Origin of the sequence: Actinokineospora sp., assembly GCF_052390155.1 — a bacterium.
Classification (GTDB): domain Bacteria; phylum Actinomycetota; class Actinomycetes; order Mycobacteriales; family Pseudonocardiaceae; genus Actinokineospora.
This window is the reverse complement of the sequence record NZ_JBQTHF010000032.1, coordinates 1-55,947: the sequence shown is the minus strand read 5'-3', so window position 1 is coordinate 55,947 and position 55,947 is coordinate 1. Positions and strand designations below refer to the sequence as shown.

At 71.4% G+C, this 55,947-nt stretch carries 51 protein-coding genes, 2 tRNA genes and 4 pseudogenes; 15 read left to right on the top strand and 42 right to left on the bottom strand.

Translation table 11 applies throughout. The features are described 5' to 3' along the window. The first annotated feature begins 213 nt into the window (after window positions 1-213). A complete protein-coding gene (locus ACT4N7_RS13805; RefSeq protein ID WP_444829093.1) occupies window positions 214-1,983 on the top strand; it encodes a protein kinase domain-containing protein in 1,770 nt (589 codons plus the stop codon). Window positions 1,984-2,036: 53 nt separating this feature from the next. Here ACT4N7_RS13805 and ACT4N7_RS13800 read toward each other — a convergent pair whose 3' ends face one another. From ACT4N7_RS13800 to ACT4N7_RS13775, 6 genes are all read right to left on the bottom strand, one after another. Continuing rightward, the gene (locus ACT4N7_RS13800) at window positions 2,037-4,088 is read right to left on the bottom strand and encodes a transglutaminaseTgpA domain-containing protein (RefSeq protein ID WP_444829092.1); all 2,052 of its coding nucleotides are present in this window, start codon (window positions 4,086-4,088) and stop codon (window positions 2,037-2,039) included. 153 nt (window positions 4,089-4,241) lie between these two features. Beyond that, complete coding sequence (locus tag ACT4N7_RS13795; RefSeq protein ID WP_444829091.1) at window positions 4,242-5,387, bottom strand: DUF58 domain-containing protein; 1,146 nt, start codon at window positions 5,385-5,387, stop codon at window positions 4,242-4,244. A 276-nt stretch (window positions 5,388-5,663) separates the two neighbouring features. Next, complete coding sequence (locus ACT4N7_RS13790) at window positions 5,664-6,638, bottom strand: AAA family ATPase (protein WP_444829099.1); 975 nt, start codon at window positions 6,636-6,638, stop codon at window positions 5,664-5,666. 5 nt (window positions 6,639-6,643) lie between these two features. Then, window positions 6,644-8,869, bottom strand: coding sequence for a hypothetical protein (locus ACT4N7_RS13785; RefSeq protein WP_444829090.1), 2,226 nt, complete (start codon window positions 8,867-8,869; stop codon window positions 6,644-6,646). Between the two features lie 134 nt (window positions 8,870-9,003). Then, window positions 9,004-9,249, bottom strand: coding sequence for a DUF397 domain-containing protein (locus ACT4N7_RS13780; protein WP_444829089.1), 246 nt, complete (start codon window positions 9,247-9,249; stop codon window positions 9,004-9,006). Next, window positions 9,236-10,111 carry a helix-turn-helix domain-containing protein gene (locus ACT4N7_RS13775; RefSeq protein WP_444829088.1) on the bottom strand — a complete coding sequence of 292 codons (876 nt, stop codon included), beginning with the start codon at window positions 10,109-10,111 and terminating at the stop codon, window positions 9,236-9,238. The genes ACT4N7_RS13780 and ACT4N7_RS13775 overlap by 14 nt, the downstream gene beginning before the upstream one ends. 93 nt (window positions 10,112-10,204) lie before the next feature. On the opposite strand from ACT4N7_RS13775, the gene ACT4N7_RS13770 reads away from it, so the two are divergent. Continuing rightward, window positions 10,205-10,549 carry a hypothetical protein gene (locus ACT4N7_RS13770; RefSeq protein ID WP_444829087.1) on the top strand — a complete coding sequence of 115 codons (345 nt, stop codon included), beginning with the start codon at window positions 10,205-10,207 and terminating at the stop codon, window positions 10,547-10,549. A 52-nt stretch (window positions 10,550-10,601) separates the two neighbouring features. Here ACT4N7_RS13770 and ACT4N7_RS13765 read toward each other — a convergent pair whose 3' ends face one another. Together ACT4N7_RS13765 and ACT4N7_RS13760 are read right to left on the bottom strand one after the other, a co-directional pair. After that, a complete protein-coding gene (locus ACT4N7_RS13765) occupies window positions 10,602-13,151 on the bottom strand; it encodes a hypothetical protein (RefSeq protein ID WP_444829086.1) in 2,550 nt (849 codons plus the stop codon). Continuing rightward, window positions 13,148-14,137, bottom strand: a complete 990-nt coding sequence (locus ACT4N7_RS13760) for a LacI family DNA-binding transcriptional regulator (RefSeq protein ID WP_444829085.1) — start codon at window positions 14,135-14,137, stop codon at window positions 13,148-13,150. The genes ACT4N7_RS13765 and ACT4N7_RS13760 overlap by 4 nt, the downstream gene beginning before the upstream one ends. 76 nt (window positions 14,138-14,213) lie before the next feature. Here ACT4N7_RS13760 and ACT4N7_RS13755 point away from each other — a divergent pair, with 76 nt between their 5' ends. Next, on the top strand, window positions 14,214-15,188 hold the full coding sequence (locus tag ACT4N7_RS13755; RefSeq protein WP_444829098.1) for a CobW family GTP-binding protein: 975 nt from the start codon (window positions 14,214-14,216) through the stop codon (window positions 15,186-15,188). Here ACT4N7_RS13755 and ACT4N7_RS13750 read toward each other — a convergent pair whose 3' ends face one another. The 6 genes from ACT4N7_RS13750 to ACT4N7_RS13725 form a co-directional block, all read right to left on the bottom strand. Then, window positions 15,189-16,052: an exodeoxyribonuclease III gene (locus ACT4N7_RS13750; RefSeq protein ID WP_444829084.1), complete on the bottom strand. Its 864-nt coding sequence runs from the start codon at window positions 16,050-16,052 to the stop codon at window positions 15,189-15,191. 31 nt (window positions 16,053-16,083) lie between these two features. Beyond that, window positions 16,084-17,922 (bottom strand): hypothetical protein, encoded by a 1,839-nt coding sequence (locus ACT4N7_RS13745; RefSeq protein WP_444829083.1) that lies wholly within the window; start codon window positions 17,920-17,922, stop codon window positions 16,084-16,086. A gap of 63 nt (window positions 17,923-17,985) precedes the next feature. Further along, the gene (locus ACT4N7_RS13740) at window positions 17,986-19,599 is read right to left on the bottom strand and encodes a TROVE domain-containing protein (RefSeq protein ID WP_444829082.1); all 1,614 of its coding nucleotides are present in this window, start codon (window positions 19,597-19,599) and stop codon (window positions 17,986-17,988) included. A gap of 314 nt (window positions 19,600-19,913) precedes the next feature. Beyond that, window positions 19,914-21,887 (bottom strand): TPM domain-containing protein, encoded by a 1,974-nt coding sequence (locus ACT4N7_RS13735; RefSeq protein ID WP_444829081.1) that lies wholly within the window; start codon window positions 21,885-21,887, stop codon window positions 19,914-19,916. 65 nt (window positions 21,888-21,952) lie between these two features. Continuing rightward, a tRNA-Ile gene (locus ACT4N7_RS13730) sits at window positions 21,953-22,026 on the bottom strand. Window positions 22,027-22,107: 81 nt separating this feature from the next. Continuing rightward, window positions 22,108-22,183 (bottom strand) — tRNA-Asn (locus ACT4N7_RS13725). A 150-nt stretch (window positions 22,184-22,333) separates the two neighbouring features. On the opposite strand from ACT4N7_RS13725, the gene ACT4N7_RS13720 reads away from it, so the two are divergent. Then, window positions 22,334-22,516, top strand: coding sequence for a hypothetical protein (locus ACT4N7_RS13720; protein ID WP_444829097.1), 183 nt, complete (start codon window positions 22,334-22,336; stop codon window positions 22,514-22,516). 8 nt (window positions 22,517-22,524) lie between these two features. Here the strand turns inward: ACT4N7_RS13720 and ACT4N7_RS13715 are convergent, their stop codons facing one another. From ACT4N7_RS13715 to dnaG, 3 genes are all read right to left on the bottom strand, one after another. Then, window positions 22,525-23,289, bottom strand: a complete 765-nt coding sequence (locus tag ACT4N7_RS13715; RefSeq protein WP_444829080.1) for a trans-aconitate 2-methyltransferase — start codon at window positions 23,287-23,289, stop codon at window positions 22,525-22,527. A gap of 38 nt (window positions 23,290-23,327) precedes the next feature. Next, the gene (locus tag ACT4N7_RS13710) at window positions 23,328-23,873 is read right to left on the bottom strand and encodes a hypothetical protein (RefSeq protein ID WP_444829079.1); all 546 of its coding nucleotides are present in this window, start codon (window positions 23,871-23,873) and stop codon (window positions 23,328-23,330) included. 199 nt (window positions 23,874-24,072) lie between these two features. Beyond that, the gene (gene dnaG, locus ACT4N7_RS13705; protein ID WP_444829078.1) at window positions 24,073-25,974 is read right to left on the bottom strand and encodes a DNA primase; all 1,902 of its coding nucleotides are present in this window, start codon (window positions 25,972-25,974) and stop codon (window positions 24,073-24,075) included. Window positions 25,975-26,033: 59 nt separating this feature from the next. On the opposite strand from dnaG, the gene ACT4N7_RS13700 reads away from it, so the two are divergent. Beyond that, the gene (locus ACT4N7_RS13700; protein WP_444829077.1) at window positions 26,034-26,960 is read left to right on the top strand and encodes a sigma-70 family RNA polymerase sigma factor; all 927 of its coding nucleotides are present in this window, start codon (window positions 26,034-26,036) and stop codon (window positions 26,958-26,960) included. On the opposite strand, the gene ACT4N7_RS13695 is transcribed toward ACT4N7_RS13700, so the two are convergent. From ACT4N7_RS13695 to ACT4N7_RS13680, 4 genes are all read right to left on the bottom strand, one after another. Further along, window positions 26,950-27,516, bottom strand: a complete 567-nt coding sequence (locus tag ACT4N7_RS13695; RefSeq protein WP_444829076.1) for a carboxymuconolactone decarboxylase family protein — start codon at window positions 27,514-27,516, stop codon at window positions 26,950-26,952. The two genes, ACT4N7_RS13700 and ACT4N7_RS13695, sit on opposite strands and share 11 nt — an antisense overlap. 80 nt (window positions 27,517-27,596) lie before the next feature. Next, on the bottom strand, window positions 27,597-28,682 hold the full coding sequence (locus ACT4N7_RS13690; protein WP_444829075.1) for a serpin family protein: 1,086 nt from the start codon (window positions 28,680-28,682) through the stop codon (window positions 27,597-27,599). Between the two features lie 45 nt (window positions 28,683-28,727). Beyond that, window positions 28,728-30,017, bottom strand: a complete 1,290-nt coding sequence (locus ACT4N7_RS13685; RefSeq protein WP_444829074.1) for a deoxyguanosinetriphosphate triphosphohydrolase — start codon at window positions 30,015-30,017, stop codon at window positions 28,728-28,730. A 25-nt stretch (window positions 30,018-30,042) separates the two neighbouring features. Next, entirely contained in the window at window positions 30,043-30,627 is a 585-nt protein-coding gene (locus ACT4N7_RS13680; RefSeq protein WP_444829096.1) for a YdcF family protein, read from the bottom strand. A gap of 235 nt (window positions 30,628-30,862) precedes the next feature. Between ACT4N7_RS13680 and ACT4N7_RS13675 the strand changes: the two genes are divergently transcribed. Then, the gene (locus tag ACT4N7_RS13675) at window positions 30,863-31,810 is read left to right on the top strand and encodes a hypothetical protein (protein WP_444829073.1); all 948 of its coding nucleotides are present in this window, start codon (window positions 30,863-30,865) and stop codon (window positions 31,808-31,810) included. Window positions 31,811-31,817: 7 nt separating this feature from the next. On the opposite strand, the gene ACT4N7_RS13670 is transcribed toward ACT4N7_RS13675, so the two are convergent. After that, a complete protein-coding gene (locus ACT4N7_RS13670) occupies window positions 31,818-33,227 on the bottom strand; it encodes a glycine--tRNA ligase (RefSeq protein WP_444829072.1) in 1,410 nt (469 codons plus the stop codon). A 323-nt stretch (window positions 33,228-33,550) separates the two neighbouring features. Beyond that, window positions 33,551-33,925 (bottom strand): antibiotic biosynthesis monooxygenase, encoded by a 375-nt coding sequence (locus ACT4N7_RS13665; RefSeq protein ID WP_444829071.1) that lies wholly within the window; start codon window positions 33,923-33,925, stop codon window positions 33,551-33,553. Window positions 33,926-33,955: 30 nt separating this feature from the next. Here ACT4N7_RS13665 and ACT4N7_RS13660 point away from each other — a divergent pair, with 30 nt between their 5' ends. The 3 genes from ACT4N7_RS13660 (at window position 33,956) to ACT4N7_RS13650 (ending at window position 35,179) form a co-directional block, all read left to right on the top strand. Further along, window positions 33,956-34,264: a DUF6703 family protein gene (locus ACT4N7_RS13660; RefSeq protein WP_444829070.1), complete on the top strand. Its 309-nt coding sequence runs from the start codon at window positions 33,956-33,958 to the stop codon at window positions 34,262-34,264. Between the two features lie 190 nt (window positions 34,265-34,454). Beyond that, complete coding sequence (locus ACT4N7_RS13655) at window positions 34,455-34,766, top strand: ArsR/SmtB family transcription factor (RefSeq protein WP_444829095.1); 312 nt, start codon at window positions 34,455-34,457, stop codon at window positions 34,764-34,766. Continuing rightward, window positions 34,763-35,179 (top strand): Fur family transcriptional regulator, encoded by a 417-nt coding sequence (locus tag ACT4N7_RS13650; protein WP_444829069.1) that lies wholly within the window; start codon window positions 34,763-34,765, stop codon window positions 35,177-35,179. The genes ACT4N7_RS13655 and ACT4N7_RS13650 overlap by 4 nt, the downstream gene beginning before the upstream one ends. 87 nt (window positions 35,180-35,266) lie before the next feature. Here ACT4N7_RS13650 and ACT4N7_RS13645 read toward each other — a convergent pair whose 3' ends face one another. Then, window positions 35,267-36,028 (bottom strand): TIGR03943 family putative permease subunit, encoded by a 762-nt coding sequence (locus ACT4N7_RS13645; RefSeq protein WP_444829068.1) that lies wholly within the window; start codon window positions 36,026-36,028, stop codon window positions 35,267-35,269. Beyond that, window positions 36,025-37,086 carry a permease gene (locus ACT4N7_RS13640; protein WP_444829067.1) on the bottom strand — a complete coding sequence of 354 codons (1,062 nt, stop codon included), beginning with the start codon at window positions 37,084-37,086 and terminating at the stop codon, window positions 36,025-36,027. Before ACT4N7_RS13640 ends, ACT4N7_RS13645 begins: the two co-directional genes overlap by 4 nt. 24 nt (window positions 37,087-37,110) lie before the next feature. Here ACT4N7_RS13640 and ACT4N7_RS13635 point away from each other — a divergent pair, with 24 nt between their 5' ends. Beyond that, window positions 37,111-37,353, top strand: a complete 243-nt coding sequence (locus tag ACT4N7_RS13635) for a hypothetical protein (RefSeq protein ID WP_444829066.1) — start codon at window positions 37,111-37,113, stop codon at window positions 37,351-37,353. Between the two features lie 186 nt (window positions 37,354-37,539). On the opposite strand, the gene ACT4N7_RS13630 is transcribed toward ACT4N7_RS13635, so the two are convergent. The 14 genes and pseudogenes from ACT4N7_RS13630 to hrcA all read right to left on the bottom strand — a co-directional run bounded on the left by ACT4N7_RS13630 (window position 37,540) and on the right by hrcA (window position 48,513). Continuing rightward, window positions 37,540-37,974 carry a YbjN domain-containing protein gene (locus ACT4N7_RS13630; protein ID WP_444829065.1) on the bottom strand — a complete coding sequence of 145 codons (435 nt, stop codon included), beginning with the start codon at window positions 37,972-37,974 and terminating at the stop codon, window positions 37,540-37,542. Next, window positions 37,971-38,816: an isoprenyl transferase gene (locus tag ACT4N7_RS13625; RefSeq protein ID WP_444829064.1), complete on the bottom strand. Its 846-nt coding sequence runs from the start codon at window positions 38,814-38,816 to the stop codon at window positions 37,971-37,973. Before ACT4N7_RS13625 ends, ACT4N7_RS13630 begins: the two co-directional genes overlap by 4 nt. A gap of 125 nt (window positions 38,817-38,941) precedes the next feature. Beyond that, window positions 38,942-39,703 (bottom strand): DNA repair protein RecO, encoded by a 762-nt coding sequence (gene recO / locus ACT4N7_RS13620; RefSeq protein ID WP_444829063.1) that lies wholly within the window; start codon window positions 39,701-39,703, stop codon window positions 38,942-38,944. A 9-nt stretch (window positions 39,704-39,712) separates the two neighbouring features. Next, the gene (gene era / locus ACT4N7_RS13615; RefSeq protein WP_444829062.1) at window positions 39,713-40,621 is read right to left on the bottom strand and encodes a GTPase Era; all 909 of its coding nucleotides are present in this window, start codon (window positions 40,619-40,621) and stop codon (window positions 39,713-39,715) included. 55 nt (window positions 40,622-40,676) lie between these two features. Further along, window positions 40,677-41,012, bottom strand: coding sequence for a cytidine deaminase (locus tag ACT4N7_RS13610; RefSeq protein ID WP_444829061.1), 336 nt, complete (start codon window positions 41,010-41,012; stop codon window positions 40,677-40,679). After that, a complete protein-coding gene (locus ACT4N7_RS13605; RefSeq protein ID WP_444829060.1) occupies window positions 41,005-42,342 on the bottom strand; it encodes a hemolysin family protein in 1,338 nt (445 codons plus the stop codon). Before ACT4N7_RS13605 ends, ACT4N7_RS13610 begins: the two co-directional genes overlap by 8 nt. A gap of 3 nt (window positions 42,343-42,345) precedes the next feature. Next, window positions 42,346-42,897, bottom strand: a complete 552-nt coding sequence (gene ybeY, locus ACT4N7_RS13600; protein ID WP_444829059.1) for an rRNA maturation RNase YbeY — start codon at window positions 42,895-42,897, stop codon at window positions 42,346-42,348. Between the two features lie 23 nt (window positions 42,898-42,920). Next, window positions 42,921-43,268, bottom strand: a pseudogene (locus ACT4N7_RS13595) (PhoH family protein); the annotation flags it as partial. Window positions 43,269-43,487: 219 nt separating this feature from the next. Then, window positions 43,488-43,793 (bottom strand): annotated as a pseudogene (locus tag ACT4N7_RS13590) (LAGLIDADG family homing endonuclease); the annotation flags it as partial. A gap of 408 nt (window positions 43,794-44,201) precedes the next feature. Further along, window positions 44,202-44,924, bottom strand: a pseudogene (locus ACT4N7_RS13585) (PhoH family protein); the annotation flags it as partial. A 99-nt stretch (window positions 44,925-45,023) separates the two neighbouring features. Next, window positions 45,024-45,371, bottom strand: coding sequence for a histidine triad nucleotide-binding protein (locus ACT4N7_RS13580; RefSeq protein WP_444829058.1), 348 nt, complete (start codon window positions 45,369-45,371; stop codon window positions 45,024-45,026). A gap of 172 nt (window positions 45,372-45,543) precedes the next feature. Further along, window positions 45,544-46,278 (bottom strand): 16S rRNA (uracil(1498)-N(3))-methyltransferase, encoded by a 735-nt coding sequence (locus ACT4N7_RS13575; RefSeq protein WP_444829057.1) that lies wholly within the window; start codon window positions 46,276-46,278, stop codon window positions 45,544-45,546. Next, window positions 46,275-47,432 carry a molecular chaperone DnaJ gene (gene dnaJ, locus ACT4N7_RS13570; protein WP_444829094.1) on the bottom strand — a complete coding sequence of 386 codons (1,158 nt, stop codon included), beginning with the start codon at window positions 47,430-47,432 and terminating at the stop codon, window positions 46,275-46,277. The genes ACT4N7_RS13575 and dnaJ overlap by 4 nt, the downstream gene beginning before the upstream one ends. Window positions 47,433-47,490: 58 nt before the next feature. Further along, window positions 47,491-48,513, bottom strand: coding sequence for a heat-inducible transcriptional repressor HrcA (hrcA, locus tag ACT4N7_RS13565; RefSeq protein WP_444829056.1), 1,023 nt, complete (start codon window positions 48,511-48,513; stop codon window positions 47,491-47,493). Window positions 48,514-48,695: 182 nt separating this feature from the next. On the opposite strand from hrcA, the gene ACT4N7_RS13560 reads away from it, so the two are divergent. Continuing rightward, complete coding sequence (locus ACT4N7_RS13560) at window positions 48,696-49,577, top strand: bile acid:sodium symporter family protein (protein WP_444829055.1); 882 nt, start codon at window positions 48,696-48,698, stop codon at window positions 49,575-49,577. Here ACT4N7_RS13560 and ACT4N7_RS13555 read toward each other — a convergent pair. The 3 genes from ACT4N7_RS13555 to hemW all read right to left on the bottom strand — a co-directional run bounded on the left by ACT4N7_RS13555 (window position 49,563) and on the right by hemW (window position 53,096). Beyond that, complete coding sequence (locus ACT4N7_RS13555) at window positions 49,563-50,009, bottom strand: HEAT repeat domain-containing protein (protein ID WP_444829054.1); 447 nt, start codon at window positions 50,007-50,009, stop codon at window positions 49,563-49,565. The two genes, ACT4N7_RS13560 and ACT4N7_RS13555, sit on opposite strands and share 15 nt — an antisense overlap. Before the next feature lie 10 nt (window positions 50,010-50,019). After that, on the bottom strand, window positions 50,020-51,723 hold the full coding sequence (locus ACT4N7_RS13550; RefSeq protein WP_444829053.1) for an FG-GAP-like repeat-containing protein: 1,704 nt from the start codon (window positions 51,721-51,723) through the stop codon (window positions 50,020-50,022). Window positions 51,724-51,881: 158 nt separating this feature from the next. Further along, a complete protein-coding gene (gene hemW / locus ACT4N7_RS13545) occupies window positions 51,882-53,096 on the bottom strand; it encodes a radical SAM family heme chaperone HemW (protein WP_444829052.1) in 1,215 nt (404 codons plus the stop codon). Between the two features lie 78 nt (window positions 53,097-53,174). Here hemW and ACT4N7_RS13540 point away from each other — a divergent pair, with 78 nt between their 5' ends. From ACT4N7_RS13540 to ACT4N7_RS13525, 4 genes and pseudogenes are all read left to right on the top strand, one after another. Next, entirely contained in the window at window positions 53,175-53,303 is a 129-nt protein-coding gene (locus tag ACT4N7_RS13540; protein WP_444829051.1) for a putative leader peptide, read from the top strand. Window positions 53,304-53,417: 114 nt separating this feature from the next. Next, window positions 53,418-55,121 carry a nitrite/sulfite reductase gene (locus tag ACT4N7_RS13535; protein WP_444829050.1) on the top strand — a complete coding sequence of 568 codons (1,704 nt, stop codon included), beginning with the start codon at window positions 53,418-53,420 and terminating at the stop codon, window positions 55,119-55,121. Continuing rightward, window positions 55,118-55,279 carry an Insertion element protein gene (locus tag ACT4N7_RS13530; RefSeq protein ID WP_444829049.1) on the top strand — a complete coding sequence of 54 codons (162 nt, stop codon included), beginning with the start codon at window positions 55,118-55,120 and terminating at the stop codon, window positions 55,277-55,279. The genes ACT4N7_RS13535 and ACT4N7_RS13530 overlap by 4 nt, the downstream gene beginning before the upstream one ends. Further along, window positions 55,276-55,947, top strand: a pseudogene (locus ACT4N7_RS13525) (phosphoadenylyl-sulfate reductase); the annotation flags it as partial. The gene ACT4N7_RS13530 and the pseudogene ACT4N7_RS13525, both read left to right, overlap by 4 nt.

Genomic DNA, 55,947 nt, shown 5'->3' with positions numbered 1-55,947 from the left:
GGTGGGCGGGGCTTTGGGTGGGCGGGGCTTTGGGTGGGCGGGGCTTTGGGTGGGCGGGGCTTTGGGTGGGCGGGGCTTTGGGTGGGCGGGCACGGTCGCCAGTAGGCTCAAGCGGTGGGCGTGGTGGAGTTGGTCCCGCGCGGCTGACCTGGCCGTTACCATGCGGCGGGAAAGCACCGCGGCGGGCGGTGCCAGGCAGATGGGCGGACCTTGGTGGACGGGCAGGGGGACGCTGACGACCTGCTCGCCTGGGGGCCGAAGCCCACGTCCGCCCCGGAACCCGCCACCACCGCTGCCGAGTTGAGTTTGCCCGGCTATCGCGACTTTCGGCTGATCGCCCAGGGGGGCGAGGGCACCGTGTACCGGGCCCGGCAGGTCGGCCTGGGGCGCGATGTGGCGGTCAAGGTGTTGCAGGTCGACGATCCGGCGACGCTGGCGCGTTTCCGGCGGGAGTTGGAGATCACCGTCCGGCTCGGCCGCCAGCACCCGCACATCATCACCGTGCTCGACACCGGCACCGTCGCGGGCGGGCGCCCGTGCATCGTCATGGAGTTCTACGACCTCGGTTCGCTGCACGACCGACTGCGCGAGCACGGTCCGCTGCCGGTGGCCGAGGTGGTGGCCGCCGGGATGGCCGTGGCCGACGCGCTGGCTTTCGCGCATGGGCAAGGGTTTCTGCACCGGGACGTGAAGCCGCAGAACATTCTGGTGTTGCCGACGTCCTATGTGTTGGCCGATTTCGGGATCGCGCGCGGGGCGGACGCGGGGCATTCGGCATCGCTGCAGATGGTGAGTTATCGGCATGCCGCGCCGCAGATGATCGACGGTGGGGCGCCCGCGGCGGCCGACGATCTGTGGTCGCTCGGCTCGACCCTGTTCACCCTGCTGGAAGGCGTGCCGCCGTTCGCGTCGGACAATCCCGATGAGAACACCGTCTTGCCGTACCTGGGCCGAATCCGCTCGGCCGAGCCACGCGGGCTGACCCGGCCGGACGTGCCGCCGGAGTTGGCAGCGGTGATCGAACGGTGCCTACACAAGCAGCGCGAACGCCGGTTCCCCGACGCCGCCGCGCTGCGCTCCGCACTGTCCACAGTGGGCACACGCGAGTGGGAACCAACCGCCGTTTCGTCCACTGTGGACGATGAGGCCACCGCGATGGCGCCGCGGCCCGACCACACCCAGCGCTTCTCGGACGGACCGACGTCGGTGCCGGACTTCGGGCCGCGGCCGCCCGAGCCCATCTTAGAGCCGGAACTTCCGGCGCCACCAACGAAAACCGACGAACCGCGCGGCACGATGACGGGGAACCTGGCGGAGTTGACGGTGCGGCACGCCGCCGGGCCCGTGCTGCCCGACTTCGGGCCTGCCGCCGCCGAACCGTATCTGCCGCCGGTCGAGCCGGTGGCCGCGCCGGTCCGCGCGCCTGCGCACTTCGCGCCACCGGACCCCGACTGGGATCTGTCCGATTCGGACCCAACCGACCGGCGGGCGCACGAAACCCTTGCCCCCCAAGCGAAACCGCGGCGCGGCCTGGTGTTCGCCGTCGCGGCCATCGTGACCGTCGTCGCGGGCGTGGCGATCGGTGTGCTCACCAACCGGGGCGGCGAGCCCGCCGCCGCTCCGCCCACCACTACCGTCACCACCACGGTCGAACCGACGACCACCACGGCGACGGGCATCCCGCAGGGCGGCGACCCGAAGATCGCGCCAGTGCTGAACCGGTTGGCGGACACCGGAAGCAGCATCGAGGTGTTCTGGTCGGACCCGACCGGCGGACGCGCGCAGTTCGTGCTCTACGACGTCACCGCGCAGAACGCCAAGCCGGAACCGGTGACCAGCATCGCGGCCGGGGTGACCAGCCACCTGGTGGCCGACCTCGACCCTAAGATCAAGCAGTACTGCTACCAACTCGTCGCCATCGGCCTGGACGACCCCGCCACCCAGCGCGGCGCGTCAGCGCGCGTGTGCGCGATCCGAAACTAGTGGTCACGACCGGAGATTCGCCGGGGGTCTCGGTGGATCTCCGGTCGCAACCACTAGCGGCGCCACAACGGACGCGGGTCGACCGCCCAGAAGATCCGTCGATACCACGGCACCATCCGACGCAGCGCCGCCCGCACCTGCCGCGCCAACCGCCACGCGTCCTCGGTGGGCGCTGGGTCTGGACCGAATGCCGCCCGGTCGGCCAAATCCGCGAGTCGGCGCGCGGGGTCGGGTGCGAGGGCGGCGACATCCGGGGCCGTGAGGTGCCGCGCGGGCGGCCTTCCGGCCAGCAGCAACAGATCCAGCACATACGCCCACGCCCCCGGCGCCCCCGCGCGGCGCAGTCGTGCGCGTCGTGCGGCTCGCAGGACGGCCAACACTATGAGCGCCAGCACCGGTAGCGCGGCCACACCGAGCAGCAGAATCCAGGTCCGGGACGCGACCGGCGCGGGCGCGGCGTCGACCTGCGGTGGCGTGGTCGGCACCACCAGCGGCGGCCCGGCGAGCGCGGGTGTGGACGGTTTGGCCGTGGTGGATGCCAAGCGGTTGAGCACTTCCCGCTTCGACGCGGCGCTCGGGCCACTGTCCGTTCCAGACACCGGGTCGAACGGAACCCAGCCCCAGCCCGCGAAGTACACCTCCGGCCACGCGGTGGCGTCGATCCCGCGCACCACGCGGTAGCCGTCCGGGCCCTCGGGCACGGGCTGGAACCCGACCACGACCCGGGTCGGCAGGCCGACCGCGCGCGCCAGCACGGCGAACGCGGTCGCGAACTGCTCGGCCGTGCCCTTGCCCGCGCCCGGATCGCCCGCCGGACCGAAGAGGAACTGCTCGACGCGCGCGTAGGACGAGCCGACCGGCGCCGAGGCGTCGGGGGTGCGGTCGATCCGCACAACCTGTTCCAGCGCAACAGCTTGCTCGTACGGCGTGCGGGCGTTGGCGATGCTCTGGCGCGCGTAGGAGGCGAGGGTGAAGGGGAGGTTCGGCAGGTCGAGGTAGCGCCGGATTCCGGGGCCGCCCGGCACGGCGGCGCCCGCCAGGTCGTCGTCGCTCGGGCGGTCGACGGTGCCGCTCAGGTCGTAGGTCAGGCCGGGGGCGAGGCCGCGCGGCAGCACCAGTGAGCCGGAATCGGGGTCCACGAGGACGTCGCCGAGGCTGGTGGATGTCGGCGTTCCCATTGTGGGCAGCCAACTTCCGTCGAGCGCGCCGACGGTCACCTCGACCTCGGCCCGCTGCACGCGCCCGCCCTGCGGCAGGTCGGGCGGGGCGACGGCGCCGAGCGGGCCGTAGAGCGAGGACGCCTGCCAGGCGGCGCCGGTGTAGTCGGCGAGGGCGACGAGGCGGACGGGTAATTCGGGGCCGCGCAACCGGAACAGTTCGGTGTCGGCGGCGCCCGCCCACGCCGCCAGCCGGGGTAGCGGGTTGGCCACGGCGATGTCGGTCACGGGCGGCTGAACCAGCTCGCGCGGCTCGAACGCGTCGCGATTCGGCAGCACGCCGGCAATCAGCGCGGCGGCGGCGAGCACGGACAGCACGGCGACTGCCGGCCCGACCGGCGCACGCTTGACCGTCTCCGCGCGGTCGATGAGCACCCACCCGGCCGTCGCCAGCACGACAACCGCCAGCGCCACCAGGCCGCGCGGGTCGGCCCGACCGGCGGTGAGCAGCGCGCCCGCGGTGTAGAGCACGACAGCCCCAGCGGGCGGCGCGACCAGCGCGCGGCTGCCCCCCGCCACCGACACGGCGACGACCACCGCGACACAGAAGGCGAGCAGGACGCCGGGCATCAGCAGGTCCGGGGTGGGTGGCGCGGGCCGGGCGGCGGTCAGCAGCCGGGGCACCGAGTCGCGCAGTACTTCGATCGGCCCGCCCGCGATGGCGCTCCGCGCGACCAGGTAGCCGCCGAGCAGGCCGAGCACGACCAGACCGAACAAGATCAACTCACTCGACAGTCTCGCGGCTCGCGCGGCGATCACGCCCGCGAACGCGACCGCCACGGCTCCCGCGAAGAACGCCCAGGCCAAGCCCCCCGCCCATCCCGTCGCGAGTGGGATCGAGGCCAGGACCAGCAGGGCCACCGACCATCCGGCCCGCAACACACTCATCGCGCCCCCGCAAACGTTGGCGCCGCGCCGATGGGAGTGCCGTCAACGCTCGACCGGCGCATCGCCGACGAACCGCGCTGCGTGCTCATCTGGCCGCCGTCGGCCGAGAAACGGACCTTGGCACACGGCAGGCGGATGATCGGCGGGGCGGGGTCATCGGGCTACCGCCGTGTCCCAGGCGTGCAGGAGGGGTTCGGCCGTGGGGGCGCGCAGCACCAGCACGGTGCCCATCGCCGATACCGTGGTCGGGGCATCGGCGTCCACCAACAGCAGCACGCCGACCGACGCGCGGCCTGCCTCCAGCAGCAGCGGCGACAACTCCGCGCCCGTGCCGGACACCAGGGCCACGACGTCGAGGTCCCGTGCGGGCACCGACTGCGTGCCGGACGTGGCCGTGGGCTGGAGGTCGGCGAGGGCGGCGAGCACCGGTCCGGCGTCGGCGTCGGCCGCGCCGCCGGGGACCTCGACGTCCACCGTGCCGGAGGACGACAGCAGGCGCACCGGATGGCCGTCGGCCAGGGCGGCATTGACCAAGGAGGCGGCGACCTCGACCGCATCCTCGAACTGGCGGGCCAGCGGGTAGCTCTCGGCGCGGTCGTCGAGCAGGACGGCGAGGTGGGGGCGGGCCGGGTCGGCGTCCTCGCGGATCATCAGGGTTCCGGTGCGCGCGCTGGTGGCCCAGTGCAGCCGGCGCAGGTCGTCGCCGGGGACGTATTCGCGGAGGCCGACCAGGTCGGTGCCGCCGCGTTCGACGCGCTCGTCGGCGCCGATCTGGCCGCGGCGCGCGCCCGGGGGCAGTCCGCGCACGGGTAACACGCGCGGCACGACCCGGACCTCGATGATCTCGCCGACGCTCGTGCGCGACTCGGCCAGACCTGCGAGGCCGCGGCGGCGCAGGGTCAGCGGACCGACCCGCCGCACGCCGCGCCGCTCGGTGGGGATGCGGTATTCGACCTTGACCCGTTCACCCGGCCCCAACAACGGAATCTCCACGGCGACGGGCTCACCGGCGACCTCGTCGGTGCCGTCGAGCAGCACCGGCAGCCGCCTGCTGACGCTGGTGATCTCCAGTGTGCCGGTGCAGACGCCGAGCCGGTGGACCGTGCGCGGCCGGACGGTCCGGGTCGGCGACACGGGCGCGGCGAGCAACGCGGAACCGAGCCCCACCAAGGAAATCAGGGTCAACGCGATCCCGAGCGCGGCAGGCCCCGGGTAGCGCCACCACAGCCCCAGGGTGGTCAGCAGGACCCCGAGCACCAGCGCGCCCACACCCCGCGCGGTCGGCCGCACCCGGCTCATCCCGACACCGCCCGCGCACTGTCCGCAAAGGACTCAACGGTAGCCGGACGGGGACCGTGACTCAGCACGCCGCCCCCAGGGGACCCAGCCGACCGGGGCGGACCACGGCACCGAAGCCAACACTGTCCTCAAAGGACTCAACGGCAGCCGGACGGGATCGTGACTCAGCACGCCGCCCCCAAGGGACCAGCCAACCCGGGCGGACCACGGCACCGAAGCCGATACTGTCCTCAAAGGACTCTTCGGCCCATTCCAGCCCGGACCGGGGGCAGGCCATCACGGTGTCGGGCGGGGTACCTCGACGGTCGCCACCACCTCGGTCAGCACCTCATCCGTCGTTCCCCCGGCGAGCAGCGCCTCCCGGGTCAGCACCAGCCGATGCGCCAGGACCGGCGGCGCGAGGCGTTGGACGTCGCTGGGGATGGCGAAGTGGCGGCCCTGGGCGGCGGCGTAGACCTGCACGCAGCGCACCAGTGCGCGTAGGCCGCGGGTGCTGGCGCCCAACCGCAGCCGGGAGTCCGCGCGGGTGGCGGCGCCCAGTTCGGTGATATAGCGCAGGATCGGGTCGGCCACGTGCAAGGTGGCCAACCGTCGGCCGTAGTCGGCCACCTGCTGCGGGCTGGTCACCGTGGGCACCGCACCGACCGCACCCGCGCCGCTGCCGGGGCGCAGGACGTCGAGCTCCTGGTCGAGTTCCGGGTAGCCGATGGACGTGCGCAGCATGAACCGGTCGAGTTGGGCCTCGGGCAGCCGATAGGTGCCGTCGAGGTCGATCGGGTTCTGTGTGGCCACCACGAGAAACGGGTCCGGCACCGTGTGCCCGACACCGTCCACAGTGACCGTGCGCTCCTCCATGACCTCCAGCAGCGCCGACTGCGTCTTCGCGGCGGCCCGGTTGATCTCGTCCGCCAGCACGACGTTGGCGAACACGGGACCCGGCCGGAACCGCACCTGCCCGGTCTGCGGGTCGTACACCGAGGTGCCCGTCACATCCGATGGCAGCAGGTCCGGGGTGAACTGCACCCGCCGCGACAGGCCGCCGAGGGCGCCGGCGACGGCCCGCGCCAGCGTGGTCTTTCCGGTGCCGGGCACGTCTTCCAGCAGCACGTGGCCGCCCGCGAACATCGACACCAGCACCAGGTCGATCACCGACCGCTTGCCGCGCAGCGCGGTCTCCACCGCGTCGCCGACGCGGCCGTGCAGGGTGCGGAACGCGGCGATCTCGTGCTCGCCGATCGCCGGGCCCGTCATGGTCGTCACGAGTCGTCGGTCTCCCCGTCTTCGCGTCGGCCGCCTGCCCGCAGCAGCAGCGCGGTGGCGAGCAGTCCGATGCCCACGCCGACCATCGGGCCGGACGACAGTTCGTTGGCCACCCGCGGCTGCTGGCAGATCCTGCCGCCCGGGCAGGGCTCGGTTTCGGGCCGCTGCAAGACACTCCGGGGGGCCGAGTCGACCGATCGGCTGCCGTCGCGGGCGTGCGCGCGGACCACGATCTGGTTGCCGCCCTCATCCACGCTGATCGTCACCGACGTCGCCGAGCACGAGATCGACTCGGTGTAATCCCATGTCTTGTTCACGACCTCGCACGCGCCGTCGTGGCCCGCCCAGTCCGCGGGCGGGGTGAGGGTGAGCCTGCGCTCGTAACTGCCCGGCGCGACACCCGTGATCACCACCGCACCCGCGGTCGGCACGCTCGCGGGCGGCGGCGGCGGGGGTGGCGGCGGCGGCGTGGTGGTCACCGGCGGTGGCGGCGGCGCGGTGGTGGTCACTGGAGGCGGGGGTGTCGTGGTCACCGGGGGCGGCGCGACCGTGGTGGTGCCGCCCGCGGGCGGGACGCTCCACGCGGCGGTGCCCGCGGTGCCCGCGCCCGCCTGGCTGGTCGCCGTGACCGTGACGTCGAGCCTGCCGTTGAGGCAGAACTGGCTGCCCGCGCACGGAATCGAGAACTGCGTCGAGGTGCCGGTGACCTGTTTGAACAGGGTCGACCCCGCGAAACCGCCGGTGGCCGCCACGGCGTACCCCGTGATCGGCGCGCCGTTGTCGGCGGACGCGCCCCAGTTGACCGTCACCACGACAGCCGAGGCGTCCCGCGACACCAGCGACACCGACACGCCGGGCGGGCGGCCAGGCACGGACCCCGCTCGCGGTTCCGACGTCGTGGTCACCGGGGTGCCCGGGCCGCTGCTCTCCGGGCCGAGCGGTGGGTTCGACGCGGACGGGCGCGGCTGGTTCGGCCGGGTGCGCGTGGGCTCGTTCGGGTTCGGCGGCGGCGGGCTCGGCGGCGACGGCGGCGGCGACCGGTCCGGGTCGGTGACCTGCAACTCGGGGCTGCGGATCACCACCGACCGGGTAGTGCCGTCCGCGTCGACTATCACGCCCTGCTCGGCGCCCGGGGTGTTGATGAACAGCTTGCCGTCGTCGAACACGAGCTGCGGATCGCCCGTGCCGGTGGTGCGCACGTCGGGGCCCGCGCGGTTGCCGGACCGGTCGAGCACGACGACCTTCCCCGCGCCGAGACACGGGACGTAGATCCGGTCGTGGAACACCGCCGGGCGGCCGGGCCGCGCACAGCCCAGGCTCGCCACGTCCACCCGCAGCACCTGGTCGCCCGCGACCAGCACGACGGTGCCCGCGTCGGGAATCGACGCGGGGGTCAGCTCGGAGGGGCTGGTCTGCGCGGCGAGCACCTCGCCCGGCTGCCTGCCGGTGGTGGCGGTGAGGTCTTGGCCGGTGCCGTCGCGCAGGACGACGCCGCCTTCCAGACCCAGCAGGGTGACGCCCTGGCGGTGCGGCACCAGCACAGTACGCGGGCCCGCGCCGGACACCGAGCGGTTCGAGCGCTCCACGAACTTGCGGTCGTCGTCTGACCATTCCAGGGCGCGCAGGTTGCCGCCGTGGTCGACCACCCAGAGCAGGCCGTCCTCGTCGGCCACGGCGTCGGCGAGCGGCTGCCCGGCGAGCCACGGCGGGCCGAGGTCGACCAGGGTGACCGGGTCGGCGTTGGCGACCGAGCCGTTCGCGCGGTCGACAATGTAGAGGCGGCCCGCGGCCAGCAGGACCTTGCTGGTGCCGCCCGCGGGCGCCTGCCTGCGGCCGCTGGCCAGCAGGGTGGACAGGTCGATCACGGTGATCTGCCCGGTGCGCCGGTCGAGCACGACCAGGGTGCCGTCGCGCTGGATGATGTCGAGCTGGGCGTCGCCGCCCGCGACCGCTAGGCGCGTCTCCGGCTTGCCGGACGCCGGGTTGACCTGCACTACCTCGCCGCGTTCGTCGTCGCCGAGCCAGGTCAGGCCGTCGGAGACCTCGACGGCGGTGCGGGCGATCCCGGTGCCGAGGGCCGCGCCCGCCAGCAGCAGGACGCCGAGCGCCGCCGCGCCGAAGCTCGCCGACTCGCGCCCACGCCTGCCGAAGATCCGGCGGCTGATTCGCGCCGCTCGCTGCCCCACCGTCCACTGCCCCACAGTCTTGTGCCCCACAGTCATGCGCACTCTCCCTGGCCGCGGGGATCGTATCCCGACCGGACGACAGCGTTGGTCGGAACCGACCGTTCAGGCGCGCCGCCGGGAAATCGTTCGCGATCGCACCGCGGCCAGGGGTCGTGGGTCAGGCTTCGCGGTCAGGCGAGGTCGGTGAGGAAGGCCCGCCAGTCGGTCTGCGGGAAGGCGAGGGTCGGCCCGTCGTTCTGCTTGGAGTCCCGGACCGCGACGCCCGCGACCATGGGCGCGACCTCGACACAGTCACCGTTGGCCGAGCTGAAACTGCTCTTGCGCCACCCCATCTCGACACAGTTGCCGTTGGCCGAGCTGAAACTGCTCTTGCGCCAGGCGATCCCGGTCAGACCGCCCGGCTCACGCACGTTCATCGTTGTCCTCTCGATCCGCGTAGAGCTCGGTTGCCAGTGTGGCAATCAGCTCTGTCGATTGTCCCTCATTCAGGGCAGTGTCAGCCAGGGCCGCCAAGATGCCCTGGTAGGCGGCAATTTCCTCGGGTCGCTCCAGGAACAGGCTGGAGGTCTCGCTGTCCAGGTACACGATCGGCTTGAAGGTGGGGAACTCCATCAGCCTGAAGGTCCCAGCCATCGCCGCGTGCGCGCCGAAACTGGCTGGCACCACCCGCAGGGTCACGTTGCGACGAACGGACATACGCAGCAAGTAGTGCAACTGCTCGGACATCACGGCCGCGCCGCCGACCGGCAACCGGAAGGCGAACTCATGCACGTAGAACGTGCAGTGGGGCGGCTTGTCCCGGCTCAGCAGTTGCTGCCGGGCGAGCTTGGCGATCACCCGCTCGTCCACCTCGTCCGGCGGCAAGTTCGCGTTGCGGCGAATGATCGAGCGGGCGTAGTCGCCGGTCTGCAACAGCCCCGGAATCAACACCGACTCGAACCCGGCCATGGTCAGGGCTTGGTCCTCGTGGTCGACCAGGGTGCGGAGTTGCTTGGGGAGGCGGGAGCCGTACTGCTGGAACCAGCTTCGCGAATGCTGCTCCCGGCACAGGTCCAGCAGCCTCGCGCGTTCCTTGCCCTTCACCCCGCACACGCCCAGGAACGAGGCGACGTCCACTTCGGACGTTCCCCGGGCGCCCAACAGCATCCGGGACAACTTGCTGTCCGACCAGCCCAGTTTCGCGGCGGTCTGCTTGCCGTTCAGACCGGCACCCTTCATCGCCCTGCGCATTCCGTCGCCCAACTCGCGGCTGCGGACCGTGGGTTCGCGGTAGTCCATGGGTACCAGTAAAGTGATTGCCCGTGTGGGGATGGGAATCTTCACTCGATTGGATTATTCTTTTACCGTCTGGGTACCACTTGTGTGAGCGTCATGACCCAACCACAGACACTCCCCCCAGTCGCCGCCGAAGCCCGCGCCCTGCTGTGCAGCCTGCTCTACGAGCACGTCGAAACCGTCGAGTACATCGTGGACAAAGACGAGCCGTGGACCGAGGAACAGTGCGGCGTCATCCGCTCGGCCATCGAGGACCTGGGCCTCGTCATCCGCCAGATGGTCACCGAACACGGCAACACCCAGCGCGGCGACAACTGCTCGACCTGCGCGGTTCCCTGGCCCTGCGCCACGCTCGCCAGCCTGTACCGCATGCTCACCGATCGCCAACTCGGCTTCGTCCGGCTGCTCGAAGAGAACGCGACGCCACCGAAGCGGACGTGAGCCAGGAACCCGCCGTGTCCCGGAGATGCCCCTCCAGGACACGGCGGGAGGTCTACCGGACGCGGATCTCCACGTCGGCGGATCGTGCGCGACTGGCCACCCGCACCTCCAGGCCCCGCGCGGTCCGCACAGCCTGGTACACGGCGGGGGCGCCGTTCACCGTGACTGTCGCAATGCGAGCGTCGGCGGGGAGAACCGCGCCCACGGTCAACTCGACGGCGGGCCCGTCCCAGCGCACCTCGGTGCGCCAGACCCGACCGGTCGCGCTGGCGGAGACGGCCACTGCGCCCTCGCCAACCTGGATGTCACGGCCCGCGATCCTGTGCTGCCCCTGGGGAACCTGCGGCAGCACGGAGAGCCGGTCGCGGCCGAGATCCGGGGACACACCGAGCTGCTGGTGCACCACCGGCCACAGCACACCGTAGGTACCCCACGCCTGGAGGTTCATCGAGCGGTCGTAGAACGGCCGGTCGATGTTGGCCACGAAGTCCGGCGACGGCGCGATCTCCGGCATGGCGCCGGGGGTCTCCCACACCCTGGGGTCGAGCTGGATGCGCGCGTTCCCCTTGGTGTAAATACCCTGCTGGTTCGGGCCGAGCCTGCCGTAGTTGCCCTCGGCCACGGCCATCACCGCGGTGTTGAGCGAGAACGTGGACCTCTCACTGACCACAGTGGACACCACGGAGTCGCACGACGGGCCCTTGTTGCCGCCGGGCGCCGAGGTCGGGCCGGAGCCGGTGTGGAAGAGACCGAATTCGCCGGTGTAGCAAGCCTTCTCACGCTGCGCCAGGGCGGCGGTACCGTTCGCGGCGAGCGGGCCGACCGTCCCATCAGGACGGACGACCTCGGCCTCCATCGGGGTCACGCCGGTCCAGTGCCGCTGGAACACGGGCGCGTTGTCGTTGGCCGGGTTCGCCGGGTCGTCCACCGACTCGGCGTAGGCGACCGCGTCGCCGCCGACCCACCACTGCGCCTCGAACCGGCGCTCCAGGCCCGCCGCCTTGGCGTTGGCCCACTCGGCGGTGGCCGTGTCGCGCTTGCTGGTCGCGAGGTCGGCGAGGTCGCGCAGGCCGCGGATGAAGTACACCGTGCTGTCGAGTTTCTCTTCACCCATACCGGATCGCTCGACGTTGCCGAGCCCTTCGAGCCAGCCGTCGCCGTCCGCGTCGAGGGTGCGCTCGGCGTAGCGCAGGTTGCGCACGGCGAAGTCGTACAGCTCGTCGCGGAACGCGTCGTCGCCGGTCCAGCGCCACAGCAGGGCCACGATGCTGGGGAACTTCACCGTCTCGTCGGTGTTTCCCGCGTCGGTGTTCGATCCGAAGTAGACATCGCCGGTCGGCACCACCTCGTGCGCGACCTTGCCGCTGCGGTCGTTGAGCAGATCGCTCACGTCGCGCAGCGCGCGCAGGTGGTCCTTGGTGATGTCGAACTGTCCGGCCGCGACCGCGGCATAGGCGGTGTACTCGCCGTCAGTGGCGAAAATCCAGGGATAGTCCGGGAATCCGGCCGCGAGCCACCGCGCCTTGGCCACGACGCCCTTCGCGGGCGGGTAGGCCCGGCCCTCGTCCACGTCGCGGATGTCGAGGTCGCGCGCCTCCTGCACCGAGTCGGCCAGGTTCTGCTTGCTCCACTCGACACTGCGCTCCAGCAGCCGGTCGCCCGGCAGGTCGACAACCGTGTTGCGGCCGACGTCCGAGCGGGCCTTGATGGTGTCGCGCAACAACTTCTCCGGGTCGCGCAGCACTCGGTCGTAGGTGGCGCGCGCCTCGCCGACACCGTTGTCGGAGCCCGCGACCGCAAACCAGACGGTGGTCTCCTTGCCGGGTTGCAGGCTCAGCCGATAGTCCAGGCGTCCGCCGGTTCCCTTGCCGAACGCCGAGTCATCGCAGCGCGGCGGTGCCGTGCCCTCCGCGGGGCAGACCACCGCGGGCTCCTGCGGACCGCGGTACCCCGCGCCGAGCTGGTGCGCCTGGGGCCGCAGCGAACTGCCGGTGACCGCTGCGTAGTCACGCGCGTTCCCGGTGTCGCGGAACAGCAGCGCGTTGTCGGTGAACGTGCCGGTGTCGGGGGTGTTGGTGGCCGCGCTCGGCGTCGTCCAGCCCCACGGGTAGCTCGGCATCAGCTCGGAGTGCGCGTCCATCGACAACGTCACCTCGCGGGCGCGCTCGCTGCGCACGGTCAGCCCGACGAGCGTCGCGCGGGTGCCATCGGGGACGAACTCCGTGCGCTGCGCGCGCAAACCCGGTGCGGTGTAATCGAACCGCTGGTAGCCGAAGCCCTTGGTGTAGCGGGCCGCGGGGATCTGGCCGCCGAGCCACTGGCCGTCGATGCCCAGCCACAGGCCGTCGAGCAGCTTGATCGGCTGGGACCAGAAGCCGCCCATCTCACCGCGGATGTGCCAGCCGGTGGCGGGATAGAGGCCGGTCTCGTCGCCCATGGTGTAGGCCCGGTCGCCGACCACGAGCGCCCGCCGGTCGGCCAGGCGCGTGGTCTCCGATAACTCGGGCGACCGGGCATCAGGCTCGGCGCTCACCACCGGCCCGGTCAGCACGGTGCCCGCGGCTGTCGCCACGGCCAGGAGTAGCAGGGTTGGTCGCCTCATGAGCTGCCTTTCTCGACGGGGACGGGAGCGCTGGCCCGGCTGATCACCTTGCCGCGCAACAGAACCTGGTCTTCGGAGTCATCCAGCAGCCGCACCAGTTCGGCGGCTATCAGGTCGAGCGGCTGGCGGACACTGGTCAGTCCGGGGACGACGGCCGCCGCCAGCGGCGTGTCGTCGAACCCCGTCACCGCGACATCGGTGCCGGGACGCAGGCCGCGCGCGGTGACCGCCTGGAGCGCGCCGAGCGCCACCTGGTCGCTGATCGCGACGAGGGCGGTGGGCGCGGACTCGGCGTCGAGCAGGGCGCCCGCGGCCCGCTCCCCCGCCGCCACGCTGTCGTCGTCGGCGAGCCCGACGCGGCCGTTGAGCCCCAGTTCCGCGCACGCGCGCTGCCAGCCCGCGCGGCGGTCGGCCGTCGCGGCGGTCTCGGGCGCGCGCCAGCCGAGGAACCCGATCTCGCGGTGCCCCAGCGCGGCGAGGCCCGTGACCAGCTCGGCGCACGCCGCAGCGCCGTCGACGTCCACCCACGAGCCCAGGTCGGCGCGGCCGAAGGACACCACGGGGGCACGTCCGACGAGCGCGCGGTGGCGCGGGTCGTCGGCGACGGTGTCCGACAGCACGAAGGCGTCGACCGCGCGCTCGGCGACCAGATCGTGGTAGACGCCGATCCCGGCCTCGCCCGGCGGCGCGCTGAACAGCAGCACGTGCCTGCCGGTGTCCGCGACGGCGGTGCAGAAGGCGTGCAGGAAGGCGTCCATCAGCAGGTTCGGCGTGGAGCGGGGGCTGACGCAGTAGCCGACCAGGCCGGCCCGGCGCAGCTTGAGGTTGCGCGCGGCGCGGTTGGGCCGGTAGCCGAGCCGCTCGATGGCCTCGGCGACCCGCTCGCGGGTGACCGGGTCGACGCGGGCGGGCGCGTTGAGCACGTTGGACACGGTCTGCCGGGACACGCCCGCGTCCGCCGCCACCTGTCGCACCGTCACCGTCATGCGCTCTCACCCTCGATTTGACCGGTCCAAACTGTGGCCCCGCGCACAGCGCGCTGTCAACAGGCGGACTACTACGATCGCACCCGTGACGATTCCGGTGCTGGTGGTCGCGGGGTTCCTCGGGTCGGGGAAGACCACCCTGCTCAACCATCTCCTGCGCGCGACGACCGGCCTGCGCATCGGCGTGATCGTCAACGACTTCGGCCGGATCAACATCGACGCGATGACCGTCGCCGCCCAGGTCGACTCGATGGTCACCCTCGGCAACGGGTGCCTCTGCTGCGCGGTGGACGTCGAGGACCTGGACGAGATGCTGGGCAGGCTCGCCAAGCCGGACGCGCCGGTCGACGTGATCGTCATCGAGGCCAGCGGTCTGGCCGAGCCGCCCGCGATGGTCCGACTCGTGCTCGGCAGCACCAACCCGCATATCGGGTACGGCGGCCTGGTCGAGGTCGTCGACGCCGCCGAGTTCGAGTCGACCCGCGAGCGGCATCCCCAGCTCGACAAGCACCTGCGGTACGCGGATCTGGTGGTACTCAACAAGATCGACCGCGTAGCCACCCATGATCGGGTGCTGGCGCTCGTGCGGGACCTCGCGGGTGGCGTGCCGGTTGTCGCGACCGAGCACGGGCGGGTGGACCCGGGCCTGCTGTTCGACCCGGTCGACCGGCCTGCACGGCACCAACTGTCCTTTGAGGACTTGATCGAGCCCGAGCCGCATCTGCACGCGGGCTACGAGAGTGTCGAGTTCACCAGCGCGGAACCGATGAACCCGTTGCGGTTCATGGACTTCCTGCACGGAAGGCCGGCGGGGCTGTATCGGATGAAGGGGGTTGTCGTCGTCGGGGACCAGCGGTTGCGCCTGCACACCGTGGGCGCCCAGGTCCGCTTCCACCGCGACGCCCACGGCGACACGACCCGGCTGGTGATGATCGGCGCGGGGTTGGATGGGGCGGCGTTGATCCGGGACCTGCGCCAGGCCACGGAATCCGATCCGGCAGGCGTCGATCCGCTCGCCCTGCTGTCGGTCACCCGCTACCTCGTGGACTGATCACCGCGATTGGGGCAGCGTCACCGATCCCGGCTTGGCGGCGGGCGCCGACGACGGCGGCACGACCGGCCCGATGTCCCCGTCCGGCGCCTCGTCCAGGTCGACGATCACCGGGGCGTGGTCGCTGGGCCCGGTGCCCTTGCGCGCGTGCCGGTCCACCCACGCCGCCCGCACCCGACCAGCGACCGGGGCGGTGGCCAGCACCAGGTCGATCCGCATCCCCAGGTTCTTGTGGAACATGCCCGCCCGATAGTCCCAGTAGGTGAAGACCCGCTCGGTCGGCCACCGGTCGCGCACGACATCGCGCAGGCCGAGCGCCCGCAACTCGGCCAACGCCGCCCGCTCCGGCGCGGTGACGTGGGTCTGGCCGACATAGGCGTCCGGGTCGAACACGTCGGCGTCGGTCGGCGCGATGTTCACGTCCCCGCACACAACCGCAGCCACCGGACCCGCCCGGACCACCTCGTGCAGCGCGGCCAACCAGGCCAGCTTGTAGCGATAGTGCTCGGAATCCGGCTCGCGCCCGTTCGGCACGTACACCGAGTGCACCCGGACCCCGCCGCAGGTCGCGGCCACCGCCCGCGCCTCGGGATGCGGGAACCCGGGCGCGCCGTCGACCCCGACCACAACGTCGTCCAGCCCCACCCGGGACAGGATCGCCACCCCGTTCCACCGCGGCTCGCCGCTGACCGCCGCCGCATAGCCGCGCCGGTCGAGCTCGGCGCCGAGCACCTCGGCGAACGCGTCGTCGGCCAGCTTGGTCTCCTGCAGGCAGACGACATCGGGCCGCCGCTGGTCGAGCCACGGCAGCAGCCGCGGCACCCGCTGCTTGACCGAGTTCACATTCCAGGTCGCTACCCGCACCCGACCACGGTAGCCGCGACCACCGACAGTTTCACTGGCCTGCCGCGGCGTACAGGCCGCGCAGCGCCTCGCGGGCCTCGCTCGCCACCGAGGTGTCAGGATGGTCGGCGGCGATCACGTCGAGCAGGTCGAACCGGTCGGCGTGCTCGATCTGGACCAGCACCCGGACGAAGCCGAGCTGGTCGGGCACCGGGAGGGTAGTCAGCTCGTCGATGAGCAGGTCGTGCTCGTGCAGCGCGGCGAAGTTGTCGACGAACGCGAGCAGCATCTCGTCCTCGCTGGGCACCTTGTCGTCCAGCGCGGAATGCCGGACCAGCCACGCCGTGGCCACCGCGCCGACCAACCCGCCCGCCGCCCGCAGCCGGTGCGCCTCGGCGACCCCGGGGTCGCCGGTCCGCGCCAGCCCGGTCAGCGCGAGCAGCCGCAGCGACGGCGACGGGGCCCGCGCGCAGAACTCCGCCAGCTCCACCGAGGCCACCCCGGGATCACGCGCCTCGACCCACGCCGCCAGACCCACCTCGGCCAACTCGGGCGGCGCGGTCAGCAGCGCGGCACCCACCGCGTCGATCGGCTCCCCGGCGAGTTCGTCGGCGGCGGGCGCGGCGATGCCGTGGGTCAGCAGGATCTCCCGGACGCCCCACATGCCCAGCGGCGTCAACCAGACCAGCGTCATGTCCGGCTCGTCATTCCCGGACAACTCGCTGAGCCGCTCCCGCGCGACGGGGTCGTCGGTCATGCCGGAGTCGAACGCCCCCAACGACTCCAGCACCTCGATCACCCTGGTCAGGTCGCGCCGCCAACGCAGCTCGCGGGCCTCGGTGACCGGGCCGTCCTCGACCCGGCCTGCCATCACCTCGCGGTGGATCTCGGCCAGCAACTCCACCGGAACGGGCGCGCCACCCGAGGTGTAAAGGGTCAGCCAGAGGCTCGACACCACGGCCGGGAACACGTCGGCGACCATCGGCTCCTGGTGCTCGTCGGTCGGCGGGCACACCGCGCGCCCCACCGCGTCGAACGACGACAGCGTCCGCTGCCACAGATCCCGCGGCCGGTCCAGGAAGCCCGCGGAACTCTCGATCGGCACGAACTGGCCATCCTCGACCCGAACGAAAAGGCCGGCCTTGGCCCAGGCCACCACCAGAGGCAGCTCCGGGACGTCCAGCTCGGCGAGAGCCTCATCGGTCGCCGCCCGACCCGCACCCACCCACGTCACGAACGCGTGCACCCTGGCGGCCATCGGGCTCGCCGCCGCCGCGGCCACCAGCTCCTCGGTCGAGGCCAGGAGGACCAACGGCAGCGGCGGCGCGGCGGCGTCCCCGGCGTCATCATCCGACCGGCGCCGGTCGATCTCGGCCAGCACCTCCTGGTCGACCGCGATCTCCCCCGCGTCCACCGCGGTCAGGAACCGGCGCACGGCGTCCTCGTTCTGCGGATCGACCAGGTTCTCCGCCATCCGCGTCGCCCAGAACTTCGCGAGCCCGAAGTTGCGCTCGTCCACCATCGCCGACTCGAACGCGTCGGCCTGCCGGTCGATCTCGGTGTGCAACTCCGCGACCGGGACTTCGTCGCCGGAAGACCGCAGCGCCAGGAAGTCGACCAACTCGTGCAGCGTGGCGAGCACCCGCGGGCGCTCGGCCTGCGCCATCGTCACCCGGCACGGGAACCAGTCGGTCATCAGCACGCGGACATCCCGCGCCGCCCACCCGCCGAACTCCCCCGCCACGTCATACCGGTAGTCCAGCGCGACCTCGGCGACGAACGGGTCCGCGTCCGCGCCGCGCTCGACGACCCAGCTCACGAACCCGTTCACCAGCCTGTCCCGCGCGATCTCGAACCGCTCGTGGTCACCGGGGTGGACTCTGGTCGCCATTTGCGTCACTGTCCCTCATGGGTCGCCGCACGCGTGAACGATCCGCGCCAAGGCATTGTCCGCTCAGCAGCCGCCTTGAGCCAAGTGGGACTCCCACGGCCACCGAGCGTCCCGGCCCGCCTCCACCAGGCCGATCTGGGCGAAACTCGCGTCGGTCAGCCCGCCGAACGTGTGCCGGTTCGCGCCGCCGGACGGGGCGTGGCCGAGTCGGTACCCGGCGAGATTCCAGGTGTAGAGCGGCATCTCGCGCGGCACGGTGCCACCGACGTCGCCGGTCGACTGCTCGTCGGTGAGGACGACCAGCCGGTCGTGGTGGCGCGCGCTCAGGTGCTTGCGGATCGCGCCGGGGGTGTCGGTGCCGCCGCCGATGAAGTACCCGGCGCCCTTCCACCGCTCGACAGCCCGCAACAGCGACTCGCCGCGGCGCAGCCGGAACTCCTTGGTGCCCGATCCGCCCCAGTAGCCGTCGGAGAACGACACCACATCGGCGCGGTGGCAGCGCATCGCCAGCGCGAGCCCGAACACCGTCGCCGCGTCCCACCGCATCAGCGCACCGTCCCGGCTGAAACTGCCGTTCATCGACCCGGACGTATCGACCAGGATCAGCGTCCGACCAGCCAACTCGGGCACGTTGGCCAGCGACGCGGTGAGCGCCTTGTCCAACGCGTGCCCCCACCGCAACGACGGCGCGGCGCGGTAGGCGGACAGGAACCGCATCGGAAGCTGCCGCGACCGGGCCACCTGGGCCGGGTCCGCGAGGCGCGCGGCAACGGACTCGGCGACCTCGTCGGACACGCCTGCCTGGTCGAAGTTCCGCAGGTTCCTGAGGCAGGCCATGTAACCCATGGTCGGGATGACGGCCTCCCACGCGGCCGCGTCCATCGGCCCCTGCAACCACCCGGCCAGCGCCTCCCACGTCATGCCCGCGCCGCGCAGCAGCCGCGCGGGGTCGTCGCGCAGGACCTCGCGGCGGCGCTCGACCGGCAGGGCCATCAGGTCCGCGCGGGCCCGCAGCAGCGCCAGCCGCTCGGGGATGGGGTTGTCGCGGTCGTGCCGGGTGTCGAGCGCGTGGGTGAACAGGTCACCCTGCCACGGCTCACGCGGGGACGGGTGGACGAGGTCGAGGACGTCGCCGAAACGGAAACCGCGGGCGTCGCTGTCGTACTTGAGCAGGGCACGCTCGTCGTAGAGCCGGGTCGCCGCGTCGGCGATACCGCGCTTGACCGGCTTGGGCACGGCGCGACCGTGCACCGACATCCAGTAGGCCAGCATCTCCCCCGGCTCGTCGGCGCGCTGCAGGACGGAATCGACCACCTGCCGGGACATGCCGTGCGCGCCCGCGTCGAGACGGGCCTTGGCGAACTCGGCGGCACCGACGAGCGACGCGGTACGCATGTTCGCGTCGGCGCGCAGCCAGCGCAGGAACCGGGCGGTCCACTCAGGATCGGCGAGCGTGGCGTCGTGGACGAGCCGCGCGTACCGATCGTCGCGATCGCCGCCGGGCTCGTAGAAGGTGTTCTCGCCGACCGTGTTCGACACCGCCAGCAGGAACAGCTCGCCACGCGCGTCGCGCGCGTACCCGGCGCCACCCTCATAGGTGCGGCTGGACGCGGTGCGCTCAGTGGTGACCGGCGAGCCGGTCGCGGATCGGACGCCGAACAAGTTGAACTTGGACACCCTCAACCCTTCCGGGAAGGGAAGCCGAAAACGTCGGATGCGGCCCGAGATCAGCGAGTCGGCGACGGTATCTTCTATTGCTCTGCCACTGAGCTACCGCCCTGATTCGGGCGGGCGGGACTCGAACCCGCGACCTATAGATTAGGAAGTAACCGTTACCTGCGCACCGGGCACATCCGACGTTTCGGCTCCCGAGATCGAAGTGGCCAGCGGTTCGGATTCATTTACAGTGAAGTAACCGCGGGCCGCGCACCGGGAGTGCGGTCGCAGCCTATCCGATCACTCGCGCCGACCGAACCGATTTACCCGAACCGCTAGAACCGCCCGCCGCCGCCGATCCGCCGGGAACTGCCCGCACCGCCGAACGAGCCGGGGCCGCGGCCACCGCCGCCCCCGCGTCCGCCGCGACTGCCCGCGCCGAACCCGCCGCGCAGCACGCTGTCGATCAGGATGCCGCCGAGGACCGCACCCGCGCTGTCGCCGAACGACGAGGGCGCGCTGCGCGTCTCCCACGCCCGCACGTCGGCCTGCGCGGCGGCCGCCGCGCGCGAGCCCAGGTCGGCGGCGGTCTGCGCGTGCCGCAGCGCTTGCGACGGGTCCGACGCGCGAAGCTGCCGAGCCGTGTCGAGGTGTCGCTCCGCCTCGGACAGCCGAGTCCGCGCCTCGGCCTCGACGGCGCCCCGGCGCGTGGCGACGAAGTCGGCGGCCGACGACACCTGCGCCGCCGCCGCGGTCAGCGCCTGGTCGACCTGCTGGGTCAGCCGTTTCTGGCTCTCCGCCGTCGCGATGGCCTTGTCGAGTTCGACGTCGGCCGCCGCGATCTCGGTGAAGCTGCCCAGCGGGTTGGTCGCCGCCGCGGCCTCCGCCCTGGCCAGCGCGGCCTCCGCGGCGGCCTTGGCCCGCGCGAGCGCCGGACCGCCGGAAGCTGCCAGTTCCGCGGCGGCGGCGATGTCTTTGCGCGCCTCATCGAGCGCGGCGGGCAGCGTGGCGATCGCGTGCCGGATGTCGTCGGCCGCGTGGTCGACCGCGTCGAGCAGCGTGCGGGCCTGCCCGACAGCGCCTTCAGCGGCCCGGATCGCCGCGACGGCCGGACCCTGCTGCCCCGCGGGCAGCGCGACGGCCGCGCGGCCCGCGGTGATGTTCTGGTCGGCGAACGCCAGCCGTTCCCGCGCCATGGCGACGTTGTCCCGAACCGGCGCGACAACGTCGGCGGGGAACTCGCCGACCACTTTCTCCAGCGCCACGGCCGAATCCGGTACGCGGACGGTGAGGCCGACCATCTCCTGGGTGAGCGCGTCGAGCCGCTGCGGGGCGTTGATCAGCAGATCGCGCAGGGCGTCGAACTCGGCGACACTGGCGTCGAGTTCCCGGTCGGCCTTGCCACAGCTACTGATCAGGTCGACCAGCAGATCACGCTGTTGATCGGCGGTCTCGTGGACATTGTCGTCGAGCCGCTGCCTGATCGAGAACGCGTGGGCCAACGCGTCTTTGGCTTTGCTGAATGCGCTCGCGAACGACCTGGTCGAATCGTCGCCGAATTCGCCGCGGGCCAGTTCGAGTTCCTCGGCACTGGTCCGCAGCGCGTTGTCCATCTCGACCAGCACTTCCCTGGACCGCTCGTCCAGCGCCGAAATCGGCAACGCGGCAAGCGCGGCCGTGTCATTCGGATCGATGTCGCGGGCCGCCTCGATACCCGCCTTCGCCCGCTGCCGTTTCTTCTTGCGCGAATAGAGCAGCACACCACCCGCCCCGACCACGACGACGGCGCCGCCGATCACCAGCGTGCGCACCGCGCCTGCGCCCACGGGGTTCATCGCACTGTCGAGGCTCCCCGCCGCCGCGACAGCCGCCGCACCCCAGTCGCCCTCGCGCAACGCCGGTTCGATGGCGTCGACCTGGAGGCTCTCGAACTCGGCGTCGGTGATCTGGTCGGGCAGTCCCGTCGAGAAGACGTTGTACTCCCGGTCGACGGTGGCCACGGCGAGCACGATGTCCCGGTCGCCGAGCGCGCTGATCCCCGCGGTGCGCTGGGTCCAGGTGGCGGCGTTCTGCCCACTGAAGTCGGCGACGTAGACCACCCAGAGCCGCAGCTTGCGCGCGGTGTAGAGCCCGTCGATGGCCGCCTGCACCTCGGCCCGCTGCCCGGCGTCGAGCGCCCGCACATTGTCCACGACCTGGTTCGGCAACCGGAACGGCGGATCCGCGGCAGCCGCCGCGGGCAGTACGACCAACGCCAGTGTAGTGACAGCCAGTGACCACCGAAGTGCCAGCGACGACGCGAAAGACATGGCGTGAATCTATCCGCTCCGCTTCCGCGCAGCCCGGCAGTCATGTGTCCTGGGTGGACAAACAGTGGGGCGGGTCGGGCTCGAACCGACGGCCAAGGGATTATGAGTCCCCTGCTCTGACCAACTGAGCTACCGCCCCGGACGTGACGGATCTTACTCAGGTCGCCCGACCGAGGAATACCTTGCAACTACGAAACCCCAGGTCGTCGACCTGGGGTTTTGGCTCCTCCAGCTGGACTCGAACCAGCAACCCTTCGATTAACAGTCGAATGCTCTGCCAATTGAGCTATGGAGGAAGGACACCCGTCGGGCCGTGGCCCAACGAGCCGTAACTCTAGCGCACGCTGTCGACCGGTTTCGCCGGGGTCCCGCGTGCGCACTGCGGCGGGCGGGTGTCCGGTAGGGAAGGATGGGTCGCACATCGAGACATGTGGAGGCGCACCGTGATGGGGTTCCTGGTGGGGGCCGGTGTCGGGTACATCCTCGGCGCTAAGGCGGGCCGTGGGCGCTACGACCAGATCGTGCGCACCTACCGCAAGATCGTCGATCATCCCGCGGTGCAGGGGGCCGCGGGGATCGCGCGGGCCAAGGTCGGTGAGCAGTTCGGCGCACGGTCGGGCCGGGGTTAGCCGCGGGCTCACGGTGTCCGCGCGACGAGGAAGACGCGGCGGAAGGGGAACCAGGTGCTGCCGTCCGCGCGGCGGGGGTACGCGGCGTTCAGGCGGGGCGCGAGCGTGGACCGGAAGTCCGCCCACTCGGCGTCGTCGAGGGCCGAGCGGATCGGGCGCAGTGCGGTACCGGTGATCCACTCCAGTACGGCGTCCGCACCGTCGAGGCGCTGCAGGTAGGTCGTCTCCCAGGCGTCGACGTCGCAGCCGGAGGCCGCGAGGAGTTCGGCGTAGCCCTCCGGGTCGAGCACGGCGTCCTCCTCGCGCAGCCGCACAGGTTCGAGGCGGTCGCGCCAGGTCCGCTCCCGCACCAGTGCACGCACCAGGGCGTGTGACGGGGCGGCGAAGTTGCCGGGCACCTGGATCGCCAGCCACGCGCGCGAGGGCAGTCGGTCGGCCCACCGGCGGAGCAGGTCGGGATGGTCGGGCACCCATTGCAGTGCGGCGTTGCTGATCACGACGTCGGTTCGCTCGTCGGGGTTCCAGTCGTGGATGTCCGCCACGTGCGCCGCCACTGCCCGCTCGCGCGCTGCGGCCACCATCTCCGGCGACGAGTCGATCGCGACATGGTCGGCGTTCGGCCAGCGCTGAAGCAGCGTCTCGGTCAGGTTTCCCGGCCCACAGCCGAGGTCGACGACCCTGCGCGGCGCCTCGGCCTGGACCCGGGCGACGAGTTCGAAGAACGGACGGGCCCGCTCGTCACCGAAGTTCAGGTACTTCGCGGGGTCCCACATGGCGCCTCCCAAGCAAACAGTACGTGCGTACTGGTACCTTAGCGCTCTCCGGGTTCGGCGAGACCGATCGCCTCGGCGACCTTCGCGGCGACCTCGGCCGCGACCAGTCGCACCGCGTCGAGGTCGGTGCCCTCGTCCGGCCGAACCTGCAACACCACGCCGTCACGGCCCGGCACCTTGCGCTGGACGAACCAGGCTCCCCCGTGCGGCAGTTCCCGGTGGTGCCGTGAGCGGATGGACCCCGTGACCCGCTGGTGCACCACCTGCGGGAGCTTGCCGGGCACCGCAACGACGATCTTGCGCGGCGGCAGGTCGGACAGCAGGACGGCGTCGCCCGCGGGCTCCGACACCTCGGCCTCGGTGATCAGGAACGCACCACCGCCCCACGTCGCCTTGGAGATCAGGTGCCACCCGATCCGCCGCGCCCCCTCGCCCTCAGGCACCCACAACCCGGTGGACGTCGCGACGAGGTGTCCACCACCCCGCACCTCACCCACCGCCACCACAGCCTCGTCGGCGTCGAGCCTGCCCGGGAATCCCTTGGGCACACCGCTGCCCAACAGCCTGCCGAGAAACCCGCTCACTCCAGACCTCCAGCCACCCGCATGCCGTGGACGGTGCCCACGAAACCCTGGGGATCGCGCGGAAACCCGCTCACAGCGCCAGTCCCCCACCCGCTTGCGGGCCGCCGAGCGAGCACACGAAACCCCTGAAGTTGCTCATTTCCTGGTCCCTGTCCACCCGCTTGGCCCGCGAACCCACTGGAACTGCTGAGAAACCCGCTCAATCGAGACCCCCGGCCGCCTGCTTTCCGAGTGCCTTGTACCACTCCTCCATCGCGACCAAGTCCCCCCAGAGCGCGCGGGCCTCCTCCGGGTTGTCCACAGGGGACACCCGCTGCAGCCGCGACTTGATCTCCGCGATCTGTCGCGCGACCAGTTCCCGTTGCAGCGCAGCGAGAATCGCCGAGGCGTAGCGCTCCGCCGCCGCGTTCTTGTTCGGCAGCGGCATCGGTTCGACCGCGAGTTCGCTCACCAGCGTCCGCACGGTCGGCTCCGCGCAGTTCTTGCCGACGGCCTCCAGCAGCTCCGCCCCGCCCAGTCCGCTGGCGGTCCCGCCCGCGTCCAGCACCGCGCGGTGCAGCGCCGCGTACGCGGGGTGGGTGAACACGTCGGCGGGCATCGAGTCGTACATCGGCCCGGCCAGGGCGGGCTCCTGCAGCGCCAGCTTGAGCACCTCGCGCTGGGCGTTGAGCCGGGGGTCGCGCGGGTTCGGCCGGGGCAGGCCCTGGACCTCGACGGCGAGCGCGGCCTGGTTGGGGTCGACCGGCCGGGTCCGCCGGGTCTGCACGACGCCGCCCGCGCTCTCCCGGACGCGACGCACCACGGTGGCCATGTCCTCCCAGCCGACCCAGCCCGCGAGCTGGCGGGCGTACTCGTCGCGCAGCGAGTGGTCCTTGATCCGCGCGACCATCGGCACGGTGCGGCGCAGCGCGTCCACCCGCCCCTCCGCGGTGTCCAGGTCGAGCGCGGCGAGTTCGGCGCGGATGGCGAAGGCGAACAGCGGCTGCCTGCGCGCGACGAGATCGCGCACGGCGACCTCGCCCTTGGCCTGACGCAGCTCACACGGGTCCATACCGTCCGGCGCGGTCGCGATGAACGTCTGCGCGGCGAACTCCTGGTCGTCGTCGAACGCCTTGAGCGCAGCCTTCTGCCCGGCCTCGTCCCCGTCGAAGGTGAAGATCACCTCGCCGCGGAAGGCGTCGTCGTCCATGAGCAGCCTGCGCAGCACCCGGATGTGGTCGACGCCGAACGCGGTGCCGCACGACGCCACCGCCGTCAGCACGCCGGACGCGTGCATGGCCATGACGTCGGTGTAGCCCTCGACCACGACGACCTGGTGGCGCTTCGCGATCTCCCGCTTCGCCATGTCGAGGCCGAACAGCACCTGGGACTTCTTGTAGATCGGACTCTCGCTGGTGTTGAGGTACTTCGCCTGGACCTGGTCGTCGTCGTGCAGCCTGCGCGCGCCGAAGCCCACGACGTCGCCGCCGATGTCCTTGATCGGCCACAGCAGCCTGCGGTGGAACCGGTCGATCGGCCCCTGGCGCCCTTCCTTGGCCAGCCCGGCCTTGATCAGCTCCTGGACCTCGAACCCGCGGCCGAGCAGGTTTTTGGTGAGCTTGTCCCAGCCCGCCGGCGCGTAGCCGCAGCCGAACGTCGCGGCCGCGGCCTGGTCGAACCCGCGCTCGGCCAGGAACTCGCGCGCCTTGACGGCATCCGGCCCGCGCAACTGCTCGGTGTAGAACTCGGCCGCGGCCTTGTGCGCGTCGACCAGGCGCGAGCGGGTGCCGCGGTCGCGCTGGACGCTCGTGCCGCCGCCTTCGTAGGTCAACTGCAGGCCGACCCGCTCCGCGAGCCGCTCGACCGCCTCGACGAACGACAGGTGGTCGATCTTCATCACGAAGGCGATGACGTCGCCGCCCTCGCCGCAGCCGAAGCAGTGGAACGTGCCGTGCGTCGACCGCACGTTGAACGACGGCGACTTCTCGTCGTGGAACGGACACAGCCCCTTGAGCGACCCGCCGCCCGCGCGGCGCAGCGCCACGTACTCGCCGACGACGTCGTCGATCCGGCTGCGCTCCCGAACCTGAGCTATGTCGCTTTCCCGGATTCGCCCCGCCACAACGGACGAGTCTAGGCGCGCACCCCAGGGGTCGGTCGGTCGGTCACTACGATGGCCGAGTGACCGTCAGCGAAGCCGCATTGGCCGAGCGCTTCACCGAGCACCGCGCGCACCTGCTCGGCGTCGCCTACCGACTCACCGGCACCCTGACCGACGCCGAGGACGCCGTGCAGGAGTCCTGGCTGCGACTGTCCGGTGTGGACGAACCGACGCGCGCGGGCATCCGCGACCTGCGCGGCTGGCTGACCACCGTGGTCGGCCGCATCTGCCTGGACCGGCTGCGCTCGGCCGCGGTCCGACGCGAGAGCTACGTCGGCCCGTGGTTGCCCGAGCCCGTGGTCACCCCGTTCGGCACGCCGCCCAACGACGACCCGCTGGAGGCCGTGGTCCGCGACGACGGCGTCCGAATGGCCGCGCTCGTGGTGCTCGACAAGCTCACCCCGGAGCAGCGCGTGGCGTTCGTGCTGCACGACGCGTTCGGCGTGCCGTTCACCGAGATCGCGGCCACGTTGGGCTGCGCCGACACCGCCGCCCGCCAACACGCTTCCCGCGGCCGGCGTGCCGTCGCCCAGGCGGACCCGCCGCCGCGGGTCGCGCTCGCCGAGCAGAGCGAGTTCGTCGAGCGCTTCCTCGGCGCCATCGCCGCAGGCGACCTGACGCGAGTCGTCGCGCTGCTGCACCCGGACGCCGTGCTCATCGGCGACGGCGACGGCAAGGCACCCACCGCGCGCAGGCACGTCGTCGGCCCGGACAAGATCGCCCGCTTCCTGCTGGGACTGCTGCAGATGTACGGCGAGCGCTCCGTCGGCGCGGGCGAACTGGTGCTGGTCAACGGCGACCTCGGGATGCGGATGCCCGACCTCCCCGGCGACGACACCCACCGCGAACTGACCCGCCGGGTCACTACGTTCGCGATCCGCGACGGCAGGATCGCCGCGATCTACGACGTGGTGAACCCGGACAAGCTGACCCGCGTCACGGGGTAGGGATCCGGCAGGCGTCGCCTGAGGTGAAGCCTTGGTCGGTGATGCCCATCGCGCTGTTCATCCGGGCACGCATGTTCTCCAGGCCGACCTGGTAGGTCAGTTCGATCACTCCTTTCTCGCCGAACGCGTCCTTCAGTTCGGCGACCTGCTTGTCGGTGACGCTGACCGGGTTGGTGGTCATCGCGTCGGCGTAGGCGATGGCGAGGCGTTCCCCCGCGCTGTAGGCATCCGATTCGGCGTAGTTGTCGATCTCCTTCAGTCGGTCGATGTCGAGCCCGCCGTGGCGCTGCAGCATGGTGCCGAAGTCGACGCACCACGAGCAGGCCAACTGTTGGGCGACGCGATACACCGCCAACTCCCGGACATTGGCGGGCAGCGCCTGGGACGCCCGCTCGACCGCCAACTCGTGCCGACCGTTGGCGATGAGCAGCTTGCGGTGGTGGGCCACCACGGTGACCGGCTCAGGCACGGCTCCGTACCTTCGCCGGGCGAACCAGTACACCGTGCGCAGCAGCGGACCGGCTTGCTTCGTGGTGACCCCGGTGATGCGCGGCATGCCTATCTCCTCGTGTCCGGGCCCGATCCGGGCCGTTCACGATGAGGACGAACCATCACCCGAGGGTGTGACAGGCCCCGTCAGGACGGGTCTGTGATCCGCGCCACGAAGTACACCGCCCCGCTGCCCGTGTGCCGGACCAGTAACAGGAACGGTCGGTCGACGGCGACGACCACCGGTTCGGCGGGCATGGACAGCAGGCGCATCATCACGGCCGTCGCCGCCGCGCCTTCGAGGCCCTGCTCGTCGATCTTGAGCACCGACTCGTGCAGGACCGCCTGCACGGCCAGCGAGTTCGGACTGATCCCACCCAGGTCGGCCTGCTCGCCGAAGACCGTGCGCACACCCAGCGCGTTCAGCGACATCGTCAGCTCGGCCTGAGTGGAGACCTTGAGCCTGGGCAGGTGCAGCGCCACCTGCCGGGACTCGGGCGCGTCGAGCAGCGCACCCAGCGACTCGCCGGTCAGCCCCGGCTCGGCGTCCGCGAGGTCGCCGTCCGGGAGCAGGACAACCGCCTCGACGCCGCCGACGGCGGGCAGGCTGACGACCTGCCACCCGTTGACGGCGGCGTATCCGACGCTCTCGTTCAGCGCCATCGTGGGCACCTCGACCGTCCCCGCCCCGGTCTGGAACGGCTTCGGTTCCGTCGCCCCCTCGCTGAACCTGTTGCGCCACGCGCACTTCAGGTACAGCGCGTTGACCAGCGCGGACACCGTGTCGTGGCGGATGGTGCCCTCCGCCAGCAGTTCGGGAATCAGCTTCCTGGTGGTCTCCGCGACGTCCGCGTTGATCATGGCGCGGGCCTTCTCCGGCTCGGTCCGAAACGGCGCGGTGCGCACCGAGCCGTCGGACCAGCGCGACAGTTCGCCGGTGAAGGACTCCTCGATCGTGATCGTCTCGTCCGTCCAGAGCGTGTTGGACACGGCGACGGCGGGCTCGTCGTCGTCTGGACCGGCCTTCGTCAGCTCGGCGGCCCCGGCGAGCAACGGCGTCAGCTCGTCGAGGTCGCCGAGCAGGGAGACGAGCTCCGCACGGGTCTCACCGCGCGCTCCATGGGCCAGCAGCCCGAGAGCGCTCGCCACGGAGAACGGCGACCAGCACACTTGCTCGCGCGGATCGGCCGCGAGAGCACGGTGCAGGGCGAGGGTGAAATCCAAGTGCGTCACTGCTGACTCCCCGACTGGTGATGTCCGTGAGTCGAGTGTGCCGGCTCAGCGGACGGAGCCTCGGCGGTTATCCACAAGCACCGTGTGCCACACCAGAGCCTGGGCGTCGGTCAGCGACGCCACCTGGTCGATGACCACACGGAACCGGCGGGCGTCGTCGGGCGCGGCGTGCCAGGCGGGCTGGAAGGCGGGCTCCAGGGCCTGCGGCGCGCGCTTGGCGATCGTGGCCACCAGCCTGCCGATGAGCGCGCGCTGCCGAGTCTGCAGGGCCAACCGGTCCGGGTCGCTCATCACATACCGGACAGCCATGGCCTTGAGCAGCGCGACCTCGGCGGCGACCCGGTCGGGCACCACCAGGTCGGCGGCGTACCTGGTCAGCGGGCCGTCGCCGTGCACCAGGCGGGTCTCGGTCACCGCGGCCGACGCGAACCGGCCTACCAGCTCACTGGTGAGCCTCTTGAGCGCGACCTGAGCCCCGAGGGTCCCGTCGTAGTCCCGGGCAGCCAGGTCCGCGACTACCGGCAACGCCAACAGCACTGTCGCGGCCTCCTCCAAGGCGGACACCGGCTCATCGGAGAAGTGTTTGGCGGCCAACTCGGCGACCACCGCGCGCTCGGTCCGGTCGGCCAGCGCGCCCAGGGTGATCCGCCCGGACCGCATGCCGTCCTCGACGTCGTGCACGGAGTACGCGACGTCGTCTGCCCAGTCCATCACCTGCGACTCGATGCACCGGCGGCGCCCCGGACAGCCCTCACGCATCCACCTGAACACCGGCACGTCGTCGTCGTAGGCGCCGAACTTCGCGATCCCGGCACGGTGCGGCCACGGGTACTTGGTGGACGCGTCCAGCGAGGCACGGGTCAGGTTCAAACCGTGCTCGGTGCCGTCCGCGCCGAGAACCTTCGGTTCCAGCCGGGTGAGGATGCGCAGCGTCTGCGCGTTGCCCTCGAAACCGCCGCAGTGCTGGGCGGCCTCGTCGAGCGCCTGCTCGCCGTTGTGGCCGAAGGGCGGATGGCCGATGTCGTGGGCGAGTCCGGCGGTGTCCACTATGTCCGGGTCGCAGCCCAACTCCTCGGCGATGCCGCGGCCGATCTGGGCGACTTCGAGGGAGTGCGTAAGCCGGGTCCGCGGGATTCCGTGCACCTCGGAGCCCTCGTTCGGGCCGACGACCTGCGTCTTGCCCGCGAGCCTGCGCAGGGCGGCGGAATGCAGGACACGGGCGCGGTCGCGGCTGAACGGCGTGCGGACCGCAGGCCACGATCCCGGCAGGGCGGCGCCCTTCGGGGGTTCGGCGAACATCCGGTCGCCGTCGTGGTCGGTATAGCCGGGACTCACAGAAAGAGCCTACGTGCCGGACGGCTCAGCCGACTTCTTCGTCGATGGCAATCCGATCGGCCGAGGCGTTGGTCGCGCGGTAGTAGAGCAGCGCGACGGTCTCGCGCAGGATGTAGCGGGCCTGGGTCTCGCGGGTCTGCACGATCGGACCGGAGTGCGTCGGAGAGGTCCAGGCGTCGAGCCCGGCGTCCTTGGCCATGGTGCGCGCGCGCAGCGAGTGCCAGGGGTCGCTCACGATCACGGCGGACTCCCAGCCGCGCCCCTTGACCTCGGCCGCGACCGCCTGCAGCGTGCCGAGGGTGTCGTTTCCCTCGCCGACCTCGATGACCTTGTCGCTGGGTACACCGCGGTCCACCAGCCACTTGCGGCCTGCCTCGGCCTCGGTGAACCGGTCGCCCTCGCGCCTGCCCCCGCCGGTCACCACGTAGTCGGCGACACCCTCGTCATAGAGCGCTTTCGCCTGGCGGAGTCGTGCTTCGAGCACCTTGGAAGGCTTGCCCGCGTACTGCGCCGCGCCGAGCACGACAACGACGTCCGCGTGGTCGCGGTCGTCGATCCGAGCGACCTGCCACACGCGGAACGCGGTGCCGCCGACGACGAGCATGCCCATGAGCACAAAGCCGAGGAACAGCCTGCGCAGGAACCGACGAACCGGGTGGGGGTGGGGTGGCACGGTTCTGCATCCTTCCAGAAACACGGCGGTCGGGCGGCACGGTACGCGACCAGTAAGACGTTTCCGGCCCGAATCCGTTGCCGCCGAGCCGAGTTGTCCACATTGGCCGAAACCATCCACAGTTCGAACGACCCCCTGGCGCACTCCCGCAACCACCGGTTTGCTCGAAGCCATGGAAACAAATCGAGCACTCCTCGATCTCGACCGCCTGCCCAGTCTGTTCCCGCACGGCGTGGCCCGTGCCACGGAACTGGTCGCCCTCGGCCTGTCCGGTCACCACATCCGATCCCGCTGCGGGCCGAGCGGTCCCTGGCAACGGCTCCAGCCCGGCCTGGTCCTGCTGAGCGACGCCCCGCCGATCCGCACCCAGCGACTACAGGCCGCCCTGCGGGTCGTCGGCCCGACCGCGGTGGTGACAGGCCGCGAGGCGCTGTGGCTGCACGGTCTGCCGCTGCACTCGTTCGGCGCCATTCACCTGCTGGTGCCGGACGGCGAGCCGCGGCGGGCGGACGGCTCGATCACCGTCGAAAGCACCAGACGGCCACCCGATCCGCTGTGGCGCAAGGGTTTTCCGACCGCGCCGCTGGCTCGGGCGACGGTGGACGCCTGCAGGCGGATGCCGTCGGAGGGCGAGGTCCGCGTGGTGGTGATGGAGGCGGTGCATCGCGGCGGGCTGCCGTTGGACGCGATCCACGAAGAGCTGGCCAAGGGACCGACCAGGGGTACCGCGCTGCTGCGTCGCGTGCTGGCCGAGATCGATCGCGGCGTGCGCTTCGCCGGGACGCGCCTGGCGCGCGATCTGCTGCAGCGTGCCGGCCTGCCGCCGCCGCGCTGGGGAGTCCGGCTCAGCACCGGTGACGACGTGCACCTTGCGGTGGTGGACGCGTGGTGGGACGACCTCGGGCTCGTCTGGGACGCCGACATCCACCGGCCGTGGGCACCGCGCAGCGAGGAGTCCCTGTCGACCCGCGCGGCGCGACTGACCTCGGTCGGCGTCGTGACAGTGCACACGGCGCCCGGGCGGCTCCGCACGGACACGGCCGCCGTCGTGGACGAGGTGCGCGGGGCCTACCGGCTCGCGGCGGCCAGACCGCGACCAGAGGGGGTGGTGGCGAGCTGACCCGACCTCAGCAGCCGATGAGCTGGCCCGCCAGGTAGGACTCCAACCGGTCCAAGGACACCCGCTCCTGCGACATGGTGTCGCGCTCGCGGACCGTGACGGCGTGGTCGTTGAGGGAGTCGAAGTCGACGGTGACGCAGAACGGGGTGCCGATCTCGTCCTGCCTGCGGTAGCGCCTCCCGATGGCGCCCGCGTCGTCGAAGTCGATATTCCAGTGCTTGCGCAGCGCGTTGGCCAGGTCGCGGGCCTTGGGCGAGAGGTCGGCGTTGCGCGAGAGCGGCAGCACGGCGACCTTGACCGGCGCGAGCCTGCGGTCGAGGCGGAGCACGATCCGCTTGTCGACGCCGCCCTTGGCGTTCGGCGCCTCATCCTCGGTGTAGGCGTCGAGCAGGAACGCCATCATCGGTCGGCCGACACCTGCGGCGGGCTCGATGACGAACGGCCGGTAGCGGGAGTCGGTGGCCTGGTCAAAGTAGGACAGGTCCACCCCGGAGTGATTGGAGTGGGTGGTCAGGTCGAAGTCGGTGCGGTTGGCGATGCCCTCCAGTTCGCCCCACTCCTGGCCGCCGAACCGGAAGCGGTACTCGATGTCCACGGTCCGCTTGGAGTAGTGCGACAGCTTCTCCTGCGGATGTTCATAGACACGGAGGTTGTCCTTGCCGATGCCCAGATCGGTGTACCAGCGCATGCGCTCGTCGATCCAGTACTGGTGCCATTCGTCGTCCGTGCCGGGCTCGACGAAGAACTCCATCTCCATCTGCTCGAACTCGCGCGTGCGGAAGATGAAATTGCCGGGGGTGATCTCGTTGCGAAACGATTTGCCGATCTGACCGATGCCGAACGGCGGCTTGCGACGGGAGGTGGTCAGCACGTTCAGGAAGTTCACGAAGATGCCTTGGGCGGTCTCCGGGCGCAGGTAGTGCAGTCCCTCTTCGGTCTCCACCGGGCCGAGGTGGGTCTTGAGCATCATGTTGAACTCGCGCGGCTCGGTGTACTGGCCGCGGGTGCCGCAGTTCGGGCACGGCACGTCGGACAGGTCGTACTCAGGTGGGTTCGCCACCGAGTCACCTGCCACGTCCTCGCCGGTCCGGGCCGCGTACTCCTCGGCGAGCTGATCCGCGCGGAAGCGCTTGTGACAGGAGGTGCACTCGACCAGAGGGTCGTGGAAGGCGTTGACGTGCCCGGAGGCCGCCCACACTTGGCGCGGCAGGATCACCGACGAGTCGAGACCGACGACGTCGTCGCGACCCTGCACCATCGTGCGCCACCACGCGCGCTTGATGTTGTCCTTGAGTTCGACGCCGAGCGGGCCGTAGTCCCAGGCCGACCGCGTGCCGCCATAGATCTCACCGCACGGGTAGACGAAACCCCGGCGCTTGCAGAGACTGACGACGGTGTCGATCCGGTCGGCTGGCACTGACCCTCCATGCGGGGAACTCACAGGGCGGCGGAGACCCACAAGGGTAGTCCGCGGCACGGGACCACCCTGACCGGGGGATTCGCCGCGTGCACGGTCGATCACGGTGCGCTGCCTTGGGTCGAAGGATCGGCCTTTGACCTGGTCAGCGGGCAGTCGGGGGCAGGCGGTGCGCCGGCCAGCGGGCAGTCGGGGGCAGGCGGTGCGCTGGTCAGCGGGCAAGCAGCGGGGCTGTCGGCGGGCAATCCGTCAGGGCAGGCGGCGCAGGCCGGCCAGCGGGCAAGCGGCGGGCCGTCAGTGGGCTGTCGGGGCTGTCGGGGCTGTCAGCGGGCGGTGGCCGGGCCGCCTGCCTCGCCGATGCGGACGGTGGCCGCGTCGGCGGCGAGCAGGCTGGTGTGTTTGCGCACCGAACCGGGCTCGGCCTCGATGACGACCTCGTACGCGGCGGGCTCAGTCGAGTCGGCTTCGGCCAACAGCGAAATCACGTGTTCACGGACGTCGAAAGGAGACAGCGATTTGCGATAGGCGGAAACGGAGGCGAACTCCACGGTCAGCACCCAGGCCGACGCGGACTCGGTGGACCGCACCAGCAGGCCCCGACGGCACCCGGGTTGGGCCAGCAGCAGTTCGAGGGCGCGCTGGGCACGGGCGGTGAAGGGCTCCGGCTCGGCGACGGTGAACCTGGCGATCAACAGCACCCGGGGCGGCCTTTCAGACGTAGTGCGAGGATGCTGCACCGTAACCCAACCGATCGGGGAGGCACCGTGGCGCGATCGCGGTCACTGAAGGCACCACTGCTTGGCGGGCGGGGACCGCTGGCCAAGGTGCCGCCGGCGGTGGCGTTTCTCGTGGTCATCGCACTGTTCACGGCAGGCGTGCTGATCCGCGGGCCACTTGGCGCGGTGTTGCTCGGCATGCTGGCCGCTGGGGTCGGCGTGTTGCTGGCGGCGACGTGGCAGGTGTTGTCGCCGAGTCAGCGGTTCGGCCGCGCGCTGGTGTTCGCGACGCTGGTGGCCGTGCTGGTCTCCGTGCTGTGACGGAGGCGATTCGGCGCTGTCCACCGGAAACAGCCCGAGCGCCTAAGATGAACACGGTAACCATCACCCGGCGGGCATCTCGCCGTCGGGCAGCGAGGAGAGGACGACGTCGATCGTGACCTCGGAAGCCGCGTCGCACGAGCTGCGGGCAGCCGCCGAGCAGCACGAACACTCGCCTGACCGTCCTGCGGTGGTGCCGATTCATCGGCGCCCAGCCCACACCCTGAACGCCGCCGGAGACCTCTTACGCGCGCTCGCCGCGCCCGTGCGCATCGCCATCGTGCTGGAGTTGCGCGAGGCCGAGCGCTGCGTGCACGAGCTGGTCGAGATACTGGGCGTCGCCCAGCCGCTCATCAGCCAGCATCTGCGGGTGCTCAAGTCGGCCGGGGTCGTTTTCGGCGAACGGCACGGCCGAGAGGTCGTGTATCGCCTCGTGGACGAGCACCTGTCGCATATCGTCGTGGACGCAGTTGCTCACGTGGAGGAAGGCGACGCCCGGTGACGACGACCGACCGCTCCTCGGCGACCGTGCCTGGCAAACGCTCTACCCGCCAGCGGACGGCCGTCGCACAGCTTCTCGACCAGCTCGACGACTTCCGCTCCGCGCAGGAGTTGCACGAAGAGCTGCGCAAGCGCGGCGAGGGCATCGGGCTGACCACGGTCTACCGGACGCTCCAGTCGCTCGCGGACGCGGGCGAGATCGACGTCCTGCGGACCGACTCGGGCGAGGCGATCTACCGGCGCTGTTCGAGCCACCACCATCACCACCTGGTGTGCCGAACGTGCGGCCATACCGTCGAGGTGGAGGGCCCGGCCGTCGAGCGCTGGGCCGACCGGGTGGCGGCGGAGAACGGGTTCTCCCAGGTGAGCCACACCGTGGAGATATTCGGAACCTGCGAGCGCTGCAGCGCCTGAGGAACCGTCCGCCACTCACGACGGATGGATCATGCGCTGGCGCCGGTCGAGCGGACCTCCGCCGCCGGGCGGCGGAGGTCCCAGGGGTCACTGCTCGTACGGGTTCTCGGGCTGCGCGATCGGGGCGAGGCCGGTGATCGACAAGGTGGGGACGTAGTCCGACTCCTTGGTGGCGGTGCCGGGCTGGACCTGCCCGACCGCCTCGATCCAGGTGTCGTTGGCCAGACCTGCCGTGCCGGGGCCGTCCAACTTCACCTTGACCGGGAACGCGTCCGCCGCGCAGCAGGCGATGGACAGCCGGGCCAGGAAGGTGTCGGTGTCCTGGACCACGATGAAGCCGACGAGCCTGACGTTTCGACCGTTGAGCGAATTGCCCGAGTCCCAGGCCGCGCGGGCGGCGAAGTCGCTCATGGTGACCGAGACGACGTCGCCCTGCGGGATGGGCGGGAAGACCGACGAGCCGTCCGTGCCCGACGCGCGGCTCGCAGCGGCGCGGTTGTCGCCGCGCATGACCGAGTCGGAGCCGAGCGCGGGCGGCGCGATCAGGAAGATCGCCAGGACCGGCAGGAGCAGCATCCACGCGCTGCGGGCGGAGTGGTTGTGATCGTCGTGCTCGGCGTCGGAACCGTCGTGCTCGTGGTGGTCGGCGCCTGCCGTTTCGTCCTCGCGGGCGGCCAGCAGGTCGCGTCCGATGGACACCGCGGCGAGCGTGACCATGATCAGGCCGCCCGCGATGAGCCAGGGCTGGTGCGCCGGTTTGACGTAGAGCAGGTACGTGCCGGTGAAGGAGATCTTCAGCAGCGCACCGCCGACCAGGATCAGCAGAATGTTCTGGGTTTCCCGCCTCATCCGACACCCCCGAGGAAGACGACACCTGAGATCACGGCGCAGGCGGTGGCCACGACGAACGTGGCGGGCGCGAACCGGACCGCGAACGACTTGCCGAACGTACCGGTCTGCAGGGCGAACAGTTTGACGTCGATCGCCGGGCCGACGACGAGGAAGACCAGCTTGGGCAACAGCGGCATGCCCGAGATGGACGCGGCGACGAAGGCGTCCGCCTCGCTGCACAGTGCCAGGAGAACAGCCAGCACAGCCATCACGATGACGCCCAGGATGATCTGCTCGCCCAGGGTGCTGACCCACTCCCGCGGGATGGCGACGTTCAGGACGGCGGCGGTGAGGCCACCGATGACCAGGAATCCGCCCGCGTCGACCAGGTCGGCGCGGGAGGTCTCGAAGAACATGCGCCAGCGGGAGCGGCCGTCGAGTTCGGGCATCCGGCGCAGCGCCCGCTCGATGATCCACTCGGCCTTGCCGAAGCGGGCCCACAGCCAGCCCATGACAATCGCGGTGGCCAGCGAGCCGACCAGGCGGGCAAGCACCATGCCGGGGCTGTTGGGGAACGCGACGTTCGTGGCGACCAGGACGATCGGGTTGACCGCGGGCGCGGCCAGCAGGAACGCCAGCGCCACCGACGTCGGCACGCCCTGCTGCATCAGTCTGCGCGCGACCGGCACCGCCGCGCATTCGCACGTCGGCAGCGCGACCCCCGCGATCCCGGCGACCGGTACCGCCAACGCCTGGTTCTTGGGGAGCAACTTGTTCAACGCCGACGCGGGCACGAACGCGGCTATGGCGCCGCTGATGAGGACACCGAGCACGAGGAACGGCAATGCCTGGACGCAGACCGCGACGAAAATGGTCGCGCCGGTCTGAATGGCGGGCACGTCCAGCCAGGAGGCAAGCCAGCTCTGGCCGAGCAGCGCGACCACCAGCAGACCACACAGCACCTCCAGCGAGCTGATGCGGCGCTTGGGCCCCTCCGTGTTGGCGCTCGGCACCGCAGGCTCATCCGGCCGATCCGCAACGGCGACGCTCCCGGCGCCCGCACGCGGCTCGGCCATCGCCGCCGCACCCGATTGCCGAACGTGACCGGATTGGCTTGCCGCAGCAACTCCCGGCACCGCATCCACAGCCTGGCCACCAGCGACCTCACCGGCATCCAACAACCCGGCACCCGACTCACCAACACCCGACAGGTCGGCTGTCAAGGACCCGGCACCGGACTCGCCAGCGGGCGGCTTGTTGGCGGCTGGGGGTTCCGCTGCCGCACCTGCGGCATGGTCACCGGAGTGATCGGCAGATGGTGGGTCAGCGGGCGGCGCGGCTGAGGGCGCGCCTTCCTGGGGGGCGGGGTCGGGATGTGCCGCCGAGGCGCCGTTGGTGCCCGGCGGGGGCGGTGTCGTGGGCTCGGCGGCGTCCGGGCGGTGCTGTGGTTTCTCACTCATCAGCGCCGACCGGGGTGCGGGAGGCAGCGGTGCGGGACAGTCACGCGCCGAATGATGCCGGCATGTGCATCAAATTGGGGTGTCGCCGGTTGAGCTTTGCGCGCTGACGGTTCCCAACAGGTCGGTCCGCAATTGGGAAGCGGTCGAGACCACCAGCATAAGCAGGGTGCCGAGCGCGGCGGGGGTCAGACCTTCGGCGGGGAAGGCGTAGCGGAGGGTTACATCCATCCCTCGATCGGTGTGCACCACACCAAGGGTGCCGAACAGGCCCTGGCCCGCGCGCTCGGCGGCGGAGACCGCGAGGGCCGGGTCCTTCGGCAGGTCCCAGGCGACCACGCAGGTCAGGCTGAGGACCGTGAGGCCCTCGGCGAGTTGCATGGCCTGGACCGCGCACGGCACATCGCCGTGGCGGAAGGTGAGCGCACCGTCATCGTCCACGTGGACGTCGTGGTAGTGCTCCAGGGCCTCTCGGGCGTTGTCGAGCGTGGCCGCGTCGGTGGTCATGGGGCTCCTTTGGCCTCTCGTCGCGCGGCCACGTCGGCCGAGTCGGCGGCCGCGCCGAAGCGGCGGTCGCGGCGCGCGTAGGTCTCGATGGCCTGCCACAGGTGCAGGCGGTCGAAGTCGGGCCAGAGCACGTCCTGGAACACCAACTCCGCGTACGCAGACTGCCAGAGCATGAAGTTCGACGTGCGCTGTTCCCCCGACGGCCGAATGAACAGGTCCACGTCAGGCATGTCGGGCTGGTAGAGAAATCGCCCGATCGTGCGGTCGTCGACCTTCTCGGGGTTGATCTTGCCCGCGGCGGCGAGCCGGGCGATCTCCCTGGCGGCGTCGCCGATCTCGGCGCGGCCGCCGTAGTTCACGCACATGGCGAGGTTGAGAGCGTCGTTGTGCCGGGTGCGCTGTTCGGCGGCCTCCAGCTCGCGAATGACGCTCTGCCACAGCCTGGGCCTGCGGCCCGCCCACCGCACGCGGACGCCCATCTCGTCGAGTTCGTCGGTGCGGTCGCGGATGACGTCGCGGGAGAAGCCCATCAGGAAGCGGACTTCGTCCGGGCTGCGCCGCCAGTTCTCCGTGGAGAAGGCATACAGCGACAGCCACTTGACGCCCATCTCGATGCACCCGCGCGCCGTCTCGACCACCTGGGCCTCGCCGCGCTTGTGGCCCTCGATGCGGGTCAGGCCGCGCTGGTTGGCCCAGCGCCCGTTGCCGTCCATGACGATCGCGACGTGCTTGGGCACGAACTCGGCGGGGATCGCGGGCGGGCGCGCGCCGGAGGGGTGCGGGTCCGGGGGGGCGACCGGCCGACCGGCCTCGCGCCTGCTGATCCGCCGCCGTCGCAGCATTTCCTCTACTACCTCCGCACGAAATCCCGGTAAGGCCAGTGCGGGATCCTACCCGGCGGCCGCGCGCGTCATTTCAGCCGTGTCGAATTCGATTCCGGCACATTTCCGCGAAATCGCCGGGAAATCTATTCCGCTTTCGGCGGACGGTCCTCGGCGCGCCTGCGTTCGACCAGCGGCAGCGACCGCAACTGGCGTTCCAGGTGCCATTGCAGCAACGCCGCCACCAGCCCGCTGGTCTCCCGCCGGGTGGAGTCCGTCGACCGCTCCGCCACCTCCCACACGCCGTGGACCAGGGAGTCCATCAGCACCAGGACCTCGTACGGCGGATTGGCCGACACGGGCGGCTTGCACCTCGGGCACACCGACCCCCCGGCCTGCACGCTGAACGCCCGGTGCGGCCCCGGCTCGCCACAGCGGGCGCACTCGGTGACGGCGGGCGACCACCCGGCGAAGGCCAACGCGCGCAGCAGGAACGCGTCGAGCACCAGCGAGGCGTCGCGCTCGCGGTCGGCCAGGGCGCGCAGCGCGCCCGCCACCAGCAGGTAGAGCCGCAGGACCGGCTCGCCCTCCTCGGCGGACATCCGGTCGGCGGTCTCCAGGACCGCGCACCCCGCGGTGTAGCGCTGGTAGTCGTTGACGATGCCCACGCCGAACGCGTCCAGGGTCTGCACCTGGGTGATCACGTCGAGCGTGCGCCCGGTGTAGAACTGCACGTCGACGTGGGCGAACGGCTCGACGCGCGCGCCGAGGCGCGAGGTCGTGCGGCGGACGCCCTTGGCGACGGCGCGGACCTTGCCGTGCTTCTGGGTGATGAGCGTGATGATCCGGTCGGCCTCGCCGAGTTTCTGCACGCGCAACACCACGCCGGTGTCGCGGTACAGGCTCACCGGGTCATTCTAGAACCCCAGGCGGCGGAGCTGTTTGGGGTCGCGCTGCCAATCTTTGGCGACCTTGACGTGCAGGTCGAGGTAGATCCGGGTGCCGAGCAGGGCCTCGATGTGCTTGCGCGCGACCGAACCGACTTCCTTGAGGCGTTCGCCGCGGTGGCCCAGGACGATGCCCTTCTGGCTGGGCCGCTCGACGTAGAGCAGGGCGTGCACGTCGATCAGGTCGTCGCGGCCCTCGCGCGGGATCATCTCCTCGATGGTGACCGCGATGGAGTGCGGCAGTTCGTCGCGCACGCCTTCGAGGGCGGCCTCGCGGATCAGCTCGGCGACCAGGGTGGCCTCAGGCTCGTCGGTCAGCTCGCCGCCCGGGTAGAGCTGCGGGCCCTCGGGCAGCCGCGCCACCAGCAGGTCGGTCAGCGTGGACACCTGGAAACCGTCCACGGCGGACACCGGGATCAGCTCGGCGAAGTCCAGTGCGTCCTGCAGCGCCAGCAACTGCGCGCCGACCTGGTCCGGGGAGACCAGGTCGGTCTTGGTGACCACGCCGACGACCGGGGTGTGCTTGGCGACCTTGGCCAGCTCGGCGGCGATGAACCGGTCGCCGGGGCCGACCTTCTGGTCGGCGGGCACGCAGAACCCGACGACGTCCACTTCGGACCATGTCTCGCGGACGATGGCGTTGAGCCGCTGGCCGAGCAGGGTGCGCGGGCGGTGCAGGCCGGGCGTGTCGATGATGATGAGCTGGGCGTCGTCGCGGTGAACGATGCCGCGGATGGCGTGTCTGGTCGTCTGCGGTTTGCTGGAGGTGATGGCGACCTTGCTGCCGACGAGCGCGTTGGTGAGCGTCGACTTCCCGGCATTGGGTCGGCCGACGAAACAGGCGAAACCGGAACGATGGCCCTCGGTGCTGCTGGTCACGGGGTCATTGTGCCTTTCGTCGACCCGGCGGGCCGATTCGGTGCGGTCGGCGCCCTCACCTGAGCACGTCGAGGACGGTGCCGCCGGGGTCGGCGCGCAGCACCGGGGCGCTCGCGGCAAGGTCGCGTACGGCGGCCAGCGACTCGGCGTCGACCGCGGTGGACTCGGTGACCACGGCGGCGGCCTCCAGCCCCTCGGCGCCGCTCGACACTGCGGCGGCGACCGCTGCCTGCAGCGCGGTGAGCCGCAACGAGGGCAGCGCGACGGTGGCGGCCGCGTAGGTGCGGCCGTCGGTGTCGCGGACGGCGGCGCCCTCGGCGGCCCCGGTCCGCGCCCGGCTCGACCGCGCCAGGGTCACGATCTTGGCGTCCTCCGCGTCCAGCTCAGCCACGGTCGGCGCTCCTCTCCCACTCCGGGTCGTCGGCGGTGGCGCTCTGCGCGCGCTCCTCGACCGGCTCGATCGGCCGCACCACCACGGAGGTGATGCGCATCCGGCCGCGGTTGTCCTTGCCGCCCTCGGCCCGGAACCGTAGTCCGGTGATCTCCGCCTCCGCGCCGGGCAGTGGCACCCGTCCCAAGCGCTGGGCGAGCAGACCGCCCACGGTCTCCACGTCCTCGTCGTCGAGTTCGAGGCCGAACAGGGCGCCGAGATCCTCCACGGGGAGCCGGGAGCTGACCCGGACGGCGCCGTCGTCGAGGTGCTCGACGGGCGGGCGGTCGTCGGTGTCGGACTCGTCGGTGATCTCGCCGACGATCTCCTCCAGGATGTCCTCGATGGTGAGCAGGCCCGCCGTGCCGCCGTACTCGTCCACCGCGATGGCGATGTGGTTCTTGGAGAGCTGCATCTCGCGCAGCAGGTCGTCCAGGCGCTTGGTGTCGGGCACGAAGGTGGCCGGGCCCATGACGCCCGCCACGGCCTGCGTCTCGGCGGAGGACTCCATCCAGGCGCGCACGAGGTCTTTGAGGTTCATCACGCCGACGATGTCGTCCACGCTCTCACCGATGACCGGGATACGCGTGTAGCCGGTGCGCAGCGACAGCGCGAGCGCCTGACGGACCGACTTGGTCTGCTCGATCCACACCATCTCGGTGCGCGGCACCATGACCTCGCGGGCGATGGTGCCGCGCAGCTCGAACACCGAGTGGATCATCTCGCGCTCGTCGGCGTCGACCACGCCGCGCTCCTCGGCGAGGTCCACCAGCTCGCGCAGCTCGACCTCGGAGGAGAACGGTCCCTCGCGGAAGCCCTTGCCGGGGGTGATCGCGTTGCCGACGAGGATCAGGAAGCGCGACAGCGGGCCGAGGACCGAGCCCAGGACGCGGACCGGTCCGGCGGCGACGAGCGAGACGCCGTACGGGTGCTGGCGGCCGATGGTGCGCGGGCCGACGCCGACCAGCACGTACGACACGACGATCATGCCGACCGACGCGACCAGCCCGGCCACCCAGCCGGGGCTGATCGAGCGCAGGCAGACGACGGCGACCAGCACCGTTGCGGTCAGCTCGCAGCTCAGCCGCAGCAGGAGCAGCAGGTTGATGTGCCGGGGCCGTTCGGTGACGACCGCGAGGAGCTGCCGGGCCCCGGTGCGGCCGCCGCGCAGCAGACCCTCCACGCGCGCCTTGGAGACCGCGGACAGCGCGGCGTCGGCGGCGGCGAAACAGCCGGCCGCGAGCACGAGCAGGACCGCGATGACGAGCAGGCCCGCCGAATCGGAGGACACCGCTCAGCGTTCCTGGGTCGGCTCGGACTCGCCGAGCCCGACCGCGCCGAGCAGCTTGTCGTCCTCGACGCGCTGCGCCGCGCGGCGCCGGGCCTCGGCGGCGGCGGCGCGGAAGTCGGCGAGGATGCGCTTCTGCAGGGTGAACATCTCGCGTTCCTCGGCAGGCTCGGCGTGGTCGTAGCCGAGCAGGTGCAGCACGCCGTGCACGGTGAGCAGGTGCAGCTCGTCGTTGAGGCTGTGGCCCGCGGTGCGCGCCTGGTCCTTGGCGAACGCCGGGCACAGCACGATGTCGCCCAGCAGCGCGGGCCCGACCTCGGAGGCGTCGGGCCTGCGCGCGGAGTCGAGCTCGTCCATCGGGAAGGCCATGACATCGGTGGGGCCGGGCAGGTCCATCCAGCGTTCGTGCAGGTCGGACATCACGTCCAGCTCCACGAGCAGCACGGACAGCTCGGCGAGCTTGCTGACGTTCATCCGGTCCAACGCGAACCGGGCGGCCGTGACGATCGACGCCTCGTCGACCGCCACCCCCGACTCGTTGGCGATCTCGATACTCACGGGCGTCATTGTCCCTGGTCGGCTCAGCGGCCTTGCCTGCGGCCACCCGCGCGGACCGGGCCGCGGCGGGTGTCCTCGGCCTCCTCCTGCGTCACCGTCCAGCGCTCGTAGGCGTCGACGATGTCGCCGACGAGCTTGTGGCGGACCACGTCGTGGCTGGTGAGCAGGGAGAAGTGCACGTCGTCCACGTCACCGAGGATGTCCCGGACCACCCGCAGGCCGCTGCGCTGGCCGCCCGGCAGGTCGATCTGGGTGATGTCGCCGGTGACCACGATCTTGGAGCCGAAGCCGAGCCGGGTGAGGAACATCTTCATCTGCTCGGGCGTGGTGTTCTGCGCCTCGTCCAGGATGATGAACGCGTCGTTGAGCGTGTTGTGGGTCAACAGGTAGTCCTCGGTGACGTACAGCGAGTCGGCTGCCGCCACCTGGATGCACACCGCCTCCGCGCGCCCCGCGGCCTCGATGCTGTCGACGAAGCGCATCGGTCTCCCGCCGCCCCCAGCCGCGTGGTACCTCTCCTGCTTGCGACTGCGGCGGAACGGCTCGATACCCGCGGGAAGTCGGATCTCGACGACGTGGGCGTTCCTCCGGCGCGCGTACGCGACGCCGCCAAGGGACCGGACCAGGTGAATCACCCCGTCACGCAGCAAGGGCGACGTGGTCGCGTACTGGATCCGGGAGGTGCGGCCTGCCCGCATGACCAGTCCGCCGTCGGAATCCAGCAGTCCCTGGAGAAGGCCGAGCCGGACCTCGGCACTGTTGTGCAGGTAGCCGTCCGGGATGAACTTCGTCGGTGATCGCGTGTCGAGCAGAAGCAACGAGCGCACCGCGACACCGGGGAGGGCCGACGGTAGAGCGACGGCGAGTTCCGGGTCGGCGGTGGCGAAGGCGGGCATGGCACCACCTGTCACACAGCCATCGCCAAGCAGCAGGCCGAGCGCGTACGGGTCCATCGGGACGTCCTGCTCAGGATGGCAGACCGGCGCCGTGAGCAGCGGCAATTCGTACCGCCCGGTATAGGCCGCCCGAAGGTTTCCGATCATCTCCTTGGTCTCCAGGACCCGCCAAGGCTTCCCTCGGCGGCGGTCCGAAGCCGTCCGAACAGTCCATAGATGATCACCGCAGCACAGGGTCGATGCCCCGTCCTGTGCGGTGACGCGGTAGATGTCCTTCTCACCCTGGGGATACACACCGAGGACCGGGGTTGGTTCACCGTTCGAACCGACGACCAGGTCGCCGACCCGCAACTCGCCGATCGGGCGAAAGCCATCCGGCGTGAGCACACTCGTGGACACTGGCTGCGCGCGGCCGCGCATGTAGGCCAGCGGGGCGACCTCGATGGTGCCCGCCTGCATCAGCCGCGGGATGGACTCCGGGTCGATCATGTCGTGCAGCGCGTCGTAGAGCGGGCGCAGGTACGGGTCGATCTTCTCGTAGAGGGTGCCGGGCAGGAAGCCCAGCCGCTCCCCCGCCTCGACGGCCGGGCGGGTGAGGATGATCCGGTTGACCTGCTTGGCCTGCAGCGACTGCACGGCCTTGGCCATCGCGAGGTAAGTCTTGCCGGTGCCCGCCGGGCCGATGCCGAACACGATGGTGTTGGCGTCGATGGCGTCGACGTAGCGCTTCTGGTTGAGCGTCTTCGGGCGGATGGTGCGGCCGCGCCGGGACAGGATGTCGAGGCTGAGCACCTCGGCGGGCGACTCGGCGGCGCCTGCGGAGAGCATCGCCACGGTGCGGCGCACGGTGTCCGGGCCGACCTGCTGGCCGCGCCCGGCGAGGGTGGTGAGTTCGGTGAACACGCGCTCGGCGAAGGCCACGTCGGCTGGGGCGCCGGACAGCGTGACCTCGTTGCCGCGGACGTGCACGTCGGCGTCGAGCAGATCCTCGGCGAGGCGCAGGTTCTCGTCGCCGGAGCCCAACAGCCCCAGGACGGCTCCCTCGGGAATGGCGAACCGCGACTGGGCGTCGCGGCCTGGCTCGGACTCAGCAGAAGGTCGGGGGTCTCCACCCTGTTCGGTACCGGTCACGTGCTCTCGGTCCTGCCTTCTGCGCCAGCGCGCTGGTCGGTCGGTCTGCCGGGTTCGATGCTAGTCCCAGGCACCGACAGCGCGCACCGGAGAAATCGCTCAGCGGCCGAAGCCCGCGAGCTGCTCGCCGCCGAGAACGTGCAGGTGGACATGGAAAACCGTGCGGCACGCGTCGTCGCCGGTATTGAACACGAACCGGTACCCGGACTCGTCGATCCCCTCGACGCGGGCGACCTCGGCGCCCGCCGCGAGGACTTCGGCGAGCAGCTTGGGGTCGGCGGCGGCGAGCGCGGCGGCGTCCTCGTGGTGCTCGCGGGGCACGACCAGGACGTGCACGCGGGACTGGGGGGAGATGTCGCGGAACGCGACCACCGTGTCGGTCTGGTGTACGACGGTGCCGGGAACCTCACCGGCGACGATCTTGCAGAACAGGCAGTCCGCGCTCATGCCCGCAGACTAATGCGATCGGCGGGGGATGCCGCGCGGGCGGTACAGCCTGGGGGTTGCTCCACCGCCGCGCGCGGCGCCGCCGGACCGAGGGGGGAGGGTTCCGGCGGTGGCCCTGCCGCGTCCCGCGAACGGAACGCTTGCGGGGCAAAGGGTAGCGGGTGGTACGCGGTCAGCGCCACCGTGTCGTGAGGGCGCCGAGCGCGCCGAGGGCGACGGCGGCGGCGGTCGAGGTCCGCAGCACGGTCGGTCCCAGCCGGACCACCCGCGCGCCCACCTGTGCCAACGCGTCGATCTCGGCGTCGGTGATGCCGCCCTCGGGGCCGACGACGAGCAGCACGTCGCCCGCGGCGGGCAGCGCGACTTCCGCCAAACGGGTGGTCCGGCCCGCTTCGAGGACCAGGGTCAACGCGCTGACCTCGGCCAGGGCGACGAGGGCGCGGGTGTCGACCGGGTCGGCGACCTCGGGCACCCACGGCCTGCGCGCCTGCTTCGCCGCCTCGCGGGCCGTGGCCCGCCACCGGTCGAGAGCCTTGGCGCCGCGCGGGCCGTCGTCCCACTTGGCGACGCAGCGCGCCGCGCGCCAGGGGACGATGGCGTCGGCGCCCGCCTCGGTGGCCAGCTCGACGGCCAGCTCGCCCCGGTCGCCCTTGGCGAGGGCCTGGGCGACGACCACGCGCGGCGCGGGCGGCGGCTCGACCCAATGCCGGTGCACGGTCAGGTCGAGCGAGTCGCGCGCGGCGGCGGCCACCACGCAGTGCGCCACCGCTCCCCTGCCGTCGGAGACGAGCAGCTCCTCGCCCACCCGCAGCCGCCGGACCGCGGCGGCGTGCCTGCCCTCGGGGCCGTCCAGGGTGAACGCGCCGCCGACCGGCACCGCGTCGACCAGGAACAGCGCCAGGGTCATCGGGGGTGGCGCGACCGCAGCCGGGAGAACAGCCCGCCAGTGCGCCCGTTGGCGGTGGCCAGGGTGTGCTCCTCCTCGCCGCGCAGGGCGGCCAGCTCGCGCAGCAGCTCGGTCTGCCGGGCGTCGAGCCGGGTCGGGACCTCGACCTCGATGTGCACGTGCAGGTCGCCGCGGCCGTCGACGCGGCCGGTGGAGCGCAGCCGCGGCAGGCCGCGGCCGGACATCACCAGCTCGGTGTCGGACTGGCTGCCGGGCTCCAGCTCCAGCTCCACCTGGCCGTCGAGGGTCTCCAGCGGTAACACGGCGCCGAGCGCGGCCGTGGTCATCGGCACCCGCAGCGTGCAGTGCAGATCGGCGCCCGCGCGCTCGAACGTCGCGTGCTGCAGCTCGGCGACCTCGACGTACAGGTCGCCCGCGGGACCACCACCTGGGCCGACCTCGCCCTGGCCGGAGAGCCGCACGCGCATGCCGTCGGCGACGCCCGGCGGGATCTTCGCGGTGATGGTGCGCCGCGAACGCACCCGGCCCTCGCCCGCGCACTGCTGGCACGGGTCGGGGATGACCTCGCCGAGGCCGCGACACGTCGGGCAGGCCCGGGCGGTGACGACCTGGCCGAGGAACGACCGCTGCACGGACTGCACCTCGCCGCGCCCGCCGCAGGTGTCGCAGGTGGTCGGGGCGGTGCCCGCGGCGCAGCCCGCGCCGCGGCACCGGTCGCAGAGCACGGCCGTGTCGACGGTGATCTCGCGGCTGATGCCGGTGGCGCACTCCTCCAGGGTCATCTGGATGCGCAGCAGCGCGTCCGAGCCCGGCTGGACCCGGCTGCGCGGGCCGCGACCGCCGCCGCCGCCCGTCGCGGCACCGAAGAAGGCGTCCATGATGTCGCCGAGGCCGAAGCCGCCGCCGAACGGGTCACGGCCGCCGCCCCCGCCGCCGTTGGCCAGCGGGTCGCCGCCCCGGTCGACGATCTGGCGCTTCTGCGGATCCGACAGGACCTCGTACGCGGCGGTGACCTCGCGGAACCGCGCCTGCGCCGCCTCGTCGGGGTTCACATCCGGGTGCAGCTCGCGCGCGAGCTTGCGGTAGGCGCGTTTGATCTCCTCGGAGGTCGCGTCCTGCCGCACCCCGAGCGTGCCGTAGTAGTCCCTCGCCACCGTGTCCAGTCCTCCTGCCCCGGGCACGCCGGGGATTCACCTTGTCTAGCCGAATGCCTTACCGGCCGAGGATGTCCCCGACGTAGTTGGCCACCGCGCGGACCGCGGCGATGTTCGTGGGGTAGTCCATCCTGGTCGGCCCGACCACGCCCATGCCCCCGAGCAGGGTCGCACGCGTGCCGTAGCCGATGGACACCACCGAGGTGCTGCGCATCTCCTCGGCCTCGTTCTCCTCGCCGATGCGCACCGTGACCATGCCGGAGTCGGCGGTGGCGGCGAACAGCTTGAGCACCACCACCTGCTCCTCCAGCGCCTCCAGCACCTGGCGCAGCGAGTTGGGGAAGTCGGCGGCGTTGCGGGTGAGGTTGGCGGTGCCGCCGAGCACCAGCCGCTCCTCGGGGTGCTCCAGCAGCGATTCGACCAGCACGGTGGCCAGCCTGGTCAGCACGTCGCGCAGCTCGCCGGGGGCGGACTCGGGCAACTCGGCGACCTTGGCCGCGGCGTCGGCGAGCCGCCTGCCTGCCAGGGCGGCGTTGAGCAGTGCGCGCAGGCGGGCGACGGCCTCGTCGGTGACGATGTCGCCGAGGTCGACCATGCGCTGGTCGACGCGGCCGGTGTCGGTGATCAGCACCAGCATCAGCCGGGCCGGGGTGATCCTGACGACCTCGACGTGGCGCACGGTGGACGTGGTCAGCGTCGGGTACTGGATGACCGCGACCTGGCGGGTGAGCTGGGCGAGCAGCCGCACGCTGCGCCGCATGACGTCGTCGAGGTCGATGGCGCCTTCGAGGAAGCTGTGGATGGCGCGGCGCTCGGCCGTGCTGAGCGGTTTGACCTCGCTGAGCCGGTCCACGAACAGCCGGTAGCCCTTGTCGGTGGGGATGCGGCCCGCGCTGGTGTGCGGCTGGGTGATGTAGCCGTCCTCCTCCAGCGAGGCCATGTCGTTGCGCACGGTCGCGCTGGAGACACCCAGGTTGTGCCGCTCGACAATGGCCTTCGACGCGACCGGCTCCTGGTTGTGCACGTAGTCCGCGACGATCGCGCGAAGCACCTCGAACCGACGCTCGTCGGAGCTGACCACGTGCCACCTCCCTCGCCGTCTCGACCCGTGTCGGCCCAAGTTTACGGAGCCGCGCGGGAGCAGGGGAAAAACGGTGCCAAACCCGGCATCTCGATCACGGTTCACACACAGACCTTGCGGAATTGTCCGACTTATCTGAACTATGCTCGGATTGGTCTCCACCTGGGTATTTTGGAGCTGTCATGGCCTCGTCAACGCTGACCACGGTCTTCCTGCCGATCGCGCTCGCGATCGTCATGTTCGGCCTCGGGCTCACGCTCACCGTGGCCGACTTCACCCGGGTGGCGCGGGTGCCGAAGGCGGCGCTGCTGGCGCTGGGCGTGCAGGTGCTGGTGCTCCCGGTGCTGTGCCTCGGCCTGGTGCTGGCCTTCGACCTCGAACCGGTGCTCGCGGTCGGCATGATGCTGCTCGCCGCCTCCCCCGGCGGGACGACGGCGAACCTCTTCAGCCACCTCGCGGGCGGCGACGTCGCGCTGAACATCACGCTCACCGCGATCAACTCGGTGCTGGCCGTGGTGACGCTGCCGATCGTGGTCAACCTCGCGATCTCCGGGTTCCTCGACGGCGACGAGGCCATCGGCCTGCAGCCGGCGAAGATGCTGCAGGTGTTCGCGATCGTGCTGGTGCCGGTGATCATCGGGATGGTGGTGAACAACCGGTTCCCCCAGTTCACCGAGCGCATGCGCGGTCCGGTGAAGGTCGCCTCGCTGGTGGTGCTGGTCGCGGTCATCGCCATCGCGGTCTACACCGAGCGCGCCAACGTGGTGAGCTACCTGCGCGCGGTCGGGCTTGTCGCCCTGCTGCTGTGCGTGCTCAGCCTGGCGATCGGGTACCTCGTGCCCCGGCTCGGGCGCGTCGAGCCGCGGCAGGCGATCGCGTCGTCGTTCGAGATCGGCATCCACAACAGCACGCTGGCCATCACCATCGCGCTGAGCCCGTCGCTGCTGAACAACACGCAGATGGCCGTGCCCGCCGCGGTGTACGGAATCCTGATGTTCATCCCGGCCGGGGCGTTCGCCCTGCTCATCGCCCGACGCAACGCCAAGGCGCTAGTCGGACAGTGACCGGGCGGCCACGTCGCGGACGAACTCCTCCGGGTCGTCGGTCGCCGCCCGGCGCACCTTGTCGGTGAGCGCCGGGGAGTCGGCGGCGGCCACCGAGCCAATGGCGACCTTGCGCACGCCCGCGTCAGCGTCGTCCAGCAGGCCGTCGCCGACCTGCTCGAACGCCTCCCACTCCAGGTTGCGCAGCGCGGAGGCGGCCGCGATCCGCACGATCGGGTCCTCGTGCCGCGCGGCGCCCGCGACGATCGCCGCGGACCGGGCGCCGCCGATGAGGCTGGCCAGGTACACGGCCTTGGACACGAGCATGGTGTCCGGGCTCTCGGCCAACTCGGCGAGGTGGGGCAGCGCGTCCTCGCCCAGCGCCGCCGCGCCCTCGTAGTCGACTTCCTCACTGTCGAGACGCAGCCGCACGTCCCGCATGGTGACCGGCATCGGCCTTCTCCTATTCGGCGTGGGTGAGCGTGCTGTCCTTCATCTCGATGATCTCCATCGGGATGAGGTCGGGCGGCAGGTTGGTGATGTTGGCGGTGCCGTTCTGGGTCATCAGCCGGTTGTTGTCGTTCACGTGGCGCAGCCCCAGCACGTGCCCGACCTCGTGCGCAAGCGTCCAGCGGGTGGCGCCGGAGGCCACCACCGCGCCCGCCCGGTTCGCCGGGTGGGTGGCGCAGCCGTTCGACGGCGGCGTGGTGGTGCGGACGAAGTACACGACGACGTCACCCGGGCCCGCGTTGGCGCGGTTGCCGAACAGCGTGGTCTGCTCGGCGGTCGTGCCCGTTCCCAGTGGACACCGCCCGACGTCGAGGTCGTTGAGCGCGGGCAGGTTCAGCGTCTCGGTGCTGACCCGGTGCACCCTGACCCCGACCGCCTCGTAGACCTGCTGCATCGCGGTGATCATCTGCTCGATCGGCACGGTCGGGTTGGTCAGGATCTTGACGTGCAGCCGGACGATCTCCGCGCCGATGCCCACGTGGTTGTCCGCGGTGTTGAGCAGCCAACCGCCGAACCGGGTTCCGTTGGGGGCCATCGTGACCGCGCCCATCGTGGCGCCCACCTGTTCGAGGATGCCCAGGCCCCACGGGCTGGTCACCACGATCTCGTCGCGGCCGTCGCGGTCGAAGTCGCCGACCATGTCGAAGCGGTTGTCGGCGGTGTTGAGCAGCCAGCCGCCGAAGCGGGTGCCGTTGGGCTGCATCATCGGGGCGCCCAGGGTTCCGCCGGCGAGTTCGAGGATGCCCAGCCCCCATGGGCTCGCGACGAGCAGTTCCGCGCGGCCGTCGCCGTCGAAGTCGCCCACCGGGCCGAACCGGTTGTCGGCAGTGTTGAGCAGCCAGCCCCCGAAGCGGGTCCCGTTGGGCGCCATCATGGCCGGGGCGAAGGTGCCGCCGGTGTGCTTGAGGACACCGATCCCCCACGGACTCGTGACGACGAGCTCGGGCCTGCCGTCGCCGTCGAAGTCGCCGACGCTGCCGAAATGGTTGTCGGCGGTGTTCAGCAGCCAACCGCCGAACCGGGTCCCGTTGGGCGCCATGAGCGGCGCGGCCAGGGTGCCGCCGGACAGTTCGAGCAGCCCGAGGCCCCACGGGCTGGTGACGAGCAACTCCGCGCGGCCGTCGCCGTCGAAGTCGCCGACCGGGCCGAACCGGTTGTCGGCGGTGTTGAGCAGCCACCCGCCGAAGCGGGTTCCGTTGGGCGCCATCATGAGGACGCTGAAGGTGCTGCCGGTGAGCTTGAGGATGCCGATGCCCCACGGGCTGGTGATGAGGACTTCCTGCTTGCCGTCGCCGTCGAAGTCGCCCACCGGGCCGAACCGGTTGTCGGCGGTGTTCAGGAGCCACCCGCCGAAGCGGGTGCCGTTGGGCGCCATGACGATCGAGGTGAACGTGCCGCCGGAGCGCTTGAGCACGCCGAGCCCCCACGGGCTCGCGATGAGGATCTCCTGCTTGCCGTCGCCGTCGAGGTCGGCCTGGACCTCGAAGCGGTTGTCCGCGGTGTTGAGCAGCCAGCCCCCGAAGCGGGTGCCGTTGGGCGCCATCACCGGGGAGGACAGGGTGCCGCCGGACAGTTCCAGGACACCCAGGCCCCAGGGGCTGGCGATGGGGATCTCGGATCTGCCATCGCCGTCGAAGTCGCCGTTTCGGAGTGACATGGGCACCGCCTCGGGTCGCGTGTATGCACCGAAGAGGGCCCGGCGCCCGCCACAGATACACGCGGCCGTGCACGGTCGACCGGGGGTGGTCGGCCGACCACGCTCAGACAGTCACCCGCACCGCGCAGGGCCGCTCTTTCCGACGTGGCGGGAGACGGTCAGGTGAGCCTGCGGACGACCGCGTCGGCGAGCAGCCTGCCCCGGTCGGTGAGCACGCAGCGCCCGCCCGCCAGCGCGGGTCCGTCGAGCAGGCCGTCGCGGACGGCGAGGTCGGCCTCGGCGAGCCTGTCGGCGTCCAGGGCGTCGACCGAGAGGCCCTCGGCCAGCCGCAGTTCCAGCAGCACCCGCTCGACGCGCCGGTCGTCGGCCGTGAGGCGTTCGCGGCCCGCGGCGGGCGAATGGCCCTCGGCGAGCAGCGTGGCGTAGCGGGCCGGGTGCTTGACGTTCCACCAGCGCACCCCGCCGACGTGGCTGTGCGCCCCGGGACCGGCGCCCCACCAGTCGCCGCCGAGCCAGTAGCCCAGGTTGTGCCGACAGCGGGCGGCGTCCGACGACGCCCAGTTCGACACCTCGTACCACCGCAGCCCGACGGCCGAGAGGGCCGCGTCGACCTGCTCGTAGCGGTCGGCCAGCACGTCGTCGTCCGGCGCGGGCAGTTCGCCCCGGCGCACCCGGCGGGCCAGCGCGGTGCCCTCCTCGACGATCAGCGCGTACGCCGAGACGTGGTCGACCCCGGCGTCGAGCACGGCGTCCAGCGACGCGGCCAGGTCCTCGGCGCGCTCGCCGGGGGTGCCGTAGATGAGGTCGAGATTGAGGTGGTCGAACCCGGCGGCGCGGGCCTCGCGGGCGGCGGCGACCGCCCGGCCGGGCGTGTGCGTGCGGTCGAGCACGGCGAGCACGTGCCGGGCCGCGGACTGCATGCCCAGCGACACCCTGGTGTAACCGGCCGCGCGCAGGCCCGCGAAGAACTCCGGCGAGGTCGACTCCGGGTTGGACTCCGTGGTCACCTCGGCGCCCTCGGCCAGGCCGAAGGTCGAGCGGACCGCGTCCAGCACCGCGCCGAGGCCGTCCGCGCCGAGCAGTGACGGAGTGCCGCCGCCGACGAACACCGTGTCCACCCGCGGCGGCTCGCCGAGCACCCGGGCGGCCAGGTCGAGTTCGCGCCGCACGCCTTCCAGCCACGACCCGGGCGAGGCGGAAGTGCCCAGCTCACCGGCGGTGTAGGTGTTGAAGTCGCAGTAGCCGCAGCGAGTCGCGCAGAACGGCACGTGCACGTAGACGCCGAACGGCCGCGCCCCCAGCCCGGCGAGTGCCGCGGCGGGAAGCGCGCCATCGGCGGGAGCGGGTTCACCATCGGGGAATAGAGCGGCCACGGCGCCATCTTCCCAGGTCCAGCCCAGGCACCTGGCGGCCGGGCGCGCAAGCACGGCGCGGGCCGTCCCAACATTCGGATGGCTGTGGACCACGAAGTGGACGCGTGGCACGCTGGGGTCATGTCCGCGACCGAAGTCTTCCTGGTGGCCCGCCGCCACGTGGACTTCCGCCGCGTGTCCAGCGCGATGTGCCGCCGGTACCCCTGACCCGTCGCCGCTCTTTCTCGATTTCCGCAGGCGCCCGGGTGTACCGGCTGATCCCGCCTGTCGCGAGGGGTCCGGCCCGGTGCGCACGAGCGCCCCGACCCCGGAGGACAGCCGGTGTCTCCCACCACACCATCGTCTACGGCCCCCGCGCAGTCCACTACCCGCGCGCATGCCCGCCGGGGCGAGGGCCAATGGGCGCTCGGCTACCGCGAACCACTGAATCCGAACGAGCGGTCCAAGAAGGACGACAACCCGCTGCACGTGCGGGAGCGGATCGAGCACATCTACGCCAAAGGCGGCTTCGCGAGCATCGACCCGGGTGACCTGCGCGGCCGGTTCCGCTGGTACGGCCTCTACACCCAGCGCAAGCCTGGCATCGACGGCGGGCGGACGGCGACGCTGGAGCCCGAGGAGCTCGACGACGAGTACTTCATGCTGCGCATCCGCATCGACGGCGGCGCGGTCACCACCGAGCAGCTCGCCGTGATCGGCGAGGTGTCGCAGACCTACGCGCGCGACACCGCCGACATCACCGACCGGCAGAACATCCAGTACCACTGGATCCGGGTCGAGGACATGCCCACGATCTGGGCGAAGCTGGAGGGCGCGGGCCTGACCACGATGGAGGCGTGCGGCGACAGCCCGCGGGTCGTCCTGGGCTCGCCGGTCGCGGGCATCGCCGAGGACGAGGTCATCGACGGCACCCCGGCGATCGACGAGATCAAGCGCCGCTTCATCGGCGACAAGGCGTTCGCCAACCTGCCGCGCAAGTTCAAGTCCGCCGTGTCGGGGCTGCCCGACGTGGCGCACGAGATCCACGACATCGCGTTCGTCGGTGTCGTGCACCCCGAGCACGGCCCCGGCTTCGACGTCTGGGTCGGCGGCGGCCTGTCGACCAACCCGATGATCGGGCAGCGACTCGGCGCGTGGGTGCCGCTGGACGAGGTCGCCGATGTCTACGGCGCGGTCATCAGCGTGTTCCGCGACTACGGCTACCGCCGCCTGCGCCACCGCGCGCGGATCAAGTTCCTGGTCAAGGACTGGGGTGTGGCGAAGTTCCGCGCGGTCATGGAGGAGAAGTACCTGGGGCGCAAGCTGATCGACGGCCCCGCGCCCGAGGTGCCCGCCGTGCCACGCGACCACATCGGCGTACACCGGCAGCGGGACGGCCGGTTCTACATCGGCGCCGCGCCGATCGCGGGCCGGGTGTCCGGGTCGGTGCTGGTCGAGGTGGCCAAGGCCGCCGAGCGCGCGGGCTCGTCGCGGGTGCGGTTCACCCCGCAGCAGAAGCTGGTGGTGCTCGACGTCGCCGAGGCCGAAGTGCGGGCCCTGCAAGGGGAACTGGCCAAGCTGGGGCTGCAGAGCGAGCCGTCGCCGTGGCGGCGCGGGGTGATGGCGTGCACCGGCATCGAGTTCTGCAAGCTCGCCATCGTCGAGACCAAGGCCCGCGCGCTGGACCTGGTGACCACCCTGGAGTCCCGGCTCACCGACATCACCGACGGGATCGCCGCACCGATTTCGGTGCACATCAACGGCTGCCCCAATTCCTGTGCCCGCATCCAGACCGCGGACATCGGCCTCAAGGGCCAGATCGTCATCGACGACGCGGGCAACCAGGTCGAGGGCTTCCAGGTGCACCTCGGCGGCGGTCTCGGCCTGGACGCCGGGTTCGGCCGGAAACTGCGCGGCCACAAGGTGACCGGCGACGAACTGTCCGACTACGTCGAGCGCGTGGTGCGCAACTTCGTGGCGAAGCGGGAGCCGGACGAGCGCTTCGCCCAGTGGGTCACCCGCGCGGACGAGGGTGATTTGAGGTGACCGAGCGCGCGACACCGTTCTACTGCCCCTACTGCGGCGACGAGGACCTGCGTCCGCAGGAGGAACCGCACGCGGCCTGGCTGTGCTCGGGCTGCCGCCGCGTGTTCACGGTGAAGTTCGTTGGTCTGAACCTGAACACGGCGGGAGTGGCGAAGTGAGTGCGGCACTACAGGAACTGGTCGAGCAGGCCGGGCACGAACTGGCCGAGGCCACGGCGGCGGAGACGCTCGCGTGGGCCGCGGCGGCGTTCGGCGACAAGCTGGTCGTGGCGTCCAACATGCAGGACGCGGTGCTGATCGACCTCGCGTACCAGGCCAAGCGCGACATCGACGTGCTGTTCCTGGAGACCGGCTACCACTTCGCCGAGACCATCGGCACCCGGGACGCGGTGGAGGCCGTCTACGACGTGCGGATGGTCAACGCGGAGCCGGACCACTCGGTCGCCGAGCAGGACGCGCTGCTGGGCTAGGACCTGTTCGCCCGCGAGCCGAACCGCTGCTGCGCGCTGCGCAAGGTGCTACCGCTGGAGCGCACCCTGGCCCGCTACGACGCGTGGGTCACCGGGGTCCGCCGGGTGGAGGCCCCGACCAGGGCGAACACCCCGTTGATCAGCTACGACGAGAAGTTCGGACTGGTCAAGGTGAACCCGTTGGCCGCGTGGTCGGACGACGACATGGACCGCTACATCGCCGAGCACGGCGTGCTGGTGAACCCGCTGGTGTCCGAGGGCTACCCGAGCATCGGCTGCGCCCCCTGCACCGCGAAACCCGCCCCGGGAGCCGACCCGCGAAGCGGCCGCTGGACGGGCACGGCGAAAACCGAATGC

Coding starts and splice junctions, on each gene's coding strand:
- ACT4N7_RS13645 (WP_444829068.1), bottom strand. CDS start 36,028: ATGAGGCGGGAAACCCAGAACATTCTGCTGATCCTGGTCGGCGGTGCG.
- ACT4N7_RS13630 (WP_444829065.1), bottom strand. CDS start 37,974: ATGACCACCGACGCGGCCACGCTCGACAACGCCCGAGAGGCCCTGGAG.
- ACT4N7_RS13580 (WP_444829058.1), bottom strand. CDS start 45,371: ATGAGCGCGGACTGCCTGTTCTGCAAGATCGTCGCCGGTGAGGTTCCC.
- ACT4N7_RS13560 (WP_444829055.1), top strand. CDS start 48,696: ATGGCCTCGTCAACGCTGACCACGGTCTTCCTGCCGATCGCGCTCGCG.
- ACT4N7_RS13675 (WP_444829073.1), top strand. CDS start 30,863: ATGGAAACAAATCGAGCACTCCTCGATCTCGACCGCCTGCCCAGTCTG.
- ACT4N7_RS13745 (WP_444829083.1), bottom strand. CDS start 17,922: ATGGCGACCAGAGTCCACCCCGGTGACCACGAGCGGTTCGAGATCGCG.
- ACT4N7_RS13660 (WP_444829070.1), top strand. CDS start 33,956: ATGCTGCACCGTAACCCAACCGATCGGGGAGGCACCGTGGCGCGATCG.
- ACT4N7_RS13790 (WP_444829099.1), bottom strand. CDS start 6,638: ATGACGGGCCCGGCGATCGGCGAGCACGAGATCGCCGCGTTCCGCACC.
- ACT4N7_RS13800 (WP_444829092.1), bottom strand. CDS start 4,088: ATGAGTGTGTTGCGGGCCGGATGGTCGGTGGCCCTGCTGGTCCTGGCC.
- ACT4N7_RS13765 (WP_444829086.1), bottom strand. CDS start 13,151: ATGAGGCGACCAACCCTGCTACTCCTGGCCGTGGCGACAGCCGCGGGC.
- ACT4N7_RS13720 (WP_444829097.1), top strand. CDS start 22,334: ATGGGGTTCCTGGTGGGGGCCGGTGTCGGGTACATCCTCGGCGCTAAG.
- ACT4N7_RS13555 (WP_444829054.1), bottom strand. CDS start 50,009: ATGCCGGTCACCATGCGGGACGTGCGGCTGCGTCTCGACAGTGAGGAA.
- ACT4N7_RS13680 (WP_444829096.1), bottom strand. CDS start 30,627: ATGGGCATGCTCGTCGTCGGCGGCACCGCGTTCCGCGTGTGGCAGGTC.
- ACT4N7_RS13770 (WP_444829087.1), top strand. CDS start 10,205: ATGACCCAACCACAGACACTCCCCCCAGTCGCCGCCGAAGCCCGCGCC.
- ACT4N7_RS13625 (WP_444829064.1), bottom strand. CDS start 38,816: ATGCTGCGACGGCGGCGGATCAGCAGGCGCGAGGCCGGTCGGCCGGTC.
- ACT4N7_RS13540 (WP_444829051.1), top strand. CDS start 53,175: ATGGCTGTGGACCACGAAGTGGACGCGTGGCACGCTGGGGTCATGTCC.
- ACT4N7_RS13715 (WP_444829080.1), bottom strand. CDS start 23,289: ATGTGGGACCCCGCGAAGTACCTGAACTTCGGTGACGAGCGGGCCCGT.
- ACT4N7_RS13735 (WP_444829081.1), bottom strand. CDS start 21,887: ATGTCTTTCGCGTCGTCGCTGGCACTTCGGTGGTCACTGGCTGTCACT.
- ACT4N7_RS13550 (WP_444829053.1), bottom strand. CDS start 51,723: ATGTCACTCCGAAACGGCGACTTCGACGGCGATGGCAGATCCGAGATC.
- ACT4N7_RS13775 (WP_444829088.1), bottom strand. CDS start 10,111: ATGGACTACCGCGAACCCACGGTCCGCAGCCGCGAGTTGGGCGACGGA.
- ACT4N7_RS13640 (WP_444829067.1), bottom strand. CDS start 37,086: ATGGCCGAGCCGCGTGCGGGCGCCGGGAGCGTCGCCGTTGCGGATCGG.
- ACT4N7_RS13795 (WP_444829091.1), bottom strand. CDS start 5,387: ATGAGCCGGGTGCGGCCGACCGCGCGGGGTGTGGGCGCGCTGGTGCTC.
- ACT4N7_RS13780 (WP_444829089.1), bottom strand. CDS start 9,249: ATGAACGTGCGTGAGCCGGGCGGTCTGACCGGGATCGCCTGGCGCAAG.
- ACT4N7_RS13785 (WP_444829090.1), bottom strand. CDS start 8,869: ATGACTGTGGGGCACAAGACTGTGGGGCAGTGGACGGTGGGGCAGCGA.
- ACT4N7_RS13575 (WP_444829057.1), bottom strand. CDS start 46,278: ATGACCCTGGCGCTGTTCCTGGTCGACGCGGTGCCGGTCGGCGGCGCG.
- ACT4N7_RS13760 (WP_444829085.1), bottom strand. CDS start 14,137: ATGACGGTGACGGTGCGACAGGTGGCGGCGGACGCGGGCGTGTCCCGG.
- ACT4N7_RS13695 (WP_444829076.1), bottom strand. CDS start 27,516: ATGCCGCGCATCACCGGGGTCACCACGAAGCAAGCCGGTCCGCTGCTG.